General features: G+C 46.4%; 59 protein-coding genes and 2 pseudogenes (2 of these 61 only partly in view). 32 read left to right on the top strand and 29 right to left on the bottom strand.

Translation table 11 applies throughout. From position 1 onward, the window contains the following. Positions 1-928, bottom strand: a protein-coding gene (locus EK374_RS14550) for an IS3 family transposase (RefSeq protein ID WP_206099215.1) whose coding sequence is annotated in 2 segments (ribosomal slippage) — positions 1-673 and positions 673-928 — 1,164 coding nt in all; it reaches 235 nt to the left of the window's first position. Because the reading frame shifts where the segments join, the coding sequence is not laid out codon by codon here. A gap of 187 nt (positions 929-1,115) precedes the next feature. On the opposite strand from EK374_RS14550, the gene EK374_RS14545 reads away from it, so the two are divergent. Continuing rightward, positions 1,116-1,739 (top strand): DUF2238 domain-containing protein, encoded by a 624-nt coding sequence (locus EK374_RS14545; RefSeq protein ID WP_127025092.1) that lies wholly within the window; start codon positions 1,116-1,118, stop codon positions 1,737-1,739. A 22-nt stretch (positions 1,740-1,761) separates the two neighbouring features. Here EK374_RS14545 and EK374_RS14540 read toward each other — a convergent pair whose 3' ends face one another. Then, entirely contained in the window at positions 1,762-2,526 is a 765-nt protein-coding gene (locus tag EK374_RS14540; protein ID WP_127025087.1) for a DUF4097 family beta strand repeat-containing protein, read from the bottom strand. 122 nt (positions 2,527-2,648) lie between these two features. Next, a complete protein-coding gene (locus EK374_RS14535) occupies positions 2,649-3,272 on the bottom strand; it encodes a lytic transglycosylase domain-containing protein (RefSeq protein ID WP_233280265.1) in 624 nt (207 codons plus the stop codon). Between the two features lie 295 nt (positions 3,273-3,567). Between EK374_RS14535 and ahpC the strand changes: the two genes are divergently transcribed. The 3 genes from ahpC (at position 3,568) to EK374_RS14520 (ending at position 6,560) form a co-directional block, all read left to right on the top strand. Beyond that, positions 3,568-4,134: an alkyl hydroperoxide reductase subunit C gene (ahpC, locus tag EK374_RS14530; protein WP_127025081.1), complete on the top strand. Its 567-nt coding sequence runs from the start codon at positions 3,568-3,570 to the stop codon at positions 4,132-4,134. A 162-nt stretch (positions 4,135-4,296) separates the two neighbouring features. Continuing rightward, positions 4,297-5,841, top strand: a complete 1,545-nt coding sequence (ahpF, locus tag EK374_RS14525) for an alkyl hydroperoxide reductase subunit F (protein WP_127025078.1) — start codon at positions 4,297-4,299, stop codon at positions 5,839-5,841. A 119-nt stretch (positions 5,842-5,960) separates the two neighbouring features. Then, positions 5,961-6,560 (top strand): excalibur calcium-binding domain-containing protein, encoded by a 600-nt coding sequence (locus tag EK374_RS14520; protein WP_127025075.1) that lies wholly within the window; start codon positions 5,961-5,963, stop codon positions 6,558-6,560. A 3-nt stretch (positions 6,561-6,563) separates the two neighbouring features. Here EK374_RS14520 and EK374_RS14515 read toward each other — a convergent pair whose 3' ends face one another. From EK374_RS14515 to EK374_RS14490, 6 genes are all read right to left on the bottom strand, one after another. Next, the gene (locus tag EK374_RS14515) at positions 6,564-6,962 is read right to left on the bottom strand and encodes a hypothetical protein (RefSeq protein WP_127025072.1); all 399 of its coding nucleotides are present in this window, start codon (positions 6,960-6,962) and stop codon (positions 6,564-6,566) included. Positions 6,963-7,033: 71 nt separating this feature from the next. Further along, positions 7,034-8,056: a GGDEF domain-containing protein gene (locus EK374_RS14510; RefSeq protein ID WP_127025069.1), complete on the bottom strand. Its 1,023-nt coding sequence runs from the start codon at positions 8,054-8,056 to the stop codon at positions 7,034-7,036. Between the two features lie 141 nt (positions 8,057-8,197). Further along, entirely contained in the window at positions 8,198-8,746 is a 549-nt protein-coding gene (locus EK374_RS14505) for an NADPH-dependent FMN reductase (protein ID WP_127025066.1), read from the bottom strand. A gap of 65 nt (positions 8,747-8,811) precedes the next feature. Beyond that, the gene (yjjX, locus tag EK374_RS14500; protein ID WP_127025062.1) at positions 8,812-9,321 is read right to left on the bottom strand and encodes an inosine/xanthosine triphosphatase; all 510 of its coding nucleotides are present in this window, start codon (positions 9,319-9,321) and stop codon (positions 8,812-8,814) included. An 81-nt stretch (positions 9,322-9,402) separates the two neighbouring features. Continuing rightward, a complete protein-coding gene (locus EK374_RS14495) occupies positions 9,403-10,104 on the bottom strand; it encodes a YebC/PmpR family DNA-binding transcriptional regulator (RefSeq protein WP_053423168.1) in 702 nt (233 codons plus the stop codon). A 31-nt stretch (positions 10,105-10,135) separates the two neighbouring features. Then, positions 10,136-10,528: a ribonuclease E inhibitor RraB gene (locus tag EK374_RS14490; RefSeq protein WP_127025059.1), complete on the bottom strand. Its 393-nt coding sequence runs from the start codon at positions 10,526-10,528 to the stop codon at positions 10,136-10,138. A 171-nt stretch (positions 10,529-10,699) separates the two neighbouring features. Here EK374_RS14490 and EK374_RS14485 point away from each other — a divergent pair, with 171 nt between their 5' ends. Together EK374_RS14485 and sixA are read left to right on the top strand one after the other, a co-directional pair. Then, entirely contained in the window at positions 10,700-11,254 is a 555-nt protein-coding gene (locus EK374_RS14485) for a hypothetical protein (RefSeq protein WP_127025056.1), read from the top strand. A 6-nt stretch (positions 11,255-11,260) separates the two neighbouring features. Continuing rightward, on the top strand, positions 11,261-11,731 hold the full coding sequence (sixA, locus tag EK374_RS14480) for a phosphohistidine phosphatase SixA (RefSeq protein WP_127025053.1): 471 nt from the start codon (positions 11,261-11,263) through the stop codon (positions 11,729-11,731). Here sixA and EK374_RS14475 read toward each other — a convergent pair. Continuing rightward, positions 11,689-12,336 carry an acyl carrier protein phosphodiesterase gene (locus tag EK374_RS14475; protein WP_127025050.1) on the bottom strand — a complete coding sequence of 216 codons (648 nt, stop codon included), beginning with the start codon at positions 12,334-12,336 and terminating at the stop codon, positions 11,689-11,691. The genes sixA and EK374_RS14475 overlap by 43 nt on opposite strands. A gap of 120 nt (positions 12,337-12,456) precedes the next feature. Between EK374_RS14475 and EK374_RS14470 the strand changes: the two genes are divergently transcribed. Continuing rightward, complete coding sequence (locus EK374_RS14470; RefSeq protein ID WP_127025047.1) at positions 12,457-13,059, top strand: DUF2799 domain-containing protein; 603 nt, start codon at positions 12,457-12,459, stop codon at positions 13,057-13,059. A 28-nt stretch (positions 13,060-13,087) separates the two neighbouring features. After that, entirely contained in the window at positions 13,088-13,474 is a 387-nt protein-coding gene (locus EK374_RS14465; RefSeq protein WP_127025045.1) for a hypothetical protein, read from the top strand. Between the two features lie 3 nt (positions 13,475-13,477). Here the strand turns inward: EK374_RS14465 and EK374_RS14460 are convergent, their stop codons facing one another. Together EK374_RS14460 and EK374_RS21080 are read right to left on the bottom strand one after the other, a co-directional pair. Further along, positions 13,478-14,344, bottom strand: coding sequence for a DMT family transporter (locus EK374_RS14460; protein ID WP_127025042.1), 867 nt, complete (start codon positions 14,342-14,344; stop codon positions 13,478-13,480). Between the two features lie 126 nt (positions 14,345-14,470). Then, complete coding sequence (locus EK374_RS21080) at positions 14,471-15,781, bottom strand: methyl-accepting chemotaxis protein (RefSeq protein ID WP_127025039.1); 1,311 nt, start codon at positions 15,779-15,781, stop codon at positions 14,471-14,473. A gap of 478 nt (positions 15,782-16,259) precedes the next feature. On the opposite strand from EK374_RS21080, the pseudogene EK374_RS21155 reads away from it, so the two are divergent. Together EK374_RS21155 and EK374_RS21150 are read left to right on the top strand one after the other, a co-directional pair. Next, positions 16,260-17,354 (top strand): annotated as a pseudogene (locus EK374_RS21155) (PAS domain S-box protein); the annotation flags it as partial. Positions 17,355-17,417: 63 nt separating this feature from the next. Beyond that, a complete protein-coding gene (locus EK374_RS21150; RefSeq protein WP_164731951.1) occupies positions 17,418-18,011 on the top strand; it encodes a methyl-accepting chemotaxis protein in 594 nt (197 codons plus the stop codon). A 64-nt stretch (positions 18,012-18,075) separates the two neighbouring features. On the opposite strand, the gene EK374_RS14435 is transcribed toward EK374_RS21150, so the two are convergent. Next, entirely contained in the window at positions 18,076-18,768 is a 693-nt protein-coding gene (locus tag EK374_RS14435; protein WP_127025036.1) for a pirin family protein, read from the bottom strand. Positions 18,769-18,823: 55 nt separating this feature from the next. Beyond that, the gene (locus EK374_RS14430) at positions 18,824-19,270 is read right to left on the bottom strand and encodes a DoxX family protein (RefSeq protein ID WP_127025033.1); all 447 of its coding nucleotides are present in this window, start codon (positions 19,268-19,270) and stop codon (positions 18,824-18,826) included. Positions 19,271-19,449: 179 nt separating this feature from the next. Here EK374_RS14430 and EK374_RS14425 point away from each other — a divergent pair, with 179 nt between their 5' ends. The 3 genes from EK374_RS14425 to EK374_RS14415 all read left to right on the top strand — a co-directional run bounded on the left by EK374_RS14425 (position 19,450) and on the right by EK374_RS14415 (position 22,528). Further along, positions 19,450-20,361, top strand: coding sequence for a LysR family transcriptional regulator (locus EK374_RS14425; RefSeq protein ID WP_127025030.1), 912 nt, complete (start codon positions 19,450-19,452; stop codon positions 20,359-20,361). A gap of 108 nt (positions 20,362-20,469) precedes the next feature. After that, on the top strand, positions 20,470-21,942 hold the full coding sequence (locus EK374_RS14420) for a sodium:solute symporter family protein (RefSeq protein ID WP_127025027.1): 1,473 nt from the start codon (positions 20,470-20,472) through the stop codon (positions 21,940-21,942). Next, positions 21,935-22,528, top strand: a complete 594-nt coding sequence (locus EK374_RS14415; protein ID WP_127026561.1) for an HAD family hydrolase — start codon at positions 21,935-21,937, stop codon at positions 22,526-22,528. Before EK374_RS14420 ends, EK374_RS14415 begins: the two co-directional genes overlap by 8 nt. Before the next feature lie 13 nt (positions 22,529-22,541). On the opposite strand, the gene EK374_RS14410 is transcribed toward EK374_RS14415, so the two are convergent. From EK374_RS14410 to EK374_RS14375, 8 genes are all read right to left on the bottom strand, one after another. Beyond that, positions 22,542-23,342 (bottom strand): ion transporter, encoded by an 801-nt coding sequence (locus EK374_RS14410; protein ID WP_127025024.1) that lies wholly within the window; start codon positions 23,340-23,342, stop codon positions 22,542-22,544. Between the two features lie 75 nt (positions 23,343-23,417). Further along, positions 23,418-23,816 (bottom strand): hypothetical protein, encoded by a 399-nt coding sequence (locus EK374_RS14405; protein ID WP_127025021.1) that lies wholly within the window; start codon positions 23,814-23,816, stop codon positions 23,418-23,420. Positions 23,817-23,842: 26 nt separating this feature from the next. Beyond that, positions 23,843-26,950, bottom strand: a complete 3,108-nt coding sequence (locus EK374_RS14400; RefSeq protein ID WP_127025018.1) for an error-prone DNA polymerase — start codon at positions 26,948-26,950, stop codon at positions 23,843-23,845. After that, a complete protein-coding gene (locus EK374_RS14395; RefSeq protein ID WP_127025015.1) occupies positions 26,950-28,416 on the bottom strand; it encodes a Y-family DNA polymerase in 1,467 nt (488 codons plus the stop codon). The genes EK374_RS14400 and EK374_RS14395 overlap by 1 nt, the downstream gene beginning before the upstream one ends. A gap of 11 nt (positions 28,417-28,427) precedes the next feature. After that, positions 28,428-29,111, bottom strand: coding sequence for a translesion DNA synthesis-associated protein ImuA (imuA, locus tag EK374_RS14390; RefSeq protein WP_127025012.1), 684 nt, complete (start codon positions 29,109-29,111; stop codon positions 28,428-28,430). 415 nt (positions 29,112-29,526) lie between these two features. After that, a complete protein-coding gene (locus EK374_RS14385) occupies positions 29,527-29,868 on the bottom strand; it encodes a hypothetical protein (RefSeq protein WP_127025009.1) in 342 nt (113 codons plus the stop codon). Positions 29,869-29,976: 108 nt separating this feature from the next. Continuing rightward, the gene (locus tag EK374_RS14380) at positions 29,977-30,354 is read right to left on the bottom strand and encodes a hypothetical protein (RefSeq protein ID WP_127025006.1); all 378 of its coding nucleotides are present in this window, start codon (positions 30,352-30,354) and stop codon (positions 29,977-29,979) included. A 299-nt stretch (positions 30,355-30,653) separates the two neighbouring features. Beyond that, positions 30,654-31,340 (bottom strand): SOS response-associated peptidase family protein, encoded by a 687-nt coding sequence (locus EK374_RS14375; RefSeq protein ID WP_233280264.1) that lies wholly within the window; start codon positions 31,338-31,340, stop codon positions 30,654-30,656. A 111-nt stretch (positions 31,341-31,451) separates the two neighbouring features. Between EK374_RS14375 and EK374_RS14370 the strand changes: the two genes are divergently transcribed. The 5 genes from EK374_RS14370 (at position 31,452) to nadS (ending at position 35,102) form a co-directional block, all read left to right on the top strand. Next, the gene (locus tag EK374_RS14370; protein ID WP_233280263.1) at positions 31,452-32,738 is read left to right on the top strand and encodes an MFS transporter; all 1,287 of its coding nucleotides are present in this window, start codon (positions 31,452-31,454) and stop codon (positions 32,736-32,738) included. 21 nt (positions 32,739-32,759) lie between these two features. Then, positions 32,760-33,641: a DMT family transporter gene (locus EK374_RS14365; RefSeq protein ID WP_127025003.1), complete on the top strand. Its 882-nt coding sequence runs from the start codon at positions 32,760-32,762 to the stop codon at positions 33,639-33,641. Positions 33,642-33,651: 10 nt separating this feature from the next. Further along, the gene (locus EK374_RS14360) at positions 33,652-34,359 is read left to right on the top strand and encodes a 2'-5' RNA ligase family protein (RefSeq protein ID WP_127025000.1); all 708 of its coding nucleotides are present in this window, start codon (positions 33,652-33,654) and stop codon (positions 34,357-34,359) included. A gap of 124 nt (positions 34,360-34,483) precedes the next feature. Beyond that, positions 34,484-34,831 (top strand): type II toxin-antitoxin system RelE/ParE family toxin, encoded by a 348-nt coding sequence (locus tag EK374_RS14355; RefSeq protein ID WP_127024996.1) that lies wholly within the window; start codon positions 34,484-34,486, stop codon positions 34,829-34,831. Beyond that, complete coding sequence (nadS, locus tag EK374_RS14350; protein WP_127024993.1) at positions 34,818-35,102, top strand: NadS family protein; 285 nt, start codon at positions 34,818-34,820, stop codon at positions 35,100-35,102. The genes EK374_RS14355 and nadS overlap by 14 nt, the downstream gene beginning before the upstream one ends. Positions 35,103-35,159: 57 nt before the next feature. On the opposite strand, the gene EK374_RS14345 is transcribed toward nadS, so the two are convergent. Then, on the bottom strand, positions 35,160-35,507 hold the full coding sequence (locus EK374_RS14345) for an MGMT family protein (RefSeq protein ID WP_127024990.1): 348 nt from the start codon (positions 35,505-35,507) through the stop codon (positions 35,160-35,162). Positions 35,508-35,578: 71 nt separating this feature from the next. Between EK374_RS14345 and EK374_RS14340 the strand changes: the two genes are divergently transcribed. Then, positions 35,579-35,752, top strand: a complete 174-nt coding sequence (locus tag EK374_RS14340) for an oxidoreductase-like domain-containing protein (protein ID WP_127024987.1) — start codon at positions 35,579-35,581, stop codon at positions 35,750-35,752. 34 nt (positions 35,753-35,786) lie between these two features. Here EK374_RS14340 and EK374_RS14335 read toward each other — a convergent pair whose 3' ends face one another. Then, the gene (locus tag EK374_RS14335) at positions 35,787-36,197 is read right to left on the bottom strand and encodes a YccF domain-containing protein (RefSeq protein ID WP_127024984.1); all 411 of its coding nucleotides are present in this window, start codon (positions 36,195-36,197) and stop codon (positions 35,787-35,789) included. Positions 36,198-36,573: 376 nt separating this feature from the next. Here EK374_RS14335 and EK374_RS14330 point away from each other — a divergent pair, with 376 nt between their 5' ends. After that, complete coding sequence (locus tag EK374_RS14330; RefSeq protein WP_127024980.1) at positions 36,574-38,166, top strand: peptide MFS transporter; 1,593 nt, start codon at positions 36,574-36,576, stop codon at positions 38,164-38,166. Positions 38,167-38,224: 58 nt separating this feature from the next. Here EK374_RS14330 and EK374_RS14325 read toward each other — a convergent pair whose 3' ends face one another. Continuing rightward, on the bottom strand, positions 38,225-39,271 hold the full coding sequence (locus tag EK374_RS14325) for a hypothetical protein (RefSeq protein WP_127024977.1): 1,047 nt from the start codon (positions 39,269-39,271) through the stop codon (positions 38,225-38,227). A gap of 201 nt (positions 39,272-39,472) precedes the next feature. On the opposite strand from EK374_RS14325, the gene EK374_RS14320 reads away from it, so the two are divergent. Further along, positions 39,473-41,704: a S46 family peptidase gene (locus EK374_RS14320; protein WP_127024974.1), complete on the top strand. Its 2,232-nt coding sequence runs from the start codon at positions 39,473-39,475 to the stop codon at positions 41,702-41,704. 290 nt (positions 41,705-41,994) lie between these two features. Here EK374_RS14320 and EK374_RS14315 read toward each other — a convergent pair. Further along, positions 41,995-42,135, bottom strand: a pseudogene (locus tag EK374_RS14315) (tyrosine-type recombinase/integrase); the annotation flags it as partial. Between the two features lie 143 nt (positions 42,136-42,278). Between EK374_RS14315 and EK374_RS20910 the strand changes: the two are divergent. The 6 genes from EK374_RS20910 (at position 42,279) to EK374_RS14280 (ending at position 47,558) form a co-directional block, all read left to right on the top strand. Next, entirely contained in the window at positions 42,279-42,836 is a 558-nt protein-coding gene (locus EK374_RS20910; RefSeq protein ID WP_233280262.1) for a helix-turn-helix domain-containing protein, read from the top strand. A 195-nt stretch (positions 42,837-43,031) separates the two neighbouring features. Beyond that, positions 43,032-43,406, top strand: a complete 375-nt coding sequence (locus tag EK374_RS14300) for a PIN domain-containing protein (RefSeq protein WP_233280261.1) — start codon at positions 43,032-43,034, stop codon at positions 43,404-43,406. Positions 43,407-43,475: 69 nt separating this feature from the next. After that, on the top strand, positions 43,476-44,291 hold the full coding sequence (locus tag EK374_RS14295) for an RHS repeat-associated core domain-containing protein (RefSeq protein ID WP_127024971.1): 816 nt from the start codon (positions 43,476-43,478) through the stop codon (positions 44,289-44,291). Between the two features lie 17 nt (positions 44,292-44,308). Next, the gene (locus tag EK374_RS14290) at positions 44,309-44,944 is read left to right on the top strand and encodes a DUF4272 domain-containing protein (RefSeq protein WP_127024968.1); all 636 of its coding nucleotides are present in this window, start codon (positions 44,309-44,311) and stop codon (positions 44,942-44,944) included. Positions 44,945-45,265: 321 nt separating this feature from the next. Further along, entirely contained in the window at positions 45,266-46,282 is a 1,017-nt protein-coding gene (locus tag EK374_RS14285) for an IS110 family RNA-guided transposase (RefSeq protein ID WP_127019137.1), read from the top strand. Between the two features lie 406 nt (positions 46,283-46,688). Further along, positions 46,689-47,558, top strand: a complete 870-nt coding sequence (locus EK374_RS14280; protein WP_127024965.1) for an REP-associated tyrosine transposase — start codon at positions 46,689-46,691, stop codon at positions 47,556-47,558. Between the two features lie 246 nt (positions 47,559-47,804). Here the strand turns inward: EK374_RS14280 and EK374_RS14275 are convergent, their stop codons facing one another. Continuing rightward, the gene (locus tag EK374_RS14275) at positions 47,805-48,821 is read right to left on the bottom strand and encodes an IS110 family RNA-guided transposase (RefSeq protein WP_127019137.1); all 1,017 of its coding nucleotides are present in this window, start codon (positions 48,819-48,821) and stop codon (positions 47,805-47,807) included. A gap of 181 nt (positions 48,822-49,002) precedes the next feature. On the opposite strand from EK374_RS14275, the gene EK374_RS14270 reads away from it, so the two are divergent. Beyond that, positions 49,003-49,269: a hypothetical protein gene (locus EK374_RS14270; protein WP_127024962.1), complete on the top strand. Its 267-nt coding sequence runs from the start codon at positions 49,003-49,005 to the stop codon at positions 49,267-49,269. A 279-nt stretch (positions 49,270-49,548) separates the two neighbouring features. Here the strand turns inward: EK374_RS14270 and EK374_RS14265 are convergent, their stop codons facing one another. After that, positions 49,549-50,028 carry a hypothetical protein gene (locus EK374_RS14265; RefSeq protein WP_127024959.1) on the bottom strand — a complete coding sequence of 160 codons (480 nt, stop codon included), beginning with the start codon at positions 50,026-50,028 and terminating at the stop codon, positions 49,549-49,551. A 329-nt stretch (positions 50,029-50,357) separates the two neighbouring features. Here EK374_RS14265 and EK374_RS14260 point away from each other — a divergent pair, with 329 nt between their 5' ends. Continuing rightward, positions 50,358-51,677 (top strand): sensor histidine kinase, encoded by a 1,320-nt coding sequence (locus EK374_RS14260; protein WP_127024956.1) that lies wholly within the window; start codon positions 50,358-50,360, stop codon positions 51,675-51,677. Continuing rightward, positions 51,674-53,032 carry a sigma-54-dependent transcriptional regulator gene (locus tag EK374_RS14255; RefSeq protein ID WP_127024953.1) on the top strand — a complete coding sequence of 453 codons (1,359 nt, stop codon included), beginning with the start codon at positions 51,674-51,676 and terminating at the stop codon, positions 53,030-53,032. The genes EK374_RS14260 and EK374_RS14255 overlap by 4 nt, the downstream gene beginning before the upstream one ends. Before the next feature lie 93 nt (positions 53,033-53,125). Here the strand turns inward: EK374_RS14255 and EK374_RS14250 are convergent, their stop codons facing one another. Further along, a complete protein-coding gene (locus EK374_RS14250) occupies positions 53,126-53,950 on the bottom strand; it encodes an AraC family transcriptional regulator (protein ID WP_164731884.1) in 825 nt (274 codons plus the stop codon). A gap of 186 nt (positions 53,951-54,136) precedes the next feature. Here EK374_RS14250 and ggt point away from each other — a divergent pair, with 186 nt between their 5' ends. Together ggt and EK374_RS14240 are read left to right on the top strand one after the other, a co-directional pair. Further along, a complete protein-coding gene (ggt, locus tag EK374_RS14245) occupies positions 54,137-55,876 on the top strand; it encodes a gamma-glutamyltransferase (protein ID WP_127024947.1) in 1,740 nt (579 codons plus the stop codon). Between the two features lie 45 nt (positions 55,877-55,921). Then, positions 55,922-56,103 carry the start of a GIY-YIG nuclease family protein gene (locus EK374_RS14240; RefSeq protein WP_206099214.1) on the top strand. It continues 307 nt past the right edge of the window, so the window shows 182 of its 489 coding nt (coding positions 1-182); the start codon lies at positions 55,922-55,924; its stop codon lies beyond the right edge, outside the window.

Raw genomic sequence — 56,103 nt, 5'->3', positions numbered from 1 at the left:
ATGCTGGCTGAGAGTTTGTGTGTATCCAGAAATCGTTTCCATTCATCGCTACTGAACTGGGAGCCTTGGTCAGAATGTATGATGACCGGTTGTTTCGGTTTCCTGCGCCAGACAGCCATTAACAACGCATCAAGCACAATTTCTTTCGCCAGCGTGGCCTTCATCGACCAACCAATGACTCGTCGAGAGTACAGATCTAACACTACGGCAAGATATAAAAAGCCCTCGTAGGTTCTGATATAGGTGATATCAGTTACCCAGGCTTTATTTGGCTCGTTATAAGTAAATTCACGCTGTAACTGGTTTTTTGCCGGTACAGCGGGTTTACCCGCACGATAACGTGGCGTTTTATAACCACGAATAGCTTTGAGGCCAGCCAAATTCATCAAGCGAGCTACGCGATTCTCCGAGCAGGTTTCACCGGCTTCACGTAAATCAACATGGATACGAGGGCTGCCATAAATGCCGCCGCTTTCAAGCCATGACTCTTTAATCAGTGCCGTTAAACGCTGGTTCTCACGTGCTCTGTTTGATTCAGGCTGCTTCAGCCATTGATAATAGCCGCTGTGATGGACACGCAGCATGGTACACATCAACCGCACAGGATGGCAGTTCTGGTTATCGCGGATAAAGGCATACCTTAACTGAACTGCTTGGCAAAGTATGCGGCGGCCTTTTTTAGGATGTCCCGCTCTTCTTCAGCCCGTTTTAAAGCGGCTTTTAGCCTGGCATTTTCAGCGGCTAAATCCTGCTGCTGCGTCACTACAGGATCTGGATTAGTGGCCTGATTATGTTCCTTGAGCCACTTATAAAGGCTGTTGTCTGATACGCCTAAGCGCTCAGATACATCTTTAACGGAATATCCACGTTCTGTGATTTGTTTGATAGCTTCGGCTTTGAATTCTGGTGTAAAACGTTGCTTGGACATGGTGCCCTCCTAAAGTTGTATTTTAACCTAAGGAGTGTCTAGTGTTTTAGGGGAAGTCCAGATAAGCGGTGAGTTGCAGGGATGGACGGTTATTTGAGTTCTGCCGCGCACTTCGTTAGTCTGGCCTTGTAATTCTTCTGCTTTATTGGTTTGATATCCCTAACGATTCAGGAAAGGTGAGCTCAGGATGAAACAAGGGTTGTGGTTGGCGGTATTTTTTGTCGTACTGATCTGGTCTGGTATTGAGCCAAAAGATCAATTTACCTGGTTTCTGGAAGTGTTACCTGCGTTGATTGGTTTAGCTGTGCTGGCTGTGACTAAAAGCCGTTTTCCGCTAACGCCTTTGCTGTACTGTTTGATTTTGCTGCACTCTGTGATTTTGATGATCGGCGGCCATTATACTTATGCTGAAGTGCCATTATTTGATTGGATCCGTGATTGGACTGGTGGTGAGCGCAATAATTACGACAAAGTAGGGCATTTGGCTCAAGGCTTTATTCCGGTGATCATTTGTCGCGAGCTGATTTTGCGTAAAGGTTTAATTTTTGGCCAAAGCTGGCAATGCTTTTTCAGTGTCTGTTTTTGCTTAGCCTTCAGTGCTTTTTACGAGCTGATAGAGTGGTGGGTGGCCTTAGCGACAGGTGAAGATGCTGAAGCATTTTTAGGGACTCAGGGTTATGTCTGGGATACCCAGTCAGATATGGCCTGGGCCTTAAGCGGTGCTTTAATTGGCTGGTTTACCCTCAAAGGCTTACATGATAAACAATTGCGGCAACTGCGCGCCGCTGCGGTAGATAAAGGCCAAAACTAGTTTAGTAATGGCCTTGTAGGTTTTAGTCTTTATTTAAGCTAACAGGGCCACTGATCTGGTCAATTTTCAGCTCACCAGACCCATCATCCAGTAAAGTAAAACCACCGGCTTGTTGCACACGGATATCACCTGAGCCATCGCTAATGCTGACCATGCCTTTGACTTGCTGAATATCTATGTCACCGGAACCATCTTCCACCAGCACTGTACCTGCAACCTGTTGAACAAACAAATCGCCTGAACCATCTTCTATCGTCAGATTGCCACTGAGCCGGGTCAGACTGGCATTGCCTGATCCATCTTCCAGCGCCAGATGACGACCACCTTGCACTGTTAAATTGCCCGAACCATCGTTAATTACCAGATCAGAACTTAAACCTTCAATATTGATATCGCCAGACCCGTCCTCCAGAGTCAAAGCCAATTCAGTCGGCACTTTGACGAGAAGGTCTGCATAGCCAGATGGGCCTGAGCAAACACCAATACAAGAGCCACCTACAGCCTTCAGTACTGCTGCATTGCCTTGTTTTTCCAGTGATAAAGTAAAAGGTCTGTCTTCGCTGGAATACAGATCTGCAATCACTTCAATTTGACTGGCGCCTTTGACGCCGATAATTTTCAGATCACCGGCTTCAGTTTCGGCGGTTAATTCGCTCAAACCTGCAGCGCTTAACTGCAACTGACGTTGCTCGTGTTTTAGAGCCTCAGCGGCAGAACTATGGCCTACGTGGATCACACAGGCACTGAGTAACAATGTAGGAATACAGACAGCAATCAATGATTTCATAACAGCTCCTTAATAGTGTAGTAAGTCTGCCTGTTGTATTGAGGAATTGCAAAGCAATGACTGGCATGAAAATGTTTAAAAAACAGGATCTTATAAATTGTTACTCTTTAGCTTTAAATGTGTCAGGAACTGGAACCCGCTTTTTGATAACGTGAAAATAATAACTGAACACGCTCCACATAGGTCTGAGTTTCAGCGTAAGGGGGGATACCCTGATGTTTATCTACAGTGCCTGGGCCAGCGTTATAAGCCGCCATCGCCAGTTTTATATTGCCTTTATAGCGTTTGAGTAAAGAAGAGAGATAAAAAGCTCCCCCCTGAATATTCTGTTGTTGATGCCAGACGTTTTTTACTCCCACTTCAGTCGCTGTGTCTGGCATCAGTTGCATTAATCCGGCTGCGCCACTTTTAGATAGTGCTTTGGGATTAAAAGCGGATTCTGCATGGATCACAGCCCGGATCAGAGCAGGGTCTAATTGATGATCTAATGCCGCAGCTGTTATTTCCTGCTGATACTTCTGTAAAAACAATGGCGTATTGTGCCAATTCACACTGCTTTTCAGATCACAGGCAAAACAATCAAAGCGCACCAGCTGATAAGGCCGGTTTTTTGGCGCTCTGTCGGAAAAAGCGGTCACGCCGTTCGCTTGCTGATAACGATACACAGGCGGATTATCTGCCACCACTGTAGTCGCCAGTATTAAAAAAACACAAAAGGTCAGGGCTTTAGCTGCTTGAAGTTTCAATTTATGCCCCCATTTCAGAACTGCCTTATTGAGCATAGTCATTCTTTGTCATTCTTTGCACTTTTTGTGCTGTTCGTTAGCAAAGACAGAATGCAGTTCAGAACTGTGTTTGTAGTGTTGTCATAGTGGCACTGTAGAATAAAGTGGAAAAACAGATAAGCTTTTCAGTTTTTCAATCACAAAAACAGATTAACTTTATAGATTTAATTCGTTATCTCAAATCGTTCGGAACAGCTATTCTCTGTCCTATCGAAGCGAGTTCATTTTTAGTAACCAACCAACATGGAGTAAGACAATGTCTTCAATTATCAACAGCACCATCAAGCCATTTAAAGCGACTGCCTTCCATCACGGTAAATTTGTTCCAGTGACTGAACAGGATCTGGCCGGCAAATGGTCAGTAGTAGTGTTCTACCCAGCTGACTTCACTTTCGTTTGCCCAACTGAATTAGGCGACCTGGCTGATTTCTATCCTAAGTTCCAGGAAATCGGTGTTGAAGTGTACTCAGTATCAACTGACACTCATTTCACTCACAAAGCGTGGCATGATGCTTCTGAAACTATCAAGAAAATCAACTACCCAATGATCGGTGACCCAACTGGTACTATCACTCGTAACTTCGGTGTGATGATCGAGGAAGAAGGTTTAGCCTTACGTGGTACTTTCGTAATCAACCCACAAGGCGAAATCAAAGTTGCTGAAATTCACGACTTAGGTATCGGCCGTAGCGCTGCAGAACTGTTCCGTAAAGTTCAGGCTGCACAATACGTTGCAAACCATGACGGTGAAGTATGTCCAGCTAAATGGACTCCAGGTGAAGCGACTTTAGCTCCATCTTTAGACCTGGTTGGTAAAATCTAAGTCTGATTAAGACTGCAGGGGCTGAGTTCTCAGCCCCTATTCCAAATAAACTTGTGAGTTTTGCTCACCAGAATTTACTGGTACGGCGAAGCTTTGTCCAAAAGGACAGTGGCAATCCACCTGAAGGTGGCTGTAACTGTGGCTATAAGAAAGGGGCCAAATATGTTAGATACCAATTTGAAGAACCAATTAAAAACCTATTTGCAAAACCTGAAAAGCCCGGTGGAGCTGGTAGTTGCGTTAGACGGCAGCGATAAAGCAGCCGAGTTAAAAAATTTGGCCGAAGATATCGCCGGTTTAAGTTCGCTGATCCATCTAAAAGATGAGACAGACACAACAGTATTAAAGCCATCTATGCTGGTGCGCTCTACTGCTAAAAATACTCAAATTCGTTTTGCTGGTGTGCCTATGGGCCACGAGTTTACCTCTCTGGTGTTGGCTTTGTTGCATTCAGGTGGCCACACCATTAAAGAAGAAGCTGCTGTGCTGGAGCAAATTGCTGCACTGCAGGGTGAATTTAACTTTGAAGTTTTTGTATCGTTAAGCTGTCAGACCTGTCCTGAAGTAGTGCAGGCGCTGAATTTAATGGCAGCAGTGAATCCAAATATTAAAACCACCATGATTGACGGTGCTGTGTTCCCAGATGAAGTCAGTAAACGTAACATCATGGCTGTGCCAACAGTGTATTTAAATGGCCAGCAGTTCTCTCAGGGTGCTATTACCCTGACCAATATTCTGAACAAAGTCGACAGCGGTGCTGCGGCTCGTCAGGCTGAAGCTCTGAAGACCAAAAATAACTTCGATATGCTGATTGTGGGTGGTGGTCCTGCTGGTTCTGCAGCTGCTATTTATGCAGCCCGTAAAGGCTTAAACACTGGTATTGTTGCCGAGCGTTTTGGTGGCCAGGTGGCTGACACTGTAGGTATTGAGAACTTTATTTCTGTCAAAGAAACTGAAGGTCCAAAACTGGTGGCTAACTTAGAGTCTCACGTTCGTCAGTACGAAGTGGACATTATGAACAGCCAAAAAGCCGTAAAACTGGGCAAAAACGACTTGTTTGAAATCACGCTTGAAAACGGCGCTGTGCTGAAAAGTAAAAGCATAGTTTTATCCCCTGGCGCGCGCTGGAGAGAGATGAACGTGCCTGGTGAAAAAGAATACCGTGGCAAAGGTGTAGCCTACTGTCCACACTGTGATGGTCCTTTATTTAAAGGTAAAAAAGTTGCAGTGATAGGAGGTGGTAACTCTGGTATTGAAGCTGCTATCGACTTAGCTGGCATAGTGCAGCATGTCACAGTACTGGAATTTGACAGCACATTGCGTGCAGACGCAGTGCTTATCAAAAAAGCGCAGTCTATGGGCAACATCACTATTATCACTCAGGCACAAACCACAGAAGTGTTGGGTGATGGTCAGCGCGTTGTTGGCTTACAGTACACAGACCGCACCAACGGCGAAAGCAAAACTGTGGAACTGGCCGGTATCTTTGTACAAATTGGTTTAGTGCCAAATACCGAGTGGTTGCGTGGTGCTGTGGAATTAACGCCACGTGGCGAAATCATTGTCGACAGCCACGGCCAAACGTCATTAAAAGGCGTGTTTGCTGCAGGTGACGCTACTAACACACCGTTCAAGCAAATTATTATCGCGATGGGCAGTGGAGCAACAGCAGCTTTAGGTGCTTTTGACTATCTGATCCGTAACTAACAGTTCACTCTGCTTAAAGGAAGCCGCTTTGACAAAGGCGGCTTTTTTTTATGCTTGTAAAACAAATATGATTTAGGTTAAATAAGGTGTTTTTAAAATAGATACAACAGGACGTTGAGATGTTACATCAGGGAAAGTTAAAAGACTGGAACCCCACCCAAGGCAAAGGTTTTATTCAGCGGGATAAAGCCGGGCCAGATATTCGTATCAGCAGCAGTGGTTTTCGCAAGAAACCTGAGAAGCTGCAAGATGGCGACAGCATTTTTTTTCAGATTGAAGTCGACCCCCAGGGCAAACCCAAAGCTGTATCAGCGTACAAAGCAGGTCAGCATTTTGCACCGGCACCAGAGTTAAAAAAGCCGGCATTGTCGTCTTTGTTATTTCAACAATTGTTGTCGGGGGCTGTGTGCCTGTCTATTGTGGCGTGGCTGGGTTATCAATCCTGGCTGCTATTTAGTGCAAATGCTTTGGTAGCTACAGAGCTGGTTGAGTCAGATCACCAGCAAACTAACACCAATGTATTGGAAAACCCGGTATGGCCGCCTGTACAAGCTCAGCAGGGGGGGCAATTTCAGTGCGAAGGAAAGCAACACTGTTCTGAAATGAGTTCCTGTGAAGAGGCCGAATTTTATTTAGAGCAATGTCCAAATGTGTTGATTGACGGTGACAGGGATGGAATTCCATGTGAGCGCCAGCTTTGTAGTCACAGGGTATTTTAGCGTTCAGTTCAAAGCCTGACGTTTTTCAAACAAGGTTTTACTGTACCCCACTGCAAAATAAATCATCAGGCTATGAAACACCATCACAGCGGCATAAGTTAAAGCCGCATTGGTAAAGTGCTGTGCGGCAATAATGCCTTGAGGGCTACTAAACGTCAGTACAGCCTGGATCAGCGCATCACTTAAAATCAAAGCGTAAACAACCTTTTGGCTTTGTTCGTTTGTTAAAAAAGCATTTTGCTTTTTGCAGTACTGATACACCAGAAAAAGAGTAAGAGCAGGTAACAATAAAACATCCTGAATAAAGCCCAATTTGATGGCTGAAAAGTAATTCGCCAGAGCTAAAGCCAATAGCACCAGGATTTGAATTGCGAAAAAACGGCTGATAATAAAAGACAACATAAAAAACACCTGCACTGAATGAAGATAACCAGCTTAAAGTATTGTTTGGCTATTGGCGCTTCGACTTAAGTCTAAGATGCTGTTATGGCTTGTTCAGCAGGTGATGTGGCAATCACCACCTGATTTCGGCCTTGATGTTTAGCCTGATACAAAGCCACATCGGCATTTTGCAACCAACTTTCCCAATCTGTCGCATCTTGGACTGTCGCCAGACCTATTGATGTGGTCAGGGCTGAACCGTCCGGTAAAGTGAGCTGATGCCAGACGGCGTGACGAATTTTTTCTGCTAAACGATGCAAATCAGCCAGCTGTATTTCTTTAATCAGCAGTACAAACTCTTCCCCGCCATAACGAAACACGGAATCCTGTTGGCGGATCATTTGTTTTAACAAAGGTACTAGTTGACTCAAAATTTGATCGCCGGACTGATGGCCAAAGTTGTCATTAATGCGCTTAAAATGATCTAAATCCAGTAGCATTAAACCACTGAGTATGTTTTTTTGCTGATACTGCTGAATTGCTTCTGTTAGGTTATCCGTTAATGAATGGCGGGTTGCTGCACCTGTCAAAGGATCTGTGGTGGCTAAATGCCTCAACTCTTGTCGCTGCAGGTGGGTACGGTAGGCAAATATGTAAGCAAAAATACTGGTAATCACTGTAGTTGTGATAAAGGCCAGCAACTGAAAACTGTTGTTGAAAATGCTGGATTGCTCGGCAAAGTGCAGCGATACAATAGCGCTGACCATCAATAATAACAGCAATAAAGCTTTGATTGGCGCTACTAAAAAGAAGATAAACACCATCAAAGGATAAATCCAGAACAGCACGTCTTGCCCTAGCTTCAAACAAACTAAAACAGCGCCAAAACAAAACACCACGGCCATCAGAAAGCCGGGTTTTTCAGTGTCACCGGTACGCCAGGCCATCCAGACAGAGACTGTGCTGACTGTAATCATCAACAGATCCACCAGAGCGACCAAATAACTACCTGTTGCCAGACGGTACAAAGCGTAAGGCAATAAAGTGCAGCTGGCTATGCCACCAACCAGAGTAACCATCGACAGATGGAAATTATCTTTTAAGCGCTGTAACAAGTTTCAGTCCTTGCCACTTGAAATGATGGCCTATATAAAAAATCTACTTTCTCATTTTGAGTCTTACTCTGACAAAGAAAGCAGATGAAAACAACTTTATTGTTTTATCTGCTTTTTTAAGCCCTGTGAAGCGCAAGGTCGCTAGTTTTTAAAACGTAAGGCTAACTGCTGTAAAGCGTCCAGTTGTTGCACTATTAAGCTCTGAATACGTTCATCCGTCAGATTGTTGTCTGCATCAAAGGTATTGGCAAAAGCATTGCAGAATACTTCAGGTTTATTGACCAGATGCAGGTCTAAAAACACGCAGACCTGACGTAAATGATATTGGGCTCTGGAGCTGCCCATGCCACCGGCTGACCCCAGAATAGCCGCGACTTTGCCAGCCATTAACTCGTTATTGGGTTCACGCGATGCCCAGTCCAGTGCGTTTTTCAGCGCGGGTGCAATAGAGTAGTTGTATTCAGGGCAGGCCAACAACAATGCATCAGCCTCGGCAAATTGCGCCAGCAGGCGCTCAACTGCTGCGGGCTTAGTGGCAAGGTCGGAATTATAAAAAGGCACCTGCGTTAAGTCTGCCAGTTCAATTTCCATGCCCTCTGGCGCATGAGCTTTCGCATACTCCAGTAAGGCTTTGTTGGTCGATTTTGCTCTTAAGCTGCCACACAGGGCCAGTACTTTTAGTCCGGACATTGGATTCTCCTTCATGTTAAGTCGAGGTCTACATTAAGGCTGAATCCGCGCTATGACAATCGGATTTAAAACAAATCCGGATTTAAAAACGGAATCATCGCCAGTATCAAAGCCTGATGATACACAGAACTGCGGCTGAGTCTGTGTTGAGTCAGCAGCGCAATAGCACCACCTTTTTGTTTGATGTTGTCTTGATGAAACATCGCATCCATCACATCACCCAACTCTTTACCTTGCTGCAGTTGCAACAAAGCCGCTGGCGGCAACATTAAACTGGCAGAACGGGCTTTGCCTAGCTTGCCCTGATGTTCAATCACCATCCAGGCGAAGGTAAAATCACCATCTAAGCCTGCTTCTATCGCAACACGATAATCCGCTGCGGTATCCGCCAAAGCAGCCACTCTATTCATGGCGCCCAATAAGGTTTCATCGCTCGTCATCGGTTGGTCTGCAACACCGCTGGCGACGGCCATACCTTGTACATCCAGGGTTTCAGCCGGGAATGCTTCAGCAAAGGCGGAAGCTACAGCCTTGATTTTTGCCGGATTGGCGGAGGCTACTTTTATCACTAACATCACAACACCTGTGTATCAGACAGTTCAAATTTCAGAAAAAACAAAGGCGGCCAAGGCCGCCTTTGTGGTCAGTAAACAGTATTAACCTGCTAAACCCACATAAACGTGTTGAACGTCGTCATCGGCGTCAATGGCTTCCAAAAAGGCTTCGACTTCAGCGCGGGCTGCGTCATCTAAAGTTACCGGGTTATTTGGACGATACACCAGCTTGGCTGAGGTGACGTTAAAACCAAAGGCAGGTAAAGCTTTGCTGACGGCGTCCAGATCGGTAGGTTCAGTCAGGAACACGCTGTCGCCTTCTTCACCTTCTTCAAAATCCTGAGCACCGGCTTCAATAGCTGCGACTTCCAGATCGGCATCAGGTGTCACGGCATGGGCAACAATTTCACCTAAGTATTTGAAATCCCATGATACTGAACCTGAACCGCCCAATTGACCTTTACGGAACAGTACACGGATACTTTGGGCTGAACGGTTTTTGTTGTCTGTTAAACATTCAACAATCACAGGCACCTGATGCGGGGCAAAACCTTCATACACCACAGTTTCATAGTTAGCTGGGCCGTCCAGTAAACCAGCGCCTTTTTTGATGGCGCGTTCTAACGTCTCACGAGGCATAGAGGCTTTTTTTGCCGCTTCCACAGCAACACGTAATTTAGAGTTCATATCAGGGTCAGCACCGTTACGGGCTGCAACCATGATCTCTTTCGCTAATTTAGTAAAAATACGGCCTTTGGCAGCCGATGCATCGGCTTTATGTTTGGCTTTCCATTGAGCACCCATTGCTTCTCTCTCGTATCTGTATCAGTAAAAATTAATGCTGGTGACCACAGTCATGGTCACAATGTTCGCCGTGTTCATCATCAAAATCGTCATCGCCGTCCTGATGTTGCATCACGCCCCAGCCATCGTTGTGGCCGCCAAATTTCTTGGCAAACTTGTCCAGCTCGGCTTCACGCGCTGTCACTGCCGCATGTTCCGGTACCATGGTCTGACTGACGATCAATTCCCATTGTTCCAAATCGTTAAAGTGCAGCTCTACTTCGCCTTGCAGTTCAGTGGCAACTAAGGCTGCCATAGCTTTTTCAGCTTGCTCTTTGTTTTTAAATACCAGATAAAAATCTATGGCCAGAGGCTCACTTAAATCTATTCCGGCGTCCATTAAGGCACGCAGCATATCGCCATTGCCGTCATCAGGAAATTGCATGGTCCGCTCTCCACATCAGGTTAATAGGCCGACCCGGTAGGCCCAGTGCGGCAAGTGGCCGGATTATAGCAATATTTTCTGGTGTCTGGGTATGCCAATCTGGTGCTGAACTTGACCCCTTTCACAGATAGTTGCAGACTCTTTCACAACAGGATTAACCAGTGGGTCGTGATGAAAGCACTTTGGCTTCTATTGTTTTGTTTTAGCTCACCACTCTGGGCTTGCCTGCATGCCAGTCATGGAATTCACGGCATGGTGATGTTGCAGGTGGAAAACCAGCTGATAGCCTCCCATTTGCCTTTTCCAGCAGGTAAACATGCGCATCAGATTGTGCTTCGGATCAGTAGTGATATGCCGGAGCTGGTTCTGCATGCGCTAAAGGAAAAAGCTTTAGTCACTTTGGAGCCGCAGCCTTTTGCTTTAAAGGATTTACAGCAAGGCAAACTGATGAGTTTTAATGCACAAGTCTATCTCGGCCATTTTGAGCGGGGTGGTCAAGAGGCTGGCACTGTCACAGTGCAAGTACAACAAAAACTGTTGGATAAAGCAGTAGGTGAAGTGGCTGAGCAGGACGGTGTTTATCGTATCCAGCTTGGGCAAGGCGAGCTGTTGGTGAAGGCTATTGCAGGAGAGGGGGCTGTGGATGAAATTTTGTATCAGGCAAAAGGCAAAGCTGCAGAACAGCTTTATTTTGAAAGTGCAGATTTTGCACCAGAAGCGAAGTAACGCCTGATGTTGCTGTATTTAGTGCGTCATGCCACTGCACAGGACAGGGCTTTAGGTCTGCCAGATCCAAGTCGTCATTTAATAGACAAAGGCATAAAACAAAGCCAAAAGCTGGCCGAGTTTTGTAAAAAGCAGCAGTTAAAACCACAGATGCTGCTGACCAGCCCTTTGGTTCGCGCCGAACAAACTGCGCTGTTATTGCATCAGTACGCTGACTGGCCACAACCACAAAAACAGGCCTGGTTAATTATTGAGACTTTGGCAGAAGTACAGCACAAGGCTTTAACTGACTTGGTCAAACAAGGAGTCGAGTCTGTCTGTTGTGTTGGTCACGAACCTGATATTTCCGCTTTGTTGGCGCTGTTGTTAAACACGGACTCCGGGCATTTTTTTATTAAAAAAGCCTCAATCACAGCGCTTGAACTCAGGCCTGATCAGGCTGTATTACTTTGGTCTTTGCCGGTGACTTTGCTGTAACGATCAAAAGCCAGAAGCGGATTTTGTTCTATCGCTGCGTGTTGAATAAAACGCTGCAACTGCGGAAAAAAACTTAGAAATAGTCGTTCGGTTTGCTGCTGAAGTTCCGGCAACTCGTCTGCTATCGCAGCGTAACGTGCGGTAAAGCGACCACGGGATGCCATACGGCGCAGTGAATACTGAATACCTTCAAGTTGTGCATAGTTGCCAAACCAGTCTTGTGAAGTGACTGCTTTAAAGGTTTTGGCCATAGCGTCAGGCATCTGCGGTAAATCGTTTTGTAAGCTTTGATACAGCTGAGCTTTGTAGTCTGTAAAATCTGAATCATAAAAATGCCTCCAGTATTTGATCAGACAAAAATCAAACAACATATCCAAAGCTATAGGCGCAAAACGTCGCATATCAGGGCTGAACCATAAACGGGCAGCCCTTACTTCCGGCTGATGATCGGTAAACCAGTCGACTGCTCTGTGGTTATATAAACCAGCAGCAACAACAGGGCTTAACAATTCCAGTTTTGTGCCCTGGTAAAAATCGCCCAATAAATTGCCAATACGGGAATCAGAACTGGGTTGTGCAAACAGCAAATGAGCCAGATAATTCATTACAGCTAAGGGTCTTTGCAAAAACTCTGTTTAGTCTAAGGCAAAAAAGATGTATTTGCTGGACTAATCCGCTATAAGTAGGAGTCTTAAAAGAATGAGAAATACAAAGGGATAGGTGTTATGAAGCAAGGTGTTTTACTGATAGCTGTGTTGACGCTTAACGGTTGTAGCAGCATCAGTCCACAGGAATGTGAGGTGGGTGATTGGTTTGCTATAGGTAAAACTGATGGTCAACAAGGTATTGCCAGCAGCAAATTTCGTAGCTATCAAAAAGAATGTGCTGAACATGGTTTAGGTTCTGATTTTAAAGCCTACGAGCAAGGCCATGCCGAAGGTGTGTTGTTGTACTGTACATATGATGCAGGTCGCGAGTTGGGGCAAAGTGGTGGTGCTTATAATAAAGTCTGTACCGGCGCTCTGGAACCTACGTTCAGGCTAGGTTATGACCGAGGTCGTAAGTGGTATCAGGCTGAATCTGCTTTACTGAATTTACAAAAAACCTTAGAGCAAAATGCCGGTACTATAGAAAAGCTGGAACAGCGTATTGATGACAACACCAGAGAATTGAGTGTGCTGAAAGATAAGCAGCAGAAACAAAATCTGCTGGATGAAAATCGTAATTTACTGCAAGACTTGCGTCAGTTAAATCAGATGCAAGGTCAGTTACAGCGCGATTTAAAACAAGCCGAATTGCAGTTTAGTTTGATCCAGCAAGGTGGCTAATTCAGCTGATTAACCAGGTGAGCAAAGAATGAAGCTTTATTGTGCTCTGATGCTTAGTTTTCCTTTTGTGGTGTTGCCGGCACCACAAGACCTCACCTGGACTACAGAAAAGCTGCTGATCGCCGGGCAGCGCAGCCGTTTGCCCTTTCAGCCACAATGGCCTGCAACGCAAAGCGATTTGATTGCTTATAGCATGACAGGCGTCATACCCGCAGGGATCCATTGTCAATTGGAATTAAAGCTTCAGGAAGAGCTATTACTGAGTTTGCCCTGCACTAAACGTTATGTGCTGGAGCGACCTTTACGTATTACGCCAGGTATGAAACTGGAGTTGTATTTACACAATACCAACCTCTTTAGTCCCGGCGAAGACGTGATTATACGTAACAGAGTATCGTTGGAAGTTGTTAATTAAATCTCAGCTTTGCTGTGGAGTGTGGCTCAACCAAGCCTGAGCTACACCACAAGCCAGGATCAGTGCAGCGCCCAGCGATTGCAGCAAAGACATAGGTTCGGCAAATAGCAGCCAGGCCGCAATAATGACCACTACAGGTTCTAAATAAGCCAAAGTACCAAAGACCCTGGTTGGTAAATGTTGGATAGCTTGCAGGGCAAATATCAGAGCTAAAAACCCGGGAAACAAGCCTGCAACGAGCAACCACACCCATTGATCAGCTTCTGGCCAGGGTTGATTCATCATCAAAGGCAAAACACACAAAGAACCCACCAGTAGCTGATAAAAGCTTTTGTGGTACAAAGGCACAGTCTCTGGCACTTTTTTGTTCAGTAGAATAAAAGCGGTGTAAGTGATTAAAGACGCAAGCGCATACCAAAGCCCTTGCTGTTGTTCAATACGGCTGTCGATCTGGAACTCCTGCAGCATAGCAAAGCCGAAAAATGCCAGTACAATCAACAATAAGGTTGTGCTGGTTAAACGTTCGGCAAACAGGAAATGGGCAATAATAGCCGACAAGGCAGGTGCCAGATAGACCAGCAAAATAGCCAGCGTCAGCGAAATAGTCTGAATAGCGGATAGGAAACACAAGATAAAACTGGCCAGCAAGATACCGTTCAGCAGTACCAACACAACAGGTTTGCCCGCTAATAACCGCAGTTGTCCTGTGAATGTTAAATACAACGCCAGAATCAAAGCGCCTAAACCTAAACGATAAAAGGTCAGGCTGGCCGGGTCAACAGCACTATAGCGGGCAATAACCCCAATGGTACCCATCATGGCTGCAGCTAAGGCGGCCATATAAAAATAACGGTAGGACGAGAAATTCATGCAAAGTGCCACAAAGGGGATCAGACTGAGGCCGACACTTTAGCGGCCTGTTTTGCACAATTCAATAGCTTGATTGCCCTGGATTCGAGGTTGAATTTTGTGCCTTGATGCGGCTGATTTTTGCGTTTAGTGTGTACTTGTATGTGCAAGCGCTGCAATGCTGTTGGTCACTGAGTTAGCCACCTGCTCGATCACGTTCTGTGAGTTATACACTTGTTCAACAAGAGCAGCTCCATGGGCTGCAAAAGTGCTGACATTATTCATTTTTTGCATAGCTTGGGACGTTAGATCTCTATTCCGCGCCACAACGGATTCAATTTCCCGGGTTGAACTGCTGGTGCGTGATGCAAGATTACGCACTTCGTCAGCCACCACGGCAAATCCTCGGCCATACTCACCAGCTCTTGCCGCTTCAATAGCCGCATTTAATGCCAGTAAGTTGGTTTGATCTGCAATAGCCTGAATGGTCGTCACAATAGCGGATATTTGTTTAGATTCTTCGTTCAGATTGGCTATCTGCTCTGTAGCGTCTGTGATCTCCGAAGCTATTTGTGTGGAGTTGTTTACTAAAGAATGCATTTGCTCTTTGCTGGCAGATACTACCTTTACAGTCTCCAGCGACGAGCTTAAAGCCAGAGCCGCTGCGTTTTCTGTGGCATGTTCGTTGTGCACAGCAAGCGTGATGTCGGATGCAAATTTGATGATTTTTACAATTTTGCCATTTTCGCCATAAATCGGATTATAGGTCGCTTCCAGCCAAATAGATTTTCCTGCAGCATTCACCCGCTCAAAACGGCCCGACTTAAATTGGCCTTTACTCAATTCAGCCCAGAAGTTAGGATTTTTTTGATAAAAATCTGCATTACAAAACAACTTGTGATGCTTTCCTTGAATTTGTGGCAGGCTATATCCAACACAGTGGAGAAAATTATCATTGGCTGTGATGATAGTGCCGTTTGATTCAAACTCTATAACGGCTAGTGATTTATTTAGTGCGAGAATAATCGCTTCCTGATCTTTAAGTTGAGCCGTTTTCTCTGTTACATCACTGGCAAATTTTATGATGCGTACAACTCTGCCGTTGTCTATTACGGGGAAGTATGTTGCTTCCAGCGCTATAGCTGAACCGCCATTTTTATAGCGAATGAAGGTTTTTGACTGTGGGATGCCTTTAGCAAGGTCCTGCCAGAATTTTATATAGTCGTTGCTTTTCACATAGTGCATATCGCAGAACATTTTATGATGTTGACCTATCACTTCCTCTGCTCTGTAACCAACGACTGAAAGAAACAAATCGTTTGCTTCCAATATAAAACCCTGAGGGTCAAACACAATTAAAGGAACTTGCTTTTGCACTGCCTGGTAAAAGAGTTCAGCCGGAGAGGTTGGGGCAGCTAATGGCTTCTGCTTCATCAATTGAAAAATGCTGTTCAACATGCAACAAGTCCTCGCTGTGAAGTAACCACTCGAATGTAAACAGCAACAAGGTTTAAACCCAGCTTGGCTGTACAGTATTACCTTGCTTTGTCAGGCGAGTAATTTAGAAATAACTTACAGGACAAAAGGGACAAAGTCAACAAAATGATAAATTTGATTCTGTTTACATTTGTGGAGGAGGGTTAAACTTTGCTGGTGCATAAAGCTCTGTTCCAAATATGAATGCGGATTGGGTTGCACAAAAAAACACCTAATCATTCAGCGGATGTAAAGATGTAAAAACACCAGCAGGCGATATGCTGCTCTTCATGGCTTGCGTTTGACCACTATGCTGCGCCTTTCAGGCCAGAGGCTGTATGTGATGGAATAGTCTGACCTAAAAATAAAATATTGGCTTTTTTTGTACTAAATCAATCACCTGCCTATAGTTAACAAAGTGCCAATTCAAGTTACATGTGCAGCAACGGAGTGTTTGGTTATGTTTGGTTTAAATTCAAATTCGGACAACATCGTCAACGCCATTAATACAACTCAGGCTGTTATTCAGTTTTCACTGGATGGACGTATCGAACATGCCAACGAAAATTTCCTCAATTTGATGGGTTATCAATTGCAGGAAGTTCAAGGGAAGCACCACAGTATTTTTGTTGAGCCTGGCACAGCCAATTCTGCGGCCTATCAGCAATTTTGGGCTGATTTACGCAGTGGTAAGCCTCAAACTGCTGAATTTAAACGTATTGCTAAAAGTGGTAAAGAAGTCTGGATCCAGGCGTCGTACACACCCATTATCAAAAATGGCAAAGTACAAAAGGTGATTAAGTTTGCCTCCGACGTGACGGAGCAAGTGGCAAAGCATGCCAATTTTGAATCTCAGTTGCAGGCTATTCACCGAGCTCAGGCTGTAATTGAATTTGATTTGGAGGGAAAAATCTTATTTGCCAATGCTAACTTTCTGAATTTAATGGGATATAACTTAAAAGAAGTAACAGGGCAGTATCACCGTATTTTTGTCGACCCAAAAGAAGCGGCCTCAGGTAGTTATGCCGATTTCTGGCGACGCTTAAGAGAAGGACAGTATCAGACCGCAGAATACAAAAGGTTTACTAAAAGTGGCAAAGAAGTCTGGATCCATGCAACCTATAACCCAATCAAAGGACCGGATGGCAAAGTGCTGAAAATTGTGAAGTTTGCCAACGATATCAGCCATGAAGTAGAGCAGAAAAAAGAGTTCCGCCTGCTGTCTATGGTGGCCAACGAAACCGACAATGCAGTATTGATATCCAATTCTGAACGCCAAATACAATATGTGAATAAAGGCTTTAGTCAAATGACGGGTTATGCACAGCATGAGGTATTGGGACATATTGCGCGCGAATTTCTGGTCGGGCCTAAAACAGATCCTGTGACTAAAGAGCGTATTGAAGCTGAATTAAATGCTCCTAGGGCTTTTTATGATGAAATTGAAATTCATCGTAAAGATGGCTCGTCCTTATGGATTTCTGTCACCAGTAACCCGGTGTACGATGAACAGGGTCAACACAGCAATTACATTGCGATTTTAGCCGATATCAGCAAAGTGAAATCTTCAGCTTTGGAATATCAGACCCGTTTTCAGGCGATCAGCCAGTCAAATTTGATGCTGGAGTGGAATAATGCAGGGCAACTGGTTGAAATAAATGATTACCCCCAGCGACAATTTAAACTTAACAACGAGCAGTTCTGCCGTGCTGTGACCGATTGGCGCAGTTTTTTAAATCAGGACCAGGCTGCTAAAGTCATTGCAGGGCAGAGTGTGGTGACGGATATTCATATTCAGGTGAATGGTAAACAATTGGGTATTGCAGCGACCTTTTGTGCCGTTAGAGATACCTATGGTGAATTGCAGAAAATCATTATGTTTGGCTCTGATATTTCGGAGCGTTTGCTGGTGGTGCAAACCAGTGATTCTGTGATGTCTGAACTGGTGAGTTCAGGCCAGAGTATCAACAATATGGTGTCCTCTATTAATGCGATTGCCGATCAAACCAACTTGCTAGCGCTTAATGCTGCTATTGAAGCCGCACGGGCGGGTGAGGCTGGTCGGGGATTTTCTGTGGTCGCCGATGAAGTGCGGCATCTGGCGTCTAAAGCCAGTGCTTCTGCCAGTGAAATTAACTCGGTGGTAGGGAAAAATCAGTCATTACTTAATAGCTTATCTGCCACTTTAAATAAGCTGAATAAAAGGGATTAAGCTCGTTTGGCATTCAGCTGAGCAATCTAAAGAAAGCAAAAGGGAGCACCATGCTCCCTTTTTATTAAGGCAAATCAAACCATATAGCTTTGACCGGGCCTCGAGTGGCTAAGGCTTTCAGTTCAGTTTGTTTACTGATCTTTGCGCCATCACCTGGTTGCATTGGGGTGCCGTTTAACTCTAATTCACCTGTAATTAAATGCAGGTAGAAATTGCGTTTGGCAGTCACAGGCAACTCAATCACATCATGTTCACTTAACAACAGTTGCGATAAATAGGCGTCCTGTTTGATCTGCAAGGTGCCGTCACGACCATCCGGTGATATCACCAAAGTTAAGCCTGGTTCAGCTTTAAAGTCCTTTTGCTGATAACCCGGTACACCGCCAAATTGGTTCGGCTGGATCCAGATCTGCAAAAACTTTAGGTTGTCTTTATCACTGGCGTTAAATTCGCTGTGATAAATGCCTTTACCTGCGCTCATCAACTGGAATTCACCTGCTGGTAAAGTTTTCACATTACCGGCTGAATCTCTGTGAGCAATTTGGCCTTCCAGCACATAGCTGATGATTTCCATGTCCTGGTGACCATGTGTATCAAAACCTGCTGCTGCATCGACTTCGTCATCGTTAATTACTCGAAGCGCTGAGAACCCCATATGAGCAGGGTCGTAATAACGGCCAAAAGAGAAGGTGTGCTTGCTTTTTAACCAACCGAAAGCGGCTACGCCGCGGTCGGCAGAGCGTCTTAATTCAATCATTTTTATACTCCGGCAGACTCTCTCTGTGGCAGAGAGAGTCTCTTTGAGTGGATTATTAGTTCAGTTTCTTCGCGATAATGGCGTCGATTGACGCTTTACCTGCACCGCTCAGCAGCAGAGATACGCTGGCCGCTAACAGGGCTAATGCAAATTCGTAGCCGTTGGTGCTCATAAAGAAACCGTTGGCGAAGTGCACTTTAAAAATGGCCACTAACATGGCGATAATTAAAGTCACAGCGGCAGGGCGGGTCAGTACACCAAATACCAAGGCCAGACCACCAAAAAACTCCGCTGCACCAGCTAAAAACGCCATCAATACGCCCGGAGCCAGGCCTATGCTTTCCATCCAACCGCCAGTGCCTTCTAAGCCGTAGCCACCAAACCAGCCAAATAATTTCTGAGCACCGTGTGCAGCAAAAATAATACCTACTGGAACTCGTAAAGCTAAAGCGCCAAAACCTGCGTTAGTACCAAAAATTTTCTGTAAAGTTGCTTTGTTCATGATATTCACCTTTAAATAAATTGACCATTAATTTGTGTTGTCAGACTGCTTTATACCGCTTGTCAGTTCCGATGTGTGTACTTTAGTGCGACTTGCATTTTTAAAAAAGCGGAATAAACTGAGCTCAATATTCAAAATATTTGAACATCAATCCGTAAAGGATCCACACTAAGGTTTTTATGGCCAATCATCCTATTCTGACACTGGACGCTTTACGCGCCATGGACGCTATCGACCGTAAGGGCAGTTTTGCCGCAGCCGCTGAACACTTATATAAAGTGCCTTCCGCCTTAAGCTATACCATAGCCAAACTAGAGGCGGATTTGGATGTGCAGCTGTTTGATCGTTCTAAACAAAAAGCACAGCTGACACCAGCAGGCCAGCTGTTATTGCAGCAGGGCCGTGAGTTATTGCAGGCAGCCAGCCGGTTGCAGGATGCAATTAAGCAAGTAGATACCGGTTGGGAAACTCAGTTTGTGATTGCCAAAGACAGCATAGTGCCGTATCCGCCTGTACTGAGTTTAATCAATGAGTTTATGGCGCTTGGCAAAATGACCGAAGTGAGCATGCGCGAAGAAGTTTTGGGCGGCGGCTGGGAAGCATTAGAAACAGGGCGGGCGCAAATTGCGGTAGGGGTCTCGGCTGATATGCCCAAGGGTAAATACGAACTGGTACCTATAGGCGAAGTAGAGTTTGTATTTGCTTTATCACCTCTGCATGAACTGGCCAATATCAACAGGCAGATTGATTTAGCTGATGTAGAGCAGGAAACCGCCATAGTGGTTTCAGACTCAGCTTTAGACGCACCTAAACGCAGTACAGGTTTATTTACCACCCGGCGGGTACTCAGAGTTAGCTCGATGCAAGCCAAAATTGCAGCTCAGGTGCAGGGCTTAGGGGTGGGTTTTTTACCTAAACATTTGATCCGGGATGAGCTGGCAAGAGGGCTGTTAATTGCCAAAAAAACCAGCATTCCGCGGGATAAATCCATGTTGTATCTGGCCTGGCAAAAACAAGGGCAAGGCAAGGCGCTGCAATGGTTTAGCGAAGCTTTTAGCCAGTATCCATGGGCGCCGGTTTGGACTGGGTAAAAAGGTGAAAAAACTTCAGCTAAAACGGTAGATTTTTGCTGTATTTCAATAGATTGATTGGTTAAAGTAGCGCCAATTTTAGTGCCGGGTAAGAAGGGCCTACACCTTATGTTATTAACCTTAGTCATTTGTTATTGGGTGTTTTCTGTAGCGCTAGGTTTATGGGCTGCTCTGAGAGTAAAAAACACCCGCGATTTTGCTGTCGCAGGCCGGCATCTGCCTTTTTATATGGTGACTGCTACAGTCTTTGCCACCTGGTTTGGCAGCGAAGCTGTATTGGGTATTCCCGCTACTTTTATCGACGGTAATTTACGCGACATAGTGGCCGATCCTTTTGGCGCTGCGCTTTGCTTAATTCTGGTTGGGGTATTTTTTGCCGCGCCTTTGTACCGGATGAAACTGCTGACCATAGGTGACTTTTATAAAAGACGTTATGGCCGTGCTGTGGAGGTTCTGACCACTTTAGCCATAGTCTTGTCCTATCTGGGCTGGGTCGGCGCTCAGTTAACAGCTTTGGGTCTGGTGTTTAATGTAGTGTCGGACGGTGCGATCAGCATGACGGCTGGTATGTGGATTGGTGCTGGCAGTATTCTGATTTATACCCTGTTTGGCGGTATGTGGGCTGTGGCTATTACCGACTTGGTGCAGATGATCGTCATAGTGCTTGGGCTTTTATACATAGGCGGCGAAGTGTCGGATATGGTTGGTGGTGTGTCCGTTGTGGTCAACCACGCGGCAGCTGCGGGCAAACTGGAGTTTTGGCCAGAAGCTGATCTGAAAGCCATCATCGCTTTTATGGCAGCAGCCTGCACCATGATGTTGGGTTCTATGCCACAGCAGGATGTGTTCCAACGGGTGCAATCAGCGAAGTCGGAAAAAATTGCGGTCTGGGGCTCCATCCTTGGTGGTTCTTTGTATTTCCTGTTTGCATTTATTCCGCTTTTTATTGGTTATGCTGCCACTATAGTGGCACCTGATATGGTGAAAAACCTGATGGCGTCCGATTCGCAGATGATTTTGCCGCAGTTGGTGTTACAACATATGCCATTGATTGCCCAGGTGATCTTTTTTGGTGCTTTGTTATCTGCCATTAAGGGCTGTGCTTCAGCCACCTTGCTGGCGCCTTCGGTGTCTTTTGCCGAAAACATTCTGAAACCTCTGTTGCCTCCGCTGCAGGATAAACAGTTGTTACGGCTGATGCAGGCTGTGACTTTAGTTTTTGCTGGCTGCACTTTAACCTACGCACTGAACAGCGAATCCACCATTTTTGGTATGGTAGAAGATGCCTATCAGGTGACTTTAGTGGCTGCTTTTGTGCCGCTGGCTTTTGGTGTGTACTGGCGTAAAGCCACCAATCAGGGCGCTTTAATGGCAATCACTTTTGGTGTCAGCACTTGGCTGGGTATTATCTTTTTAGGCCCGGAAGACCCTTATGTGCCCGCTCAGTTCGCCGGTTTACTGGCCAGTATTGCCGGTATGTTGATAGGTTCTTTGATGCCACAGTACCTTGAGCACGATCACGGAGTGCATGACCAACTACACAGAGGTGAACTGGCGCACACAGGCCAGCAGCATGGCTGATTTTCTACAAAGAATTAAAGCAGTCGTCTTTGATTTAGACGGCACATTAGTTGATTCGCAGCTTGATTTTAGCGAGCTGCGACGCCGTTTAGGCTGGCCTGAACAAACGCTAATCCTCGAGCATTTGGCCAGTTTAAGCTGCGCTATAGAAAAACAACAGGCGGCGCAGATTATTGTCGACTTTGAACTGGAAGGCGCACGTAAAGCCAGTTGGATGCCCAATGCGGATCTCTTGCTGCAGCAGCTCAATCACAGACAAATGCCTATGGCGATTTTGACCCGCAATATGCGTCAGGCCACAGAGCTTTGTGTACAGGCGCTGAATATCCCTATTGATTTGGTGCTGACCCGCGACGATGCGCCGGCAAAACCTCAGCCCGAAGGCTTGTGGCTGATAGCCGAACGTTTAGGTGTGCAGCCTAATGAAATGCTGTATGTCGGTGACTACCTGTTTGATATCCAGACAGCCCGGAACGCCGGTTCCTATTGCTGCTTATACCGTTACGGCGATAACCATATTTACGCTGAGCAAGCTGATTTAGTTGTCGATGATTTACTGGACTTGCTGGTGCATTTGCAAAAATAACCTTCCTGCGTAGCTAAAGCTCTTTCTCCAATACCTTAGGCAGACGGCGGTGTTTTTCTTTGGCTTCTTTGATGGCGTCACTAAAAGCGGACGCCAAAATACCTGTGGGTACTGCAATCATACAAATCCCAGTGACTGCAGTGATCCCCGCCAGAATGCGGCCAAATACAGTGATAGGGTAGACGTCGCCATAACCTACAGTAGTTAAAGTGGCGATGGCCCACCAGGTGGCACGAGGGATAGAACCAAAAGCTTCGGGTTGAATATCCCCTTCCACTAAATACAGGCAGGTCGCGGCAAACAGAAGAATAATCAGACCAAAAATACCACTGACCAGCAGTTCATAAGTACGGCTGCGCACAGCTTCCGCTATGCATTCCAGTGCTGTGGAAAATCGGCCAAGTCGTGCCAGGCGCACCACTCGTATTAATAACACCAGACGTAAAATCACGCCGCCATTGCCCAGATACAGCGAAAAGGCTACAAAGATCGCCAGCAAGTCGGCCAAAGCAAAAAAGGAAAAGAAATGCTGCCAACGACTTTTTATCGAGTCATTTTCAATGCAAGTCCAGAGTCTTGCCAGATACTCCAGCAAAAACAGTGAGCCCAAAGCCAGTTCAGTGGCTCGGAACCAATGTTCGTGGCCCTGACGTATACTGGGTTCGGTTTGAATAATGGCCAGCACAATACCAGCCAGTATCACAACAGCTATGACTATATTCAGTGGCGACATGCCTTTACCTGAATACAATACAGGGTCGAGCTGGTGAGCCAGACGAGAGCGCAGTTTGTGCAACAGAGGTTGATCGTGCATAACACACCATTTAAAAAAGCGATGATTGATTGTCTGTGCAAGTCGCTGATTTGGCAAGGTGTTCCTCAGGACTTGTTAAAAATCCCCCGGAATTTCGTCCAGCTCTGCAATAGCATTCTGTAGCAAGGCGTGTTGCCGTTCCTGCTCCGTTAATATGCCGACAAAAGGCGTGCGGCGGCGCAGCTTACGTAAATAAGGGCTGTCTTCTGTGATGCCTGCACAAAACTGTTCTGGTTCAGCATACAGTTCTAACACAGACACCCAATACATATAAGCACCATACCCCAGCTGGCCGTTGTCGCGCCGCTCTTCCAGTTTGGCTTTGACCTGTTCGAGTAAATCGGGCTCAGCCAGTAATTTGTTTGCTATTGCCTGATGCAGCACCAAAATTTGCCGGTCGATATTTTCATCTTTGATGCCGGTTTTTTTCACCCTATAGGGTCTGTTTTTTTTATTGCTTTTGGGTATCCACATCTTTGTATTCTTTAGTTTTCATGAGTTTAATGGAATTCTCTGGAGTAAGATCTGAGTGATCCTAACAAGGGCGTCAGGTCGGTTAAACGTCCGGCGATAATATGGATCACCCCGTCTTTTTTCTCCAGAATACCGTTAACCTTCATCAGCTTAGATTTTAAATAGGCCTGACGCTGTGCCGAAGCTGTAGCCGACCAAACCACTAAATTGCTAAAACCTGTGCCATCTTCCAGTGTGATAAAAGTCACACCTGATGCCGTGCCAGGGCTTTGCCTCGCTGTGACTAATCCTATTACAGTCACCACCGACTTATGGTTCAGTGTAGGAAGCTCAGCTGCCTGCGCAAATTTACCCAGCACGCCTTGCTGTTTTAATAACTGCACCGGATGAGTCCGCAGGCTCAGCCCTGTACTTTGATAATCTTCCACCACTTCCGCCAGTTCGGAAGGCAAAGGCAGCTGATACTGAGTCTGGTAAGGTTCGGCCGCCAGTAAAGGCAACTTATGCTGTTGGTCCAACAACTGCCAGCGCGCCTGATAGCGTTGCCCTGATAGCTGTTGTAAGGCATTGGCACTGGCAAGGGCTGTTAAATCGCCATCGCTGACACCAGACTGCGCCACTGCAGCCAACTGGAGATAACCCCCTTGTGGTCTGTGCTTGAGTAACATCACTGCCCCTTGTTGCGTTAAACCTTTCACTAGCCGGAGCCCAAGGCGGATCGCAAAACCAGTGCCGCTGCTGGCGGGCACCATCAGATGGTCCCAATCCGACTGATTCACACACACCGGCAGTACCTCCATATTATGCTGCCGTGCATCCTGGATCAGCTGGCTCGGCGCATAAAAGCCCATAGGCTGGCTGTTGAGTAAGGCGACATAAAAAGCCACAGGGTAATACTGTTTTAAATACGCCGAGACATAAGCCAGCACGGCAAAACTGGCCGAATGTGATTCAGGAAAACCATATTCACCAAAACCACAAATTTGCTGGTAAATACGTTCGGCAAATTCTTGTTGATAGCCCCGGCTTAACATGCCATCGATCAGTTTTTGTTTAAATTGGATCAGCTCACCGGTTTTTTTCCAGCTGGCCATAGCACGGCGCAGCTGATCGGCTTCACCGCCACTAAAACCTGCCGCGACCATCGCCAGTTTAATCACTTGCTCCTGAAAAATCGGCACACCTAAAGTACGTTCCAGCACTTGCTTAACTGCAGCAGAAGGGTAGGACACAGCTTCTTCGCCATGACGGCGTTTTAAATACGGATGCACCATATCGCCCTGAATAGGGCCGGGCCGCACTATGGCTATCTGGATCACCAAATCGTAATAACTTGCAGGGCGCAGTCGTGGCAGCATCGACATCTGGGCCCGTGATTCAATCTGAAATAAACCTACAGTGTCGGCTTTTTGAATGGCTTCATACACCTTGGGATCGTCACCTGCTTTGGTAATGGCCGCTATGCTTAAGTCGGTGTTCTGGTAACGCCTGACTAAATCAAAAGTTTTACGGATAGCGCTTAACATACCCAAAGCCAACACATCTACTTTTAACAGCTTTAATGATTCCAGATCATCTTTATCCCACTGGATCACAGTGCGATCGGCCATAGCTGCATTTTCCACTGGCACCAGTTCGTACAAAGGCCCCTGAGATATCACAAAACCTCCGACATGCTGTGATAAATGCCGTGGCATGCCCACCAGTTGCTGTACCAGTTGCACCAGTAGCTGAGCTTTTTTCGCCTGAGGATCCAGCCCAAGCTGAGTCAGCTGGCTGCTCCAGTGCTGGCTTTTATCCCGCCTGTGCAGGTTTTTTAAGAAAAACTCCACCTGATGCAGCTCAAAACCCAAAGCTTTACTGATATCGCGAAAGGCACTTTTAAAGCGATAACAAATCACAGTAGCGGCCAGGGCTGCGCGCTCACGGCCATATTTCTGGTAAATATACTGGATCACTTCTTCGCGGCGTTCATGCTCAAAATCAACATCTATATCAGGAGGTTCAGCCCGTTCTTTCGAGATAAAACGTTCGATCAGTACATTGATCTGGCGGGGATCCACAGCAGTAATAGCCAGGCAATAACAGACCACTGAATTCGCCGCCGAGCCACGGCCCTGATACAAGATCTGCTGCTGCTGCGCAAATACCACCAAGTCATGAATAGTTAAAAAGTAATAGGGGTAATTGAGCTGCTCTATTAAATCCAGCTCTTTGTGAATGGTCTGCTGAATATCTGCCGGCACCCCTTCAGGGAAACGTTGTGCCTCGCCCAGTTTGACCAAATCCCGTAAATGCTGCATCGCGGTTTTGCCTGCTGGCACCAGTTCAGCGGGGTACTGATAACTTAATTCATCCAAAGAAAAGCTACATACATCAGCCAGTTTTTGGCTATTGTCTAAAAGCTCTGGCGGAAATAATTGCTGCAATTTTTTAATAGGCCTTAAGCTTTGTTCGGCGTTACTTAACAGCTGCCGCGCCATATCAGGCACAGCTTTGCCCGCTTTAATTGCGCTTAAGGCATGTTGTAACGGCAAACGGCTGGCCTGATGTATCAGCACTTCACCTATGGCGCAGCAGGGCAGTTGCAGCTGCTCTGCCAGTTGCTGGCAATAAGGCAGATAAAACTGGTCCTGGCTTTGTAACTTGCGGCTGGCGCCAAGCCATAACTTGTCCGCATGGTGCTGAATTAACCAGTGGCCCCAGTACAGATCGGTTTGTTGATCGCCGCTGGGCAGCCAGAGGATCTGGCACTGCTGAATACGCTGAATATCCCATTCGGCCAGCTGGTACGAGCCTTTGTCGGCGCGACGTCTGGCCTGAGTAATAATGCGGCATAACTCGCTATACGCGCTTTTATCCGGACAAAGCAACACCAGCCGTAGCTGTGGGTTCAGTACCAATAAAGAGCCAATAATCAGCTTTAGTGGTAGCTGTTTTTCTTTAATGTGCTGGTGAGCGCGTACTACGCCTGCCAGCGAGCATTCATCGGTAATGGCCAGCGCCTGATACCCTAAAGCTGCTGCTTGTTGTACCAATTCAGCCGGACTGGATGCGCCTTGCAGGAAGGAGAAGTGGCTTTGGCAAACTAGCTCAGAGTAGTCACTGCGTGTGGTTGAGTTTTGGCTTTTCATCAGCTGAAATACCCCTGCAGATACAGTTGCTCTGGCTGCTGCAAATCACGGTATAGCCATAACCACTGGCCTTGGGCATTCTGGCCGACGTAATAGTCGCGGTGTTGGCTCTGCTGTTGCCACCAGCCACTGCTTAAGCGCTCCGGGCCACAATGCAGCTGCAACTGCTGTTGCTGATCAGCGTCCACAGCCAGAGGCGGGTTGACTAAAAAGGCTGGTCGTATCGCGGCTAAGTGGCCTGCAATAGCGGTTTGTGGTTCTAAAGCTGCGGCATATCCACTGGCCTGCTCAGGCAGCAGATCATTGTGCAGACAAGGGCTTTTTACCTGCTCTTTCCCCAGACGGGCCTGCAATAAAGACACCAGCTGCAGGGCCGAATACAGCTGCTGTTTGCCGGCAAACAGGGTTTTATACTGAGCGTAACGCGGCCCGGCGCGCTTGAGAGTCAGTTGTAGCTGGATCACGGGCTTTTTCAGCTTTAAGCGCTCCAACTGCAAGGCGCAGAGCTTCAGCCATTCTTTGCTTTGATATTCGCCCTGAGCTGAATGCAATTGCAGCTGTTGTTGCTGCTCTTGCCGCTGTAATAAACACAACTCCAGCTGATAGGCCAGTTGATCCCTTTGTTGTAAATACAGCTGCAGCAGGCCAAACAAGTGCTGTAAAGGGCCCAATAGCTGGTCGCTGCGCTCCATTTCGTACAGCAGTTCCAGTTGTTGTTCAAACTGTTCTGCGGGCTGAATAAATTGCAACAGCGCAGGTTTTGCTCCGGTTAGCTGTTGTAAATACTGCAGCATGTCCACACCAAAACGCCGTACCAGTTCGGCCTGCGGGATGGTTAACAGATCGCCAAGCCGGATCAGGCCAAGGCGCTGTAATTGCTCCTGTAGCTTGTCCGGTAATTGGGCCTGTTGCAGTGGTAAAGCCTTGAGTTGCTGCTGAATTTTATCGCTTTGCAGCAAAAATTGATCCCAGCCTTGTTGTGCCAGTAAACGCGCCACTAAAGGTTGCTGCGCTGTAGCAAAATGATACTGATAACCCGCTTGTTGCAGCACTTGTTGTAGTTGTTGCCAAAACTGCAGAGCACCACCATACAAGGCCAGCATAGGGCTTAATTTTAATAACAAACCTGAATCAGGCTGCAGCGCTATATCGGCGCAGTATTGATACAACAGCTGAGCCAGCTGCTCTAATTGTTGTTGTTCCTGCTCCGCCTGATGCGGCACCAGCTGCAATTGATGGCATAACGCCGCAGCAGAGGCCAAGCCCATGCCCAAAGTTAAACCGGCCTGTCGGGCCGCAGTATTCAATTGCAGCAGCTGATGGTCAGCGCCTACTATCGCCAGAGGGGCTGTTAAATCCAGCTGATCTTTGTCCAGTGCCTGAGTTGTGGCGTGTTGCAACAGCAATTTATCCAGCTGCAATTGCGGGAAATATAAATACAACCAAAACTCCATCTGAGCAGCCATACCCACTCGCCTCAGCTGACTCTGGATAAAGGCGGACGGGAATGCTGGCTGTGCTGCAGTTCTGTTTTGATAAACTGCGGATAAAGTTCAGCCCATGGCAGCAGCAGTTCCTGCTGTTGCCAGCCGCCTTTACGTTTCAGAATACGGATCTGCAAGCCGTTGCTGGCTGGGGTGAGTTGTAAACTTAAAGCCCAGGGCAAGAGTTGTTGTTCGGCCTGCGTTGGGCGGAACAAATACAACTGGCTCTGGCCTTGTGCTGCCGCCAGCTGCAAACGCTTCAGTTGGGTTAAATTCAGCTGGTTTTGCCAGAGCAGCACGTCCATACAACTGCCACTTTTTAAACAAAGTTCTGCCGCCCAGAGCGCATCGGCAGAGCGGGGCGCATCAAGTTGTAACACTTGATGCAAAGGCCGCTTTTGCTGCAGCAGGTATTCAGCACAGAGGCTGGCCGGTGGATTGATCCAAACTTGCAGCAGATCGGATCCGGACTGGCCCAGCGCTTTTTGGATCAATTGCACTTCAGCACAAGCGCCATGGCTTTGTAATTCAATCACAGTATGCTGTGGCCAGCCGCCGCCCAGCAGCTGATCCAAAGCGCTAAAACCTGTACTTTGGCAATGTTCATAAGGCGCTTCGGTTTGATTGGCCAGCCATATCAGTTGCCTGTTCTGCAGCTGTTGCAACAGAGCATTCATGATAGTTATCTCAAATACTGTATATAAACACAGTATAAAAGATCCGCTTTGGATCGCAAGGGGCAGTCAGAGTTTTTGCGCAGCTTGTCATGGCAGTGTTGTTATGTGGGGTGGTGTATTTTATTATTTTTCAATGGTTTAGTGATGTGTGTGCGGTGCTTTAATAACGGGGATTTTTCTGGGAATTGACAGGTACTTAGGGTGGCAGAGCGTGAGCAACAGACCAGAGGCGCTGCCCCAAACCCTCATGATGCTTTTAGGCGCTTAGGATAGAAAAAGGACAGCGCAGGTATAAGTATCCTTTTCATTTACCAGGCAGGGGCAATATGCAAAAACTGACCCTGTTTTTTTACGCTGTTTTTTACATCGCAGCCTATGCGTAGCGTGGGCGATTAACATTTGCTTGTTATGCGCACTACTGCCGCAGAGAAATAGTTTTTTTAGATTTAAATACATAAATAACCAGCATTACGCTGGAGTAACACCACCATAGGGTTGATGCGAAATGCCATCCGCCTGCAAAATTTATATCTTGAAATGCAAACCAAACCGCAACCAAAGAAACAAAAAGACTGATAACTGCAGGAGGCAAAGAAGGCTTTTTTATAAGCCAGACACATAGCGCCAATAAGATAATGACATCAATCAAAAACAGGACATTAAAAAAAGAAAAGCCAGCATAGATTGCGGCAATTACCGCCAAATTTGCTGCCATGTTTTTCGATTTTTCCGGAAGTGAATTATCAGAATTATTCACAATATATCTACTACACCTGCATAACTATCGCCTAAACGGCGAACAACTTGTTGCGAGTCCAGCGGCCAAAGGCCGCGATGTTTAAGGCGCTTGTTAGGCATTTGCCATTTAAAATATTTCCATAATCAGAGTTTCTCCCTGAGGTGGAAAATCGAAGATTACCGATTCGTAAGGGCCTTCTTCAGTTTCTATATCTATTGAGTCACCACTTATAAAGGCGATGGTTAATACGTTCGGACTTTTTAACACCGCTTTCTCTGGAATCTGCCTGCACAAAGCGCCCCAAGGCCCTGAATTAGGGGCATCATCCCACTCATACTCCTTGCCTTTTATTGAGGCAAATACCCGCGCGTTACAGCAAACACTAAAATTATTAAACTGAATACTTAAGCCCCATGTGGCAAGCTGTATTGACTGAACGAACTCATCCTCTTTTTCGAAGTATTGATTTAAAGTCGCTGCAATCTCTTCATTAAATAAAATCATTTCTGCTTCACTGAATGCCTAACAATTTAATAGAAGGTAAAACGCCCGCAAGTCGAACATTATTCCGCCTTCTTTCCTGATTTTTCTTATACCAAACTAGCGCTGATGTACCTCTATTTCAACAGAATTTTCTGAAATCAGTAAATTTGTGTCCGGCAAAATTTATAAAGGCAGTTCACTAGTTGTTCTTGAATTGACTCAAGCTGGTGATATGGAAATTTACCCAGTGGTTTAGACTATTAAAGGGAGTGATAAATAGGCATTTACCGCAAAGCACAATGTCAGCAATAGTCACAAAACTAACACTCATCACAAGCTATTCTGAATTCGCTGCTTATGGGCTCGGGTTGGCTTGGCTTTTTTACCTTTACCCCAGTGAGGTCGACGCATAATTTCGGGGTCAACAAAGTGTTCAATTGCGAACTGTCTGTATCCGGTGAAAGCCAGGCAGCATAGTGGCTTTGCGGTAGTAGCAAAGGCGATGCTTTGCTGTGATAGGGCATTAACTTGGGGTGAGGGGGCAGGGTGATCACTGAGCAACTGTATACAACTTCGCCTGTAGCTTTGTGAACCCATTCCTTGTATAGCCCACCTAAGGCTATTGCCTTATCCGCGGTAAAATCGTGGTATACAGCTTTTCCGTCTACTTGCTCTGTTTCTCCAAAGCCCTTCACGGGAATAATGCAGCGCTGATGTCTATAGCTGTTATATCCTGCTGAGCGTGGCACATCGAGTTTGTCATAGCGTGTATTAAAGCTGGTATAAGCCGATGGTTTAAATCCAGTCTCTGTTTGTTCTAACAACAGCCACCAGGTGGCATCCTGCAGGGTACGGCGATTCGATTGTTCCAGAATGACAGACACTGTGCTGGCCGCCTGAATAAAACGGCCCGTTCTGAGCGCTTTGTCTTTAAACGAAATGCCGAGTTGGCCGCAAAGGTCTATTACTTCAGGGCTATCTATGACATTCAGACGTCCACACATCATCCGGCTACCTTTTCTAAACTCTTGCTATCACTCTAATGGCAATCAGCAGATTTGCCACTACTGGGCTTTTGAAAAGCACCAATGTTTGATGCAAAAGCGGATGGTGCCTGAATGGCTGCACTTGCTTATCCGATGGCTCAGCAGCTGAGAATTATGTTAATCTGCGCGGCTTTTCTGCGTTCTCCAGCGCTGCATCATTTGGGTATGGATATGACTGAAACCACAAAATTTACCACTAAAACCTGGATGCTGATCCTGAGTGTGGTGCTGATTGCCTTCACCTTAAGGCCTTCTATGGCCTCTATCGGGCCTTTATTGCCTTTGATGCAACCTGAACTACAACTGTCTTTTACTCAGGCTTCGCTACTGACCATGTTGCCCGTATTAGCTATGGGCTTAGGTATCTTTTTTGCCCATCAACTGGCGCTGTGGTTTGGCTCTTATCAGGTAATTTTCTGGGCATCTGTTGCTATAGCTGCGGCCACTGCACAGCGCTATTGGGCTGCAGGTGCGTTAGATTTAACCTTAAGCGCCATAGTGGCAGGTTTGGGCATTGCCATGGTGCAGGCTGTGGTGCCTGGGGTGATTAAACAAAAGTTCAGCGCCAAAGCGCCTTTAGTGATGGGCTGGTATATCTCGGCCATTATTGCTGGTGCTGCTTTAACTGCATCTTTAGCCGCCTTTTGGGCCGACTGGGCTCAGAGCTGGCGGGTGGCGTTATCCGGCTGGGTGATCTTGTCTGTCGTGGCTTTAGTCTTGTGGCGTTCGCAAAAACACGCTATTCAAAATTTGCCTGTGGTGCAGTCGCCACAAAAACCACTGAGTTTTGCCAAATACGGCCGCGCCTGGACCTTAGCCATGTTTTTTGGGCTGGTGACCTGCGCTTTTACCTGTGTGCTGGCCTGGTTGCCTGCTTATTATGTGGAGCAAGGCTGGAGCGAACAAAAAAGTGGTTTGCTGCTTGGCTTATTGCTGTGTATGGAAGTGCTGTCTGGTTTTGTCAGCCCCTGGCTGGCCAGCCGCAAAGCCGACCGTCGTGCTGTGATTCTGGTGTTATTGGTGCTGATGGCTACAGGTTTTAGCGGTTTAGTCGCAGCACCTGCCTTGGGTTTAGTCTGGGCGTCACTGTTAGGTTTAGGTATAGGCGGTTTATTTCCTTTATCCTTAATAGTTTCTATGGATCATCAGCATCAGCCGTCCTCAGCGGCCAGCCTGACCGCTTTTGTGCAGGGCATAGGCTACACGCTGGCGGCTTTTTCGCCTTTAATAGCTGGTTTTATCCGTGACTTTAGCCAAAGCTTTAGCATCAGTTGGTTAGTATTAGCCGCTATAGCTGTGCTGTTAATGGCGATGGCGACACGTTTTAATCCGGCCTTTTACAGCTCAAAGTTTCAATAAGCTTTTTACAGGGAGTCCACCATGCAAGCCAATCTGATGTTATTGCTGGCCGCTGCAATCTGGGGTTTAGGATTTGTTGCTCAGCGTTTGGGTATGGAGCATTTAGGGCCTTATTCCTTTAACGGCATCCGGTTTTTTATTGGTGCTTTAAGTTTATTGCCTTTGATTTGGTGGTATCAGCGCCAGGGCAAATTACAGCCTCTGGACTGGAAACTGCTGTTGTGGGGCGCAGTTCCAGTCGGGGTTTTGCTGTTTATCGCCGCATCGCTGCAGCAAGTTGGGCTTTTGTACACCACAGCCGCCAACGCTGGTTTTATTACCGGGCTTTATATAGTGCTGGTGCCACTGTTGGGGATATTCCTCCGGCATAAAATCAGCGGCAATATCTGGCTGGGCTGCGCTATTGCCGTGGCTGGTTTGTATATATTGAGTGTTGGTGACAACTTTTCGGTGAATTTTGGCGACTTATTGCAGCTTATCGGCGCCTTTTTCTGGGCAGCACATTTACTGACTATTGATCACTACAGCAAAAAAGTGCCACCTATTTTATTGGCCTGTCTGCAGTTTGTGGTCTGTGGCACTTTGAGTATGGTGGTGGCTTTTAGCATAGAAACGCCAACAGTCACCAATGCGTTATTAGCCTGGAAGTCGGTGCTTTATGCTGGTGTAGTCTCTGTCGGTATTGCTTACACTTTGCAGGTGATGGCACAAAAACATGCCCATCCGGCGCACGCTGCCATTATCTTAAGTTTAGAAACTGTGTTTGCCGCTCTAGGTGGGGTATTGATGTTGGGCGAAGAACTTAGCAACAGGGCGCTGTTTGGCTGTGGCCTGATGTTGTTGGGCATGCTGGTGTCGCAGTTACCACTGCGCTGGTTGTTGCGCTCCAAAGCTTTTACTTAATCAACTGATGATGGCTAAGCAGCAAGTGCAGCAGCAACTGCAACAACACTATCAAGCCTTATGGCAGCAGTCTTTACTGAAGTTTGAACAACAGCAGTTTGACACTGACCCTCTGCTAACTGCTATAGAGGACCGCCGCTATGGCGTCACTTTGTTGGCACGTCCTTCAGAGCAGGTGAAACAGCAAATCCAGCATAATCTCGCAGAGCTGATGCAGCTGGAACCTGCACAGTATTATTATCCGACGGCAGATTTACATCTGACGGTCTTATCACTGATTTCCTGTTATGCAGGCTTTACCTTATCGCAAATAGATACAGCGGCTTATGTGGAATTGGTACAACAAGCAATTAAAAACACAGGCCCATTTCGTCTGCATTTTCAGGGGATCACCGCATCGCCTTCTTGTGTGCTGGTGCAGGGCTTTTTTGAAGATCAGCAATTAAATCAGTTAAGAGAAAAACTGCGCTCTGCCTTTGGTCAATCGACTTTGCAGCATTCGATTGACCAGCGTTATACCATCCAAACGGCTCATATGACGGTGTTACGTTTTAGCCAACAGCCTACAAATCCCGAGCTATTCCTGCAGAAAATCAAAGCTTTAACTTCAGTGGATTTTGGTACTTGCCTGATTGAAGAGCTGGAACTGGTCGGCAACGACTGGTATCAGCGTCAACAAAATACTGTACTACTGGGTAGGTTTAGCTTATCCGGATAGCATCGCTGTGCTGTCTGTTTTTGCTCACCATGTGTTTTAACAATGGGTTGAGCAGCAAAAACTTGACTGGTGTACATAGTACGCTATATAGAATATTATGTAGCTATTCATCAAGAATGTTGCAATGAGCCATGCAATAGAATTTATTGAAACTCCAATCTTTACCCGACAGATCAAGCTGCTTGCAACTGATGATGAATTGAAAGAGCTTCAGAAAGAACTCATTGAGTTTCCGGATAAAGGTGATTTGATACAGAAAACAGGTGGTCTAAGGAAAATAAGGATGGCGACAGGCTTGCAAGGGAAAAGCGGCGGCGCCAGAGTCATTTATTTTCTTGCGACAGAGGAGGTGATTTATCTTGTGATGGCCTACCCAAAAAACACCAAAGACAATCTGACTGATGCAGAAAAAGCAGAACTGAAGAAACTGACCAAACTACTTAAAGATGAGGTGCGACATGAGTTTTTTTGATGAGTTAAAAGCCTCTTTGGAAGAAGCAGTTGATATAAAGAATGGTGTTAAAGCTGCTGAACGTATTACCCGCTATGAGATCGCTGATGTTAAAGCGATCAGGGAGCAACTGAATGTTTCCCAGCGCGAAATGGCAAAGGCGCTTGGAACCAGCATTGAAACGATCAAAAGTTGGGAGGCAAAACGACGGAACCCAACTGGATTAGCTGCAAAGGTATTAGCTACTATTCAGGCAAACCCAGCGTTTTTTCAGGAATTAGCCTCTCATTAAATGAAGTTGTCTGGCCGTTAAAGCATTCTTAAAATGCTGGCTCCTAGTCATAGACTGCTAGTACTGCAGTTTAAATAACAGTTCTGCCAAATCCGGTTGCCACCAGAATTCTTTGGCCACGCGGCCATTACGCACTATCACCCCTTCGGCCAGCAGCAGCTGTTGTTGCTCTAAGGCTTGAGGGGTGCCAGCCGCAAAAGCCAGCTGACCGCCAGAACGCATGACTCTGTACCAGGGTAAGTGCAGTTCATCCGGTGCTAAACCCAGTGTTTTTCCGACTAAGCGAGCGCGGCCAGGTAAACCTGCTAAATCGGCGATCTGACCATAACTGGCAATTTTTCCGGCCGGAATTTGTAACACGGTTTGCCAGATTTTTTGTTGTTTAGAGGCAGTCTGTTGGGACATAGCAGCAGATCTATCATGGTTTTTCGGCAGACAATGCTACAATGCCGCCGTCTTTTTTGCCGGAGTTTTTTATGTTTACCACTATTGACGGTATTCGGCTGCGTATCCCCACCGAAGAGCCGGTCGCCCCAGAAAGCAGCGATTGTTGTGGCAGCGGCAGCTGTTGCCCTTGTGTCTGGGATTATTACCGAGCTCAGCAAAAAGCCTGGTTGGTGCAAAAGGAACAAGAGCAAAAACAGCAGTAAGAGCCAACTCAATGACTCTTACTGCTCAATCAGCTTAATAGGCTTTGTTGACCACTGTCCTGCCTATAGGAGCCAAGCTTAAAGTTGCAAGTTTTAAGTGGGCTAAGCCAAATGGAATGCCGATGATGGTGATAAAACAAGCCACGGCATGCACCAAATGGCCCAACGCCAGCCAAAACCCGGCAAATACAAACCAAATGACATTACCTATAAAACCCAAAGGGCCAGTGCCTATATCGGAAATGCGGTTTAAGCGCTCGCGATTGACATGTTCGTTGCCAAAAGGCCAAAACGCCATTTCACCAATAACAAAACAGGCGCGACCAAAAGGAATAAACACAATACTTAAAAAACACAGTAAACCTATACACCACCAGGCCAGCCCCATTAAAAAGCCACCCATCACAAACCAGAAAATATTAAATATCAGCCTTAAAGCACTCATGGTCGTTCTCCTTTTTTCACTTATGCCAAAAGGGTTACAAGATCAGGGCCAGTTTTAATTTTGATATAAATCAGTAGGATAGGCTTTAAGCTTTGATAGTGAACAGTGAAAACCACCATTTAGTAGTGAATTTCACCGCTGGCTTTGCCCAATAGCAGGCAGGAAAAGCTTGCTGAGTCACCATGCAACGGCTTTAATAGTGCGGTTTTAAGACTCTAAGACTAATACCCAAATTAATTGGAGTTGCAGCGCGGCGACAAGTGCATGAGACCCCAGGAGCATAGTTCAGCTATGTGGCAGGGGCGAGGGCAGGAAGTCAACAAAGCTGCAGCTTCAAGTAAGAAGGGGATAATAACTAAAGTATTCGCGGATCCCTATGACTACTACAACTCTTCCTGTACAGCGACAGCTGTTGGGCCATCCTGTTGGCCTTTATGTCTGCTTTTTCACAGAAATGTGGGAACGTTTTGCTTTCTACGGCTTAAAAGCCCTGTTGTTTTTATACCTGACCAAACACCATTTATTTTCGGATGACGACGGTTATATTCTGCTTGGTACTTACGCTGGTTTAGCTTATGCCCTGCCTGTAGTGGGTGGTTTGCTGGCGGATAAATACCTGGGAATGCGCAAAGCTGTGACCTTTGGTGGCGCTTTAATGGCTGTGGGCATGTTGGGTATGGCCTATCGTGGTCATGCGGCTACACCAGAGATGGGGTTTGATAACGTTGCAGTGCAAATTATGTATTTGTCGCTGGCATTGGTGGCTGTAGGCGTAGGTTTTTTAAAGCCAAACATTTCTACCATAGTAGGGCGCTTATATGAAGATAACGACCCACGCCGCGACTCAGCTTTTACCGTGTTTTATATGGGCATCAATATGGGCGCCTTTATTTCCAGCTTGTTTGTCGGCTGGGTCGGTATTGAATATGGCTGGGAATATGGTTTTGGTTCTGCCGGTATAGGCCTGATTTTAGGTTGGCTGGTGTTTGTCACTCAAACCAAACATTTACAAGGTCAGGCCGAACCTGGTCGTCCGGAGCTTTTGGAAGAAAAACGTTTTGGCATTCGCCGCGAAACACTGATTTATCTCGGTGCTTTGCTTGGTGTTGTTGTGGTGCAGCAAATTCTGCAAACCCGTTTTGACTTTGGCGCTTTGGCTGCCATTTTAGGTCTGGCGGAAGGCACTGAAATTACCGCGACAGAAGTAGTGGCTATTCTGATGACCATAGCGCTGCTGATTTGGTGGTTTAAGTTTATTTTTGTTGAGTGCAGCAAAGTAGAACGCGCCAATATGATAGTGCTGATGGTGCTGATTGGTATCTCCGCTGTGTTCTGGGGTTTGTACGAACAAACCTACGGCACCTGGCTGGCGTTTTCCGACCGCGTCATGAACAGCTACACCTTCAACCTGCTGGTCAGCGACTTTACGCCAAACGCTTCACAATTAACTTCTGTGGGTGCTTTGTTTATTTTTGCTTTAGCTATTCCTTTTGCCTGGCTTTGGCCTGTGCTGGATAAAAAAGGCTGGAACCCGTCTGCCCCTGCTAAATTTGGTTTTGGTTTGTTATTCGCAGGCCTGGCGCACTTTGTGTTGCAATATGCGGCGCTAAACCCAGAAGCCAATGGTTTAGCGGGTTTCTGGTGGTTTATTCTGGCTTATCTGGTGCTGGAAATTGGTGAGATGGTGTTATCCCCTATAGGTTTATCAGCCGTTACCACCTTGTCGGTCAGCCGTGTGGTTAGCTTAATGATGGGCGTCTGGTTTTTAGCTTCTGCCTTTGGTGAAATGCTAGCAGGTCGTTTTGGTACCTTAGCTTCGATGCCTGCAGGTACAGACACAGGCACTGCTTTAGCTATTTATGCCGATGTGTTTTCTATCCTGGGTTGGGTAGGTGTGGGCTGCGCCATCTTTATGTTTGCTTTAACGCCACTGCTGAATAAACAAATCCGTCAGGCGCAAAACGATTGATGATTGTAAGCTGACGAACAATAAAGGCCGGGTTTAGATCCGGCCTTTGTGTTTCTGCTTATCTTTGCTCTGCTCCTGTTTCAGGTGCTGCAGGAGCAAGTAAAGCCCGGCCTGTCACTCCTGCAGGGAAAGCCGGCGAGTCACAGACCCGCACTTTGTAGCTATAACCCAGAGGCTGGGTAGCGTCAGGTGTGATCACCAGTACTTCGTAGTCGTTAATATGCACCAGATGTTCAGGTGGGGTCAGTTTACAGCTGGACGCACCCATACTTTCGATATGGTAGTTAAAGGATGCCACCAGTTTATTTAGCCACAACATAGTGGGCAGTTTAAAACCACTATTGCTCATTAGATAACCATCATCGATAAATACCTGAAACTCTGGGACTTTGCTGTGAGGGCCTTTTGGTTGCTGCCGCTTCAATTCTTCTTCCAGTTTTTTTATTTCTGTCACTTGTTTTTGCACAGCTTCAGGGCTGTTTTGCTGTTGTTGTAGTTGCCCGGTGTTACTCCAATTCAACAATTGCTCCGGATGACCACTGAAGTAGCTAAATAAGATGAGGACTAAAATTACAGTCACTACAGGCAGATAAACAATACGGGCTGTTAAAGTCCAGACCGGAAATACTTCGTCATCCAGCAGGTGTTTAGATGACACACCAAAAGGCCTTAGCATCAGCAGCAACATGACTTTAAACAGATGCAGCATGGAGTAAAACTGTAGAGTCAGCATACTGCCGATTAAGGTCCAGGCAGGGGCCAGTAACAGCGCGGCTAAGTTCACACTGTAAGGCACCACATTGGGCCTTATGCCTAACACGCCGTTGACAATAGATTCGGCATAGGCAAAAGAGAAATTCAGCACTATGGCATAAAAGGTCAGAATACAGGCTTTGCCCAACAAGCTATGCCACCAAATCGCAAAGCGTTGCCACATCTCTTTGGCTGTGGCGAGCAGCAATAAAATAGCTGCAATTTGTGCGAAAACTTCGTTGTCTGCACCCAGTAGCAAAAACAGCAGAAAAAACACAGTAGCCAGTAAATAACACCACTGCGCAAAATGCAGCTGCGCTAAACGGGGAAAACGCTCATTCCATGCTTGCATAAGTTTTTGTCCATCTTGTTGTTTTTGTGTCGCTATTGTTAGCATGAGGCCGCTTTTTGCTCAATTGGTCAGAGAAAAGAATCTTGTCTGCAACTGGGCTTAAATTTCCCACGCTGAACTAAACAGGGTTGCACCAGAGCGCTTAACATGGATAATTTGCGACGAACTTTTGCATTATAAAAACGACAACCAAGGGATCCTATGAAATCTGTCTATCTGCTAAGCGCATTAGCGCTTGCCACCAGTTTTGCCAGTCAAGCCGACGAAGGCCAATGGCAGCCACATCAACTTGCTGAATTACAAAATGAATTAACAGCCAAAGGCATTGAAATACCAGGTAAACAGCTGGCCGATTTAAGCCAGTACCCGATGAACGCTATTGTAAGCTTGGGTTATTGCTCAGCCTCTTTTGTGTCGCCCAAAGGCCTGGTAGTGACCAACCACCACTGTGCATACAACGCGATACAGAATAACTCGACCAAAGACAATAACCTGATTGATAAAGGCTTTTTAGCCAAAACTATGGCTGAAGAGTTACCGGCAGGGCCACAGGAACGTTTGTATATCACTGAAGCTGTAACGGACGTGACTGCACAAATTACTGGATCTCTGGCTGCAGATTTATCGGGTAAGGCACGTTATGAAGCGATAGAAGCCAACCGCAAAGCGCTGATTAAAGACTGCGAAAGCGATGCAAACTACCGCTGCTCTGTGGTGAGTTTTCACCATGGTATGGAGTATTTCCAGATTAAACAGCTGATGCTGCAGGATGTGCGATTGGTGTATGCACCGTCAGAATCGGTCGGCAACTACGGTGGTGATATCGACAACTTCGAATACCCACGCCATACAGGCGATTACACCTTTATCCGCGGTTATGTTGGCAAAGACGGCAAACCAGCGCCTTATTCAGTGGATAACGTGCCTTACAGCAGCAAAAACTTCTTAAAAGTAAATGCCAGTGGTGTACGTCAGGGCGATGGTATTTTATTGGCAGGTTACCCTGGCCAAACCAGCCGCTACCGTTTAGCTGATGAAATCTCTTTTGCTGCCGACTGGCAATATCCAGCTATGGTTAAAACCTATCAGCAAATGATCAACACCATAGACAGCTTAGGTGCGGCTGACGGCGATCTAAAAGTGAAATACGCCTCTACCGTCAAAGGCCACAATAACCGCATGAAAAAACTGCAGGGCTTATTGGACGGTTTTAAAGTAACAGATATACAGGCCATTAAAGAGACTCAGGAAAAAGCCTTGCTGGACTGGATCAAAGCCGATGCAGCTCGCGCTCCGTACCAACAAAGCATTGATGCATTAAAGCAGGTAATAGACGCCGAACAGGCTTTTACCCAGCAAACCTATTACTTTGAAGCCGCCAAACGCAGCGATTTATTACAAGCTGCTATGTTGCTGTACCGCTTAGCGCAGGAAAACCAAAAGCCGGATGCAGAGCGGGAAATGGGCTTTCAGCAACGTGACTTAAAAATGATCGAAGGCCGTTTAGCCCGGATGGAAAAAAGCTTCCACCCAACTATGGATATCGCCATTTGGTCAGAACAGTTAGCAGAGTATTTAGCTCAGCCTGATGCAGTGCGTGTAGCCGAATTAGATGCCGCTTTAGGTTTAACGGCTGGTATGACACAAGCACAGGTAGCAGAAAAACTGACAGCGTTTTACCCACAAAGTAGCTTAACCAGTACTGATGGCCGTAAAGCCTGGCTGGGCAAAACACCTGCCGATTTTGCGCAAAGCTCAGATCCATTTATTCGTATAGCCGTGGCTATTTCTGACAAAAACCTGGCTTTAGAAGCTCAGGATAAAGAGTTAAAAGGCCAGTTGTCGCAAGTGCGCCCAGCTTATATGCAGGCCATTATTGCCTACAACAAAGCTCAGGGAAAACCAGTCTACCCTGATGCGAACAGCACGCTGCGTATCACTTATGGCTCTGTCGATGGTTATCCGGCCAAAGACGGTGTGTATAAAACACCATTTACTTCAGTGAAGGGCTTAATCGCCAAACGCCAGGCTGATTACCCTTTTAACGCACCACAAAAGCTGGTGGATGCCTATCAGGCAGGTAAAACTGCTGGCTACTTTTACGCCGACCTGGCAGCCCAAAGCAAAGAGCCATGGTTCTGTGGCATTTTCAGTTGCCCAAAACCTGAAGTAAAAGCCTTTAACTCAGTGCCGGTCAACTTCTTATCCAGCGCCGATACTACAGGTGGTAACTCAGGCTCAGCCGTAATGAACGGCAAAGGCGAATTAGTCGGCTTAAACTTCGACTCGACTTATGAATCGATCACCAAAGACTGGTACTTCAACCCGGAAATTACCCGAGCCATTCACGTCGATATCCGCTATGTGTTGTGGATGATGCACTACGTTGATAACGCTGATAATTTGTTGGCGGAAATGGAAATAGTAAGGTAATAGGTAGGGGCGGGTCTTGCACCCGCCCGTCTACACGAAACCGCGGAGCCCATTGACGGGTCGGGACAAGCCACGACCCCTACACCCGCCCGTCTACACGAAACCGCGGAGCCCATTGACGGGTCGGGACAAGCCACGACCCCTACACCCGCCCGTCTACACGAAACCGCGGAGCCAATTGACGGGTCGGGACAAGCCACGACCCCTACACCCGCCCGTCTACACGAAACCGCGGAGCCCATTGACGGGTCGGGACAAGCCACGACCCCTACAGGCCTCCCTCCATACAACTACAAAGACAATGGACTTTTCACTGCATTGCCACCCCTGTTTAAGACATGGGTATAAATTTGTGTGGTTTTCACATCGCTATGGCCTAGTTGCTCTTGTACCGTTCTGATATCAATACCTGCTTCCAGTAAATGCGTAGCATGCGGATCTATCCACTACGCAAATTTATGTGCATGTCAGCATGGTAAAACTGCGTGAAGTGTATAACAGGACTCACGCGGCCGCTCATCGATAACAAAACAGGTTCAGGGATCCTCTTCTTTCGAATATTGCGAAAAGCTTGATGTTGTTTCGAATATTGCGGATAATCCTTTTAGGCTTTATAGCCACTTTACAAACGAACAGAGCAATCAAACACTTTAAAAACAAACAAACAGAGATGACTAAAATGCTAAGTGTACAATCATTGCCAAGTGCTGAAGAAATCGCACTGGCAAAGTTAAGCAGCCAAGAGCTTTCCGCTGTACTTGAAGCGAATGGGGATGTACAAAATTTTAATGTGGTAGGAAAGGATGGTGAAAATCATTCAGTAAAACTTCCTGCCAGTGCAGTTAAATTAATGATCGAGGTGCTGACTCAGCTCGGTCAGGGTAACAGTGTAAGCATCACTCCCATTCATGCTGAATTGACCACGCAAGAGGCTGCAGACATGCTCAATATGTCTCGTCCCACCTTTATTAAATTGCTGGATTCCGGAGAGCTTGCTCATACCAGAACAGGCAATCGTCGTAAGGTTGCGTTTGTCGATGTCATGAAATTCAAGCAGGAAATTGATGCAAAACGCCTGGCGACTCTGGATGAACTGTCCGCACTCGATCAGGAGCTGAATTTGGGATATTAAATGGCAACCTATACAGTGATCCTGGATGCATGTGTGATGTATCCAGCGCCGTTGCGCAGTTACTTATTGTATCTTGCGCAAACTGGGCTTTACCGGGCCAGATGGACAGAGCAAATCCACGATGAATAGATACGAAACTTATTAAAGAAGCAACCGGGTCTGCCGGCTGAAAAATTACAGAAAACCCGCGAGCTGATGAACAGGCATGCGCCGGATTGTGTTGTTGAAGGTTACCAGCAGTTTGTAAACGGTATTGAGTTACCTGACGATGACGACCGGCATGTGGTTGCAGCGGCAATCAAGGGACAGGCTGAGGGCATTATTACCTTTAATCTTAAAGATTTTCCGCAACAGAGCCTTGCTCCTCTTGGTCTGACGGCCATTCACCCGGATGTATTTCTGGCTGATATGTTTGAACTCGACCCGAGCAGAGCAATTTTGGCTGCACAACGCCAAAGAAACTCGCTGAAGAACCCACCCATGACAGCAGAAGAATACCTGGACTCGTTGCAACGCCAGAAGCTGCCAACACTGGTATCCAAACTACGTCAATTTGAAATGATACTGTAAAAGTCCCGTTCGGGAATTTTTCTTTGCTCTTTAATAAGTTAGCCTAAAAATGCCATCCGATTAATTCATATGAACGGACGGGGGTATGATTACAATTTGGGGCGGTTCTTGAGTGTTGATCCTGTGATTCAGAGTCCTGGTAACTCACAGAGTCTGAACCCGTACAGCTATGGAATGAACAATCCATTGTCTGGGACAGATCCAACGGGTTATGTGTGGGAAACAGCTTGGGATGTTGTTAGCATTATCTATGATGTAGGTAAGGTGACTTATGGATATGCTACAAACAATCCTGTGATTGTGTCCGAAGGGTTAACCGATTTAGCTGCTGATTCTATTGCTGCGGTAACGCCCTTTGTGCCAGCTGGTTCATCGAAAGTTGCTAGAGCTTTAGATGATGGAATTGATGCAGTCAAAAATAATGGCGCATCCAAAGCGATGAAAGGTGAAGGACCTGACATAGGATCGCAAAATGTAGTTTCTAAAAAACATCCAGAGCCGGATGGTGGATTTACCGCAGATTTGAGTGAGACTAAGGCTAAAAGCAGGTCTGGTCACTCATATGCTGGGAATAAGCAGTATCATGAAAAGATGAAAAATGATCCTGAGTTCAGAAAAGAGCAAGAAGCTAAGCACGGTGATGATGTCTACGAACGAACCAGTACCTCAGGTGGAGGGCGAAGAAACCCTCGAAATACTGAATGGGATCATAATAGCAAAGACCCCAAAAAATTGGACTTGAGAACTAAAGAAAATCATGCTGCGAAGACCAGAACAGAAAGTAAAGGTGGCTATGCCAAGTTTCATAAGCAAAAAGTCACGGGAACTGTAAGGGTTTCTAGCAAGATAGAAAGTAATCGATTGAAGAAATTAGATGAAAAATAATAATTGAAGAATATTAAATGAAAAATTCAAATTTAATTCGATTAAAGACCAAAGAAAAACTTATTAAACATGGAATACCATTACACCCACATCTTCCATTAATTAGTGGCTGTCTAGAGAAAAACTCAGAAGACATAGCAAGAAGGATTGTAGGTCTATATGTGATGTTAGGATTGGCTCGGGATGCCGATCCAGATTTGTTATGGAATTGGCTTGAGGAAAATGAATTTCTTAGCTTTCTTAGTAAAGATGAAATGAATATTTTACAGAAAGAGCAATTATCTCAGGAAGATATAAATGTCTGTTCTTGGAAACAAGAATCTATTTATGTTTTATGCTGGTTTGTTGGTCTTGCGGAGGATCTACCACATCTGGATGTTGAATCTGAACTCGATGAAATGTTTTCAAAGCTTCCACCTGAAATATCATTTGATGAGTTGATTGAATCATTTTCATACCGAGAAAACGATGAGTTACTCTTGGCGTTGGACTTTTATTATTGTCTAAATGCAGCCATCAGGCACCCTGAAATATGGGATGATGAGAGCAAACTGAAAAATATAAAGTTTGCTGCGGTAGAGGAAAGGCGGCGGGCCATGGAGTGGTTGATTGCAAAAGAAAATAATTGGGATCAAATTGCTTTAGATACATAACGTCGAATTTTGGCGTCAGGTATAGAGCTCTTGCCGCTGTATGTTGAATACAAGGACACCCATAACCCGGTGTCCTTTTTTATTCAAAGTGAGCAAAATCACCAGCAAGGTGAGCAGACCAAACCGGTAGAACCGGTCAGAGCAAACCGGAACGGCGGGCAATGTTGGCCAGCGCCTACAGGTGTTGACACCGGTTGATATGCTCAATAAAACCGGTTTGTGTTGCCCACTTCTAGCAAAAACGGTGTCAGGTCTAATGTGATGACTCGCCTCCCATCCTGACTTAGGATGAGGTGACCAAACCGAAAGAGGCGAATCATCATGCTTATCAAAACATTAGGTGTAGATCTTGGCAAGCTCAGTTGTCATGTGATTGGGCAAGATCAGCACGGAAAAGTAGTAGAAAAGCGCAAAATACTGATCAGTAAGTTTGCAGAATATCTGGCAAATTTACCGCCATGCGCTGTGTTTTTTGAAGCCTGTGGTGGCGCACATCATTGGTGCCGTAAAGCCAGAAGCCTTGGCCATCGGGCTGACATGATACCGGCCAATTTCGTGAAGCCTTTTGTAAAGTCGAACAAAAACGACTTCAACGATGCCGAAGCCATTTGCGAAGCGGCACAGCGGCCGACGATGCGTTTTGCGCATGTTCGCAGTGAAGAGCAACAAGCCTTTGGCTGTTTACTCAAGTTACGTGAGCAGTTGGTAGAAGAGCGCACAGCGGTCAGCAATCAGGCGCATGCGTTTCTGTTGGAATTTGGTATTCAGCAGAAAAAGGGCCGTGCTTTTATCGGCACTGTAGCGGATATGACTGAAAATCCTGATATTAATTTACCTGAAGCGCTGCGTCTGGCGCTGTTCCGTCTGGTGGAGCGTTATAAAGCGGTTGATAAAGAAATCAGTGAGTTGGAACGGGATATCACGGCGATTAACAGCCAGAACGAGAACTGCAAGCGTATGCAAAGCATTCCGGGTGTAGGTTTAATTACCTCGAGCTTTATTGAATCATGGGCTGGCAGTTGCAACCAGTTTAAAAGTGCCAGAGACTTTGCGGCCTGGGCAGGATTAGTACCAAAACAGCATTCAACAGGCGGAGTAAGCAACCTGCTTGGGATCAGCAAACGCGGTAACAGCACGTTGCGTAAATACCTGATCCACGGTGCACGCTCGGTTATCCAATGGAAGCTCGAAGAAGATCATGCCTGGAGCCCGTGGATTAAAAAGCTGTTAAGCAGTAAGAAAAAAACAGTGGCGGTGGTCGCTATGGCCAATAAACTGGCCCGCATTATCTGGGCCGTATTAACAAAAGAGCAGAATTACGCAGCAGTCGCTGCATAAACCGGGTCACACCGAGTTTGCAACACGATGGCAATAAGGCAACAACCATGATCGGAAACCTGTCAGGGGCAAAAGCACATAGATGCTGAAGGTCTTATTAGGGCGATGATGGGCGAACAACATAGCGGGCGGGCACAACAATAAAGTGCCAACAGACTCCGGATAGATTGACGCAGACTTATTTGCTAACCGTGCTTGCAATATGGAGGCGAGTCATAGATTGCCCTTTGCCCCTTGTTGTAAGGCATTGGTTGCAACGATATTCAGTGGTGGGGCATTTCCCGTTTCCTGATTTCAAACCGCAATAGCCACTCAGTATTCATCAAAACGCCAGGTGGCATAAATCCTTGCCCGAACAGATAAGGTTAACTATGGTTAATTGACCTTATCTGTTTTGGGGTCAAGGATGAGCAGCCCACTGCGATTGGAGTTTGCCGGAGCTTTGTATCATGTGACGTCACGTGGTAACGAGCGAAAAGCTATTTACCAGAACGAAGCTGACCATCAGGCTTTTTTGGAGCTTATGGCGCAGGTGTGTGAACGCTTTAACTGGGTAGTACATGCTTATTGTCTGATGACCAACCACTATCATCTTCTGCTTGAGACACCGGATGCCAATTTAAGCGGCGGCATGCGCCAGCTCAATGGTGTTTATACCCAGACGTTTAACCGGACACACAAAAGAGTGGGTCATTTGTTTCAGGGGCGCTTTAAAGCGATACTGGTACAAAAGGACAGTTATCTGCTGGAAGTCAGCCGTTACATCGTATTGAATCCGGTGCGTGCGGCAATGGTAGATAGCTGCGAAGAGTGGCCCTGGAGTAGTTACTGCTTTACCTGTCATTATCATGAGCCACCACCATGGTTGGCAGTGGACCAGTTGTTGTCACTCTTTGGTAGCGAACGCTCACAGGCCATTCGTAAGTATCAGGATTTTGTATTGCGTGGAGTGGGAAAAAGTTTGTGGCCCGAGGTCAAGCAGTTGATTTATCTGGGGTCAGATAGTTTTGTCAGTGAAATGCAAAGCAAAATATCCTGCCCTGAATTGTTATCTGAAATTCCCACGAAGCAAAAACGTTTACCCGCAAAGCCTTTAGATTGGTATGTAAAGCAAGCCTCAGGGGACCGAAACAGGGCAATTCAATTAGCTTACGCCAGCGGAGGCTACCATCAGACGGAGTTAAGTCATTATTTTGACTTACATTACGGAACCGTTAGCCGTATTATTTCAGGGAAAAGCCACAAAGTATCCACAGGGGCAAAGGGCAAGACCTGACACCATTGGTTGGGGGCAAAGGGCAATCTATGACTCGCCTCCATATTGCAAGCACGGTTAGCAAATAAGTCTGCGTCAATCTATCCGGAGTCTGTTGGCACTTTATTGTTGTGCCCGCCCGCTATGTTGTTCGCCCATCATCGCCCTAATAAGACCTTCAGCATCTATGTGCTTTTGCCCCTGACAGGTTTCCGATCATGGTTGTTGCCTTATTGCCATCGTGTTGCAAACTCGGTGTGACCCGGTTTATGCAGCGACTGCTGCGTAATTCTGCTCTTTTGTTAATACGGCCCAGATAATGCGGGCCAGTTTATTGGCCATAGCGACCACCGCCACTGTTTTTTTCTTACTGCTTAACAGCTTTTTAATCCACGGGCTCCAGGCATGATCTTCTTCGAGCTTCCATTGGATAACCGAGCGTGCACCGTGGATCAGGTATTTACGCAACGTGCTGTTACCGCGTTTGCTGATCCCAAGCAGGTTGCTTACTCCGCCTGTTGAATGCTGTTTTGGTACTAATCCTGCCCAGGCCGCAAAGTCTCTGGCACTTTTAAACTGGTTGCAACTGCCAGCCCATGATTCAATAAAGCTCGAGGTAATTAAACCTACACCCGGAATGCTTTGCATACGCTTGCAGTTCTCGTTCTGGCTGTTAATCGCCGTGATATCCCGTTCCAACTCACTGATTTCTTTATCAACCGCTTTATAACGCTCCACCAGACGGAACAGCGCCAGACGCAGCGCTTCAGGTAAATTAATATCAGGATTTTCAGTCATATCCGCTACAGTGCCGATAAAAGCACGGCCCTTTTTCTGCTGAATACCAAATTCCAACAGAAACGCATGCGCCTGATTGCTGACCGCTGTGCGCTCTTCTACCAACTGCTCACGTAACTTGAGTAAACAGCCAAAGGCTTGTTGCTCTTCACTGCGAACATGCGCAAAACGCATCGTCGGCCGCTGTGCCGCTTCGCAAATGGCTTCGGCATCGTTGAAGTCGTTTTTGTTCGACTTTACAAAAGGCTTCACGAAATTGGCCGGTATCATGTCAGCCCGATGGCCAAGGCTTCTGGCTTTACGGCACCAATGATGTGCGCCACCACAGGCTTCAAAAAACACAGCGCATGGCGGTAAATTTGCCAGATATTCTGCAAACTTACTGATCAGTATTTTGCGCTTTTCTACTACTTTTCCGTGCTGATCTTGCCCAATCACATGACAACTGAGCTTGCCAAGATCTACACCTAATGTTTTGATAAGCATGATGATTCGCCTCTTTCGGTTTGGTCACCTCATCCTAAGTCAGGATGGGAGGCGAGTCATCACATTAGACCTGATACCATTGGTGGACACCATTGGATCATGCCATTGGATCTCAAGGAGCATCTTATCCGGGTGGTCAGCTTCAGAAATATGTACTTAGACCTGAATTGGAATACAGAAATTGAAAAAAAGAAATCTAATTGAAATGATCGATCATGCAATATTTAGTATTGACGCTGAGCTTTCGAAAGTAGGACTAAACTCTGTTTATGCTGCTCAGTTGAATATAATAAGAAAGTCGATTCTGGATATGAAAGAAAATGTCTTGATGGGTATTGTTTTGCCATCAGACAACAGTTTGTCAAGAGTAGTTATTGATTCATGGGCTTTTGATAATCCATTGGGGGCGGTTATTCTAAATTTAGAACGTGAATATAAAAAACATTAAAAGGCATAGCCCCTGAAGATGATGGGTATGTTTTCATGTGAAAATAGGGACGTTCATTCCTGAATGTTGCTATGTTTAATCAAAAGGACACCCATAACCCGGTGTCCTTTTTGCTATCCAAACCGAGCAAAATCATAGCAGCCTGAGCAGACCAAACCGGTAGAGCCGGTCACCGCAAACCGGAACGGCGGGCAATTTTGGTCAGCGCCTACAGATAAGGGGTCACTATAATGTGGTACAAGCCCAGGGACGATTTCCGCTGGGCTTGGTTCGCGGATTTTAATGTTTGCTGTCCAACAGTTTTTGTAGTTCCAGCAGTTGCTCTTTTGTCAGGCTGGATTTTTGCAGCAAGTGTTTGATGACATCGAATTCACTTTTGCCGTCCAGTGTTTTTACTATAATTTTTTTATCGATGAGGTTTATATCGCCGTCTGAACCATCCAGCGCATGGAAAACCATTCCACGCAGGCCATCTTTTTGATCCATCAATAACTTTTTGATCTTCTCACGTTTTTCTTCGGGTAACTTGCTTAAAGCCAGATCTAATTCAGCCTCATTTTTCAGCTCATCATTGCTCCAGTTAAACTCTTCAGTTTCACCATCCTGAACCAGCAGAAGTTTGGTTTTTTTTGGCGATTTTTCGATTTGAACCTGTTCGGAGCTTGTGCTGGTTTTTGCCTCAGCTGCCGAGAGCTGAGTGGAGGCAGCGACCAGTAAAAAAAGTGAGCTAAGCAGAACCAGTGGTTGAAATGTTTTCATGATCAATCCTTCAGTTAAGTAACAGCACTTCACCAATGAAGCGCTTGCTCCTTTGACTTGAAAATTTAATGCCAGAATTAAATTGGTTTAAATTCAATGGCTTAAAAACATAACGTCAGGGTTTACTGCCAAATATCCCGAAATAAGGATAAGGTTTTGCTGAAATAGGCAAATTAAACAGCGATACATCAGCTTGCTGATGCCTGATTTTTAGCTAAGTGGCTATTATTCAAAAGCTTTTTTATTAACCTTTGGGCTGGGATACTGGCATCTATCTTGTATTATCCAGACAAGACTGCAGATAAGACCATCAACAACAGGACCCTTGCATGAGTATTCAAAAAGCCTTGTTAATAGGGATCAGTGTCTTGCTGCTGCTGTTAAGCCTGAGCCAGCTTGCTACCCTCTGGTGGTTTCAACAGCAATTGCAGCAGGAACTGACGACCCAAAGCGGCCAGTTAAGCCGCATTGTTTTAGCCCGTACCGCAGAAAACATCAGCCGGATTAAACAGCCAGAGGCCGTCACCACATCAGCTGTTGCAACAAAGGCTAAGGCGATAGTTCAGGTAGAGGAGGGCATAAAAGTCATTCAGCTGTCGGACAATGCTCTGCCTGCCGAGATGCAACAACAACTGGATAAAACCCTGAAGGAGTTGCGTGAACAAAGCCCCACTGCAGGCAACTGGGTACAAAAATTCCAACTGGAGCAAAAAGGCAGTAGCCAGATACTGATCCAGAACTATCTGCAAAACCAGATCATGGCATTTATCATCATTGCTGTGCTGGCATTTTTTTTAGCCAGCTGGCTTGGGTATCGTTTTATTGCACCTTTACAGTTGCTGGTTCAGGGCTTTCGCCGCCTTGCTGCGGGTGAACACAAGGTGCAACTTGCCAGTCAGTTCAGGCTGAAAGAATATCGTTATGTGTTGGAGCAATTTAATCAAACCAGTTTGCAATTGGATCAACTGGCAGAACACCGTGAGCAATTACAACAACAGCAACAATTAGTGGAACTGGGGGAAATCAGCCGTGGCCTGGTGCATGCGCTGCGTAACCCTATCCATACGATGGCATTGGCTTTGGAGCAATTGCCACAGGCATCTGCAGAGCAACAGCAGTTACAGAAACTGGTTGAACACAAAATGCAGCATATCAACCGCACTTTAACAGCGCTGCTAACTTTAAGCTGCGAAGGCGTGGATCGCAGTCAGACTGTCAACTTAAATACCTTGCTGCATGATATAGCGCTGGAATTCAGCGCTCAGCCAGTCCGGCTCAATTTAACATTACCTGAGCAGTTGAAGCTGCAAGGAGCAGAGGCCGAACTTCGCAGTATCTTTCATGCGGTGATTAGCAATGCAGTGGAAGCGAGCCCTGCTGGCTCAGAAGTACAAATCAGCCTTAGGTCTATACAAAACAGCGTACTGCTGGAGGTCGTGGATCAGGGCTCAGGCTTAGATCCAGCCATTGCTGAGCAGTTGTTTCAACCTCATGTTAGCAACAAAGCCGAAGGGGCTGGGATGGGACTTTATCTTTGTCAGCGTTTATTACACAGGTATTATCAGGGGAAAGTGACTTTGGAAAATACGGTCGAAGGTGGCTGCATTGCTCGTATTGAGCTCTGTCACATCGAAGGGGAAACCACATGAAAGCATTGCAATTATTAGTGGTTGAAGACGACCTGGCACAACGTGGTTTATTAAGCCAGTTACTGACATCTGACGGTTATCTGGTGCACCAGGCGGACAGCACTGCATCAGCTATAGTGGCGTTAAAGAATCAGCCAGAGCTTGCGCTGGTGCTTTGTGACTGGAAGCTTGGTTCCGGCAGTGGCGCTGATGTGTTGCAGTATGTACGTACCGAATGTCCTGCTTTGGGTTTTGTTGTGGCCACGGCTTATGGCTCAGTCAGCCATGCGGTTGACGCTATTCAGGCCGGAGCTGATGATTATCTGTCTAAGCCATTTAAACGGCAGGAACTACTGCTGGCTATCAGTAAAGGTTTGCGGGCGAGGCAATTGCGCCTGCAAAACCAGCAGTTGAGTGCCCAATTGACCGAGCAGCAACAACTGGTTGATTTGATTGGCCATGCGCCATGTATGCAACTGCTGTTTCAGCGCATTCAACGTGTTGCAGGCAGTAATGTGACTGTGCTTATCAGTGGTGAAAGTGGTACAGGTAAAGAGTTGGCAGCTCGTGCTTTGCATCAGTTATCGCCACGTAAAAATGCACCTTTTATTGCGATCAACTGCGGTGCCATTCCGGAAAGTCTGGCCGAAGCCGAGCTTTTTGGGGCTGAAAAAGGAGCCTACACAGGGGCTGTTCAAAGCAAAGCCGGAAAGTTTGAAGCTGCTCAGGGTGGTACTGTCTTTTTGGATGAAATTGCAGAACTGCCATTACCTCTGCAAGCCAAGTTATTACGCTTGTTGCAGGAAGGGACTGTAACCCGGTTGGGTAGCCATCATGAAATCAAACTGAACTTGCGAATTATTGCCGCCAGCCATCAGGATTTAGCGACCGCAGTGCAGCAGGGACGATTTCGTCAGGATCTGTTTTACCGCCTGAATGTGGTGCCCGTGCATATGCCTGCTTTACGTGAGCGCACTGAAGATATTCCGGGTCTTATCCAACATTTTTTTCAGCTGCAACAAAGCCGTTATAAAACCAGTTTGCCTGCCTTATCAAAAACAGCGCTCAAAGCCCTCATGGCCTATCCGTGGCCCGGCAATGTGCGCGAGCTCAGCAATAAAATTGAGCGTTTTGTCTTGTTGCAGGATGAACAGGAATTGCTGGCCGATTTACAGCCTCAAAAACCAGAGCCAGCTGCAGGCCTGTTTCAACTGCCTGAAGCCGGCCTGGACTTCGAAGCTCTGGAGCGCAGTTGCCTGGAACAAGCCTTGCAATTGAGCAATGGCAATAAAACCAAAGCGGCCAAATTACTGCAGCTGAACTACAAGGCATTTTTATACCGGCTGGAGAAATTTCAGCTGGATGGTAAAAAGTAAAATTCGACGCCACTATTTGCTTAAAGCAAGCGATGAAAACAAGCCGCAATATGAAAAGCTGAAGAACATGCCCTGCTGATTAAGCTGCTTTGCTTAGCATTGATTCAGTTTTGCCCACACTTTGGGTGTGGTACCAAAACAGGTTTTAAAGTGTCGGGTCAGATGGCTTTGATCGGCAAAGCCGCTACTGATAGCTACCTGCACTAAGGGCAAGCCCCGCTCAATTAAGGCTTTGGCTTTTTGCAGTCGCTTGAGTGTGACGTAGCGGTAAGGCGTTGTACCGTAAAGGGATCTGAAATCGCGGGTTACTTGCCACTTGCTGTAGTGTGAAATAGCGGCCAGTTCATCCAAACTGATGTCGATGTGCATACAGGAGTCAATAGCGATGACATCATCAATGTATTCACGGACTCGTTTTATGGCGTGGTAGTTTGCTTTGGTATGTTGAACGCTGTTGCATGTTATCAGCTGTAAACAGCTGGCAAATGCAAAGATGAGGTCTTGCTGCTCCAGTGTCTCCAGTGGACGATCAAATTCAGCCAACAGCTTTGTGGCGATCTGGCTAAGTCGCGGATCTCTGGTGACTCCACCTTGCAAGAAGGGCAGGCTGACACCCTGCAAAATATTCTGCACATCAACAGGGTTGATGCTGATAGCGCGATACGCAAAGGGGCTATCTGTTCCTGCCTGGCCGTCGTGAGTTTCGTCGGGGTGCAATATCACCACTTCACCTGGCAGGGAATGGCGTAATTCGCCACGATAATTAAAGCTTTGCACGCCAGCTGTTGTTAACGCCAAAGTGTAGGTGTCATGGCTATGTGGCGCATAAGCAAGCCCGCTAAAACAGGCTTCGATGCGCTCAGTTTCTCCAGCAGCTCTTTTTACCCAACTGGTTACTAAACTCTGGTTTTTAGCCATCCTTGCGATACTCCTGAATTTGTCCATTTCCAGCCAAAGCAAAGCAGATCTTAGCTTTGCATCAAAGCGCAATATCGTTCAATAACACACTAGCTGACCGAGCTACTATATCCCAGAAATTTCATTGGGTTATAGTATCTGCGTAAAAAAACAGATCATGCCAAACATTGAGGAAATTAAAATTATATGAACGGAATCAAGAGGTTTTTACTGTGGATGCTGGCCATTATAGCGCTGGTTGCGGTGTCAGCTATTGTGGCTGGTTTCTCCTTTCGGGCAGGTCTTGGTGCGCCTGTTGAACCTTATCAGGCAAAGGCTGTGTATGCGCCTAATGCTGTGGTTGCAACCAGTCAGCCCTTAGCCAGTCAGGCCGGTCTTACTGTGCTGAAAAATGGCGGTAATGCAATTGACGCTGCAGTGACTGCGGCAGCGGTGTTAAGCGTGGTCGAGCCCTATATGACAGGCATTGGTGGCGACATGTTCGCCATGATTTGGCTGGAAAAAGAACAGCGGTTGGTCGGCATCAATGGCAGTGGACATGCAGGCGCATTAATGACCTTTGAAAAGATGGCTGACCGTCGTCGTGTGCCAGACGAAGGCCCTGAATCTATTACCCTGCCTGGTGCATTATCGGGCTGGGCAAAGCTATTAGAGCAGCATGGCACTCTAACCTTGGCGCAAGCATTGGCACCGGCTATTGCACTGGCCGAAAAGGGTTTTCTGATCTCTGACACTACGGCCACTGAATGGGGCATGTTCGAAAGCAAGATCAATTGGGACAAGGGTTCAAGAGCTACTTTTTTAATAGACGGCAGCAGAACACCAAAAGCCGGCGAATGGTTTGTGAACCCAGATTATGCCAACACTCTGAAGCTGATTGCGGAGCAAGGCCCACACGTGCTGTACGGTGGCGAATTAGGACAAAAAATTGCGGCACGAGTGCAGGAGTTAGGTGGCTTTTTAACGCAAGAGGACTTTGCGAACTATAGTGCAGAGTGGGTTGAGCCTTTATCGGTTTCGTTTAAAGAATACCGGCTATGGGAATTACCGCCTAATGGCCAGGGCATTGCGGCTTTAGAAATGCTCAAAATACTGGAACCTTTTGATTTAGCTTCTATGCAGCACAATTCGGCGGATTATTTGCATCACCTGATTGAAGCGAAAAAACTGGCTTATGCTGATCTGGAACTTTTTGTTGGTGACCCCGAATTTATGCAGGTTACACCAGATCAGTTATTGTCAGATCAGGTGATTGCAAAACGGCGTGCGCAAATTCAGGCGGACAAAGCCATGACAAGCGCGGATCCCGAACCTTCGTTAACCACCAGCGAAACCACTTACTTAAGCGTTGCCGATAGCCAAGGCAATATGGTGTCTTTTATTAACAGTTTAGCGGGTTCTTTTGGCTCAGGTATTGTGGTACCGGGCACAGGTTTTGCGTTACAAAACCGCGGGGTCGGGCTGTCCGTGCAGCCTGACAGAGCCAATACAGTTGCCCCTGGCAGACGCCCATTTCATACCATTATTCCGGGTTTTGTGACTAAGGCAAACGCACAAGGCAAGCAACAACCCTGGTTAAGTTATGGCATTGTCGGCGGTGCGCAACAGCCGCAAGCTCATGTCCAGGTGCTGCTGAATATGGTGCTGTTTGACATGGATGTGCAACAAGCCATAGATGCGCCTAGGTTTCGGCACTGGGAAGAAAACAGTGTCAGTTTTGAGCAAGGCATACCTCAAGACACTGTCGATAAATTGTATGCAATGGGCCATGCCCCACAAAATCCAATTATGGCTACGGCGCAGAGTGTTTTTCTTGGTAACAGCCGGGGTTTAATATTCGGTGGCGGCCAGGGCATAATGAAATTAGACAAGGGTTATGTGGCTGGGTCTGATTCCAGACGAGACGGAGTTGCCGCGGCTCACTAAGTAGCCTTATATTTGTAGGGTAATCAAAAGGATCCATTAATCATAATGAAAATATCCGAACTCTACGAAGAGATTATGAACCTCAAATCTTCGCTGCCTCATTTGTTTGAAGGAGCAGAAATAGAGTTCCCATTTAAAGATTCAACAGTGCCAATTGGACAATGGTCAGAGCATTCAACATTTGGCATTGTTATTACTAACGACGGCATTGGTTCAAAAAGTGGGGT

This window comes from Rheinheimera mangrovi (assembly GCF_003990335.1).
Lineage (GTDB): Bacteria > Pseudomonadota > Gammaproteobacteria > Enterobacterales > Alteromonadaceae > Pararheinheimera > Pararheinheimera mangrovi.
The sequence above is the reverse complement of the archived record's forward strand: the minus strand, read 5'-3'. Positions and strand labels throughout refer to the sequence as shown.

Excerpts from the sequence above, each read along its gene's own strand:
- EK374_RS14545 (WP_127025092.1), top strand. The coding sequence starts at position 1,116 with ATGAAACAAGGGTTGTGGTTGGCGGTATTTTTTGTCGTACTGATCTGG.
- EK374_RS14540 (WP_127025087.1), bottom strand. The coding sequence starts at position 2,526 with ATGAAATCATTGATTGCTGTCTGTATTCCTACATTGTTACTCAGTGCC.
- ahpC (WP_127025081.1), top strand. The coding sequence starts at position 3,568 with ATGTCTTCAATTATCAACAGCACCATCAAGCCATTTAAAGCGACTGCC.
- ahpF (WP_127025078.1), top strand. The coding sequence starts at position 4,297 with ATGTTAGATACCAATTTGAAGAACCAATTAAAAACCTATTTGCAAAAC.
- EK374_RS14520 (WP_127025075.1), top strand. The coding sequence starts at position 5,961 with ATGTTACATCAGGGAAAGTTAAAAGACTGGAACCCCACCCAAGGCAAA.
- EK374_RS14515 (WP_127025072.1), bottom strand. The coding sequence starts at position 6,962 with ATGTTGTCTTTTATTATCAGCCGTTTTTTCGCAATTCAAATCCTGGTG.
- EK374_RS14505 (WP_127025066.1), bottom strand. The coding sequence starts at position 8,746 with ATGTCCGGACTAAAAGTACTGGCCCTGTGTGGCAGCTTAAGAGCAAAA.
- yjjX (WP_127025062.1), bottom strand. The coding sequence starts at position 9,321 with ATGTTAGTGATAAAAGTAGCCTCCGCCAATCCGGCAAAAATCAAGGCT.
- EK374_RS14495 (WP_053423168.1), bottom strand. The coding sequence starts at position 10,104 with ATGGGTGCTCAATGGAAAGCCAAACATAAAGCCGATGCATCGGCTGCC.
- EK374_RS14490 (WP_127025059.1), bottom strand. The coding sequence starts at position 10,528 with ATGCAATTTCCTGATGACGGCAATGGCGATATGCTGCGTGCCTTAATG.
- EK374_RS14485 (WP_127025056.1), top strand. The coding sequence starts at position 10,700 with ATGAAAGCACTTTGGCTTCTATTGTTTTGTTTTAGCTCACCACTCTGG.
- sixA (WP_127025053.1), top strand. The coding sequence starts at position 11,261 with ATGTTGCTGTATTTAGTGCGTCATGCCACTGCACAGGACAGGGCTTTA.
- EK374_RS14475 (WP_127025050.1), bottom strand. The coding sequence starts at position 12,336 with ATGAATTATCTGGCTCATTTGCTGTTTGCACAACCCAGTTCTGATTCC.
- EK374_RS14470 (WP_127025047.1), top strand. The coding sequence starts at position 12,457 with ATGAAGCAAGGTGTTTTACTGATAGCTGTGTTGACGCTTAACGGTTGT.
- EK374_RS14465 (WP_127025045.1), top strand. The coding sequence starts at position 13,088 with ATGAAGCTTTATTGTGCTCTGATGCTTAGTTTTCCTTTTGTGGTGTTG.
- EK374_RS14460 (WP_127025042.1), bottom strand. The coding sequence starts at position 14,344 with ATGAATTTCTCGTCCTACCGTTATTTTTATATGGCCGCCTTAGCTGCA.
- EK374_RS21080 (WP_127025039.1), bottom strand. The coding sequence starts at position 15,781 with ATGTTGAACAGCATTTTTCAATTGATGAAGCAGAAGCCATTAGCTGCC.
- EK374_RS21150 (WP_164731951.1), top strand. The coding sequence starts at position 17,418 with ATGCTGGAGTGGAATAATGCAGGGCAACTGGTTGAAATAAATGATTAC.
- EK374_RS14435 (WP_127025036.1), bottom strand. The coding sequence starts at position 18,768 with ATGATTGAATTAAGACGCTCTGCCGACCGCGGCGTAGCCGCTTTCGGT.
- EK374_RS14430 (WP_127025033.1), bottom strand. The coding sequence starts at position 19,270 with ATGAACAAAGCAACTTTACAGAAAATTTTTGGTACTAACGCAGGTTTT.
- EK374_RS14425 (WP_127025030.1), top strand. The coding sequence starts at position 19,450 with ATGGCCAATCATCCTATTCTGACACTGGACGCTTTACGCGCCATGGAC.
- EK374_RS14420 (WP_127025027.1), top strand. The coding sequence starts at position 20,470 with ATGTTATTAACCTTAGTCATTTGTTATTGGGTGTTTTCTGTAGCGCTA.
- EK374_RS14415 (WP_127026561.1), top strand. The coding sequence starts at position 21,935 with ATGGCTGATTTTCTACAAAGAATTAAAGCAGTCGTCTTTGATTTAGAC.
- EK374_RS14410 (WP_127025024.1), bottom strand. The coding sequence starts at position 23,342 with ATGCACGATCAACCTCTGTTGCACAAACTGCGCTCTCGTCTGGCTCAC.
- EK374_RS14405 (WP_127025021.1), bottom strand. The coding sequence starts at position 23,816 with ATGTGGATACCCAAAAGCAATAAAAAAAACAGACCCTATAGGGTGAAA.
- EK374_RS14400 (WP_127025018.1), bottom strand. The coding sequence starts at position 26,950 with ATGAAAAGCCAAAACTCAACCACACGCAGTGACTACTCTGAGCTAGTT.
- EK374_RS14395 (WP_127025015.1), bottom strand. The coding sequence starts at position 28,416 with ATGGCTGCTCAGATGGAGTTTTGGTTGTATTTATATTTCCCGCAATTG.
- imuA (WP_127025012.1), bottom strand. The coding sequence starts at position 29,111 with ATGAATGCTCTGTTGCAACAGCTGCAGAACAGGCAACTGATATGGCTG.
- EK374_RS14380 (WP_127025006.1), bottom strand. The coding sequence starts at position 30,354 with ATGATTTTATTTAATGAAGAGATTGCAGCGACTTTAAATCAATACTTC.
- EK374_RS14375 (WP_233280264.1), bottom strand. The coding sequence starts at position 31,340 with ATGATGTGTGGACGTCTGAATGTCATAGATAGCCCTGAAGTAATAGAC.
- EK374_RS14370 (WP_233280263.1), top strand. The coding sequence starts at position 31,452 with ATGGCTGCACTTGCTTATCCGATGGCTCAGCAGCTGAGAATTATGTTA.
- EK374_RS14365 (WP_127025003.1), top strand. The coding sequence starts at position 32,760 with ATGCAAGCCAATCTGATGTTATTGCTGGCCGCTGCAATCTGGGGTTTA.
- EK374_RS14360 (WP_127025000.1), top strand. The coding sequence starts at position 33,652 with ATGGCTAAGCAGCAAGTGCAGCAGCAACTGCAACAACACTATCAAGCC.
- EK374_RS14355 (WP_127024996.1), top strand. The coding sequence starts at position 34,484 with ATGAGCCATGCAATAGAATTTATTGAAACTCCAATCTTTACCCGACAG.
- nadS (WP_127024993.1), top strand. The coding sequence starts at position 34,818 with ATGAGTTTTTTTGATGAGTTAAAAGCCTCTTTGGAAGAAGCAGTTGAT.
- EK374_RS14345 (WP_127024990.1), bottom strand. The coding sequence starts at position 35,507 with ATGTCCCAACAGACTGCCTCTAAACAACAAAAAATCTGGCAAACCGTG.
- EK374_RS14340 (WP_127024987.1), top strand. The coding sequence starts at position 35,579 with ATGTTTACCACTATTGACGGTATTCGGCTGCGTATCCCCACCGAAGAG.
- EK374_RS14335 (WP_127024984.1), bottom strand. The coding sequence starts at position 36,197 with ATGAGTGCTTTAAGGCTGATATTTAATATTTTCTGGTTTGTGATGGGT.
- EK374_RS14330 (WP_127024980.1), top strand. The coding sequence starts at position 36,574 with ATGACTACTACAACTCTTCCTGTACAGCGACAGCTGTTGGGCCATCCT.
- EK374_RS14325 (WP_127024977.1), bottom strand. The coding sequence starts at position 39,271 with ATGCAAGCATGGAATGAGCGTTTTCCCCGTTTAGCGCAGCTGCATTTT.
- EK374_RS14320 (WP_127024974.1), top strand. The coding sequence starts at position 39,473 with ATGAAATCTGTCTATCTGCTAAGCGCATTAGCGCTTGCCACCAGTTTT.
- EK374_RS20910 (WP_233280262.1), top strand. The coding sequence starts at position 42,279 with ATGTTGTTTCGAATATTGCGGATAATCCTTTTAGGCTTTATAGCCACT.
- EK374_RS14300 (WP_233280261.1), top strand. The coding sequence starts at position 43,032 with ATGAACAGGCATGCGCCGGATTGTGTTGTTGAAGGTTACCAGCAGTTT.
- EK374_RS14295 (WP_127024971.1), top strand. The coding sequence starts at position 43,476 with ATGAACGGACGGGGGTATGATTACAATTTGGGGCGGTTCTTGAGTGTT.
- EK374_RS14290 (WP_127024968.1), top strand. The coding sequence starts at position 44,309 with ATGAAAAATTCAAATTTAATTCGATTAAAGACCAAAGAAAAACTTATT.
- EK374_RS14285 (WP_127019137.1), top strand. The coding sequence starts at position 45,266 with ATGCTTATCAAAACATTAGGTGTAGATCTTGGCAAGCTCAGTTGTCAT.
- EK374_RS14280 (WP_127024965.1), top strand. The coding sequence starts at position 46,689 with ATGAGCAGCCCACTGCGATTGGAGTTTGCCGGAGCTTTGTATCATGTG.
- EK374_RS14275 (WP_127019137.1), bottom strand. The coding sequence starts at position 48,821 with ATGCTTATCAAAACATTAGGTGTAGATCTTGGCAAGCTCAGTTGTCAT.
- EK374_RS14265 (WP_127024959.1), bottom strand. The coding sequence starts at position 50,028 with ATGAAAACATTTCAACCACTGGTTCTGCTTAGCTCACTTTTTTTACTG.
- EK374_RS14260 (WP_127024956.1), top strand. The coding sequence starts at position 50,358 with ATGAGTATTCAAAAAGCCTTGTTAATAGGGATCAGTGTCTTGCTGCTG.
- EK374_RS14255 (WP_127024953.1), top strand. The coding sequence starts at position 51,674 with ATGAAAGCATTGCAATTATTAGTGGTTGAAGACGACCTGGCACAACGT.
- EK374_RS14250 (WP_164731884.1), bottom strand. The coding sequence starts at position 53,950 with ATGGCTAAAAACCAGAGTTTAGTAACCAGTTGGGTAAAAAGAGCTGCT.
- ggt (WP_127024947.1), top strand. The coding sequence starts at position 54,137 with ATGAACGGAATCAAGAGGTTTTTACTGTGGATGCTGGCCATTATAGCG.